Source organism: Lentzea kristufekii, from assembly GCF_033949925.1.
GTDB classification, from domain to species: domain Bacteria; phylum Actinomycetota; class Actinomycetes; order Mycobacteriales; family Pseudonocardiaceae; genus Lentzea; species Lentzea kristufekii.
This window is the reverse complement of sequence record NZ_JAXAVV010000015.1, coordinates 169,471-225,497: the sequence shown is the minus strand read 5'-3', so window position 1 is coordinate 225,497 and position 56,027 is coordinate 169,471. Positions and strand designations below refer to the sequence as shown.

58 protein-coding genes and 6 tRNA genes (1 of these 64 running past the window's edge) are annotated in these 56,027 nt (G+C 68.9%); 40 read left to right on the top strand and 24 right to left on the bottom strand.

Annotation, left to right across the window (positions count from 1 at the left end; genetic code table 11):
* Positions 1-120, bottom strand: a 120-nt coding sequence (locus SK571_RS29250; RefSeq protein WP_319987295.1) for a transposase, incomplete at its 3' end; no start/stop codon positions are given.
* A 57-nt stretch (positions 121-177) separates the two neighbouring features.
* On the opposite strand from SK571_RS29250, the gene SK571_RS29245 reads away from it, so the two are divergent.
* Positions 178-1,305: a tyrosine-type recombinase/integrase gene (locus tag SK571_RS29245; protein ID WP_319987286.1), complete on the top strand. Its 1,128-nt coding sequence runs from the start codon at positions 178-180 to the stop codon at positions 1,303-1,305.
* 117 nt (positions 1,306-1,422) lie between these two features.
* On the opposite strand, the gene SK571_RS29240 is transcribed toward SK571_RS29245, so the two are convergent.
* The 4 genes from SK571_RS29240 to SK571_RS29225 form a co-directional block, all read right to left on the bottom strand.
* Positions 1,423-1,494: transfer RNA gene (locus tag SK571_RS29240), tRNA-Val, on the bottom strand.
* A 56-nt stretch (positions 1,495-1,550) separates the two neighbouring features.
* A complete protein-coding gene (locus SK571_RS29235) occupies positions 1,551-1,973 on the bottom strand; it encodes a TIGR02611 family protein (RefSeq protein WP_319987285.1) in 423 nt (140 codons plus the stop codon).
* Positions 1,974-1,995: 22 nt separating this feature from the next.
* Positions 1,996-2,778 (bottom strand): anti-sigma factor, encoded by a 783-nt coding sequence (locus tag SK571_RS29230; protein WP_319987284.1) that lies wholly within the window; start codon positions 2,776-2,778, stop codon positions 1,996-1,998.
* Entirely contained in the window at positions 2,775-3,395 is a 621-nt protein-coding gene (locus SK571_RS29225; protein WP_319987283.1) for an RNA polymerase sigma factor, read from the bottom strand. Before SK571_RS29225 ends, SK571_RS29230 begins: the two co-directional genes overlap by 4 nt.
* 256 nt (positions 3,396-3,651) lie before the next feature.
* Between SK571_RS29225 and SK571_RS29220 the strand changes: the two genes are divergently transcribed.
* From SK571_RS29220 to SK571_RS29175, 10 genes are all read left to right on the top strand, one after another.
* On the top strand, positions 3,652-4,077 hold the full coding sequence (locus SK571_RS29220; RefSeq protein ID WP_030477975.1) for an SsgA family sporulation/cell division regulator: 426 nt from the start codon (positions 3,652-3,654) through the stop codon (positions 4,075-4,077).
* Between the two features lie 107 nt (positions 4,078-4,184).
* Positions 4,185-4,257 (top strand) — tRNA-Gly (locus SK571_RS29215).
* 40 nt (positions 4,258-4,297) lie between these two features.
* Positions 4,298-4,369, top strand: a tRNA-Cys gene (locus SK571_RS29210).
* Between the two features lies 1 nt (position 4,370).
* Positions 4,371-4,442: transfer RNA gene (locus SK571_RS29205), tRNA-Val, on the top strand.
* A gap of 159 nt (positions 4,443-4,601) precedes the next feature.
* Positions 4,602-4,674: transfer RNA gene (locus tag SK571_RS29200), tRNA-Gly, on the top strand.
* A 1-nt stretch (position 4,675) separates the two neighbouring features.
* Positions 4,676-4,747 (top strand) — tRNA-Val (locus SK571_RS29195).
* Between the two features lie 160 nt (positions 4,748-4,907).
* Entirely contained in the window at positions 4,908-5,516 is a 609-nt protein-coding gene (locus SK571_RS29190; protein ID WP_319987282.1) for a TIR domain-containing protein, read from the top strand.
* Complete coding sequence (locus SK571_RS29185; RefSeq protein WP_319987281.1) at positions 5,501-7,141, top strand: KGGVGR-motif variant AAA ATPase; 1,641 nt, start codon at positions 5,501-5,503, stop codon at positions 7,139-7,141. Before SK571_RS29190 ends, SK571_RS29185 begins: the two co-directional genes overlap by 16 nt.
* 11 nt (positions 7,142-7,152) lie before the next feature.
* Positions 7,153-7,761 carry a hypothetical protein gene (locus SK571_RS29180; RefSeq protein WP_319987280.1) on the top strand — a complete coding sequence of 203 codons (609 nt, stop codon included), beginning with the start codon at positions 7,153-7,155 and terminating at the stop codon, positions 7,759-7,761.
* Positions 7,758-10,898: an ATP-binding protein gene (locus SK571_RS29175; RefSeq protein WP_319987279.1), complete on the top strand. Its 3,141-nt coding sequence runs from the start codon at positions 7,758-7,760 to the stop codon at positions 10,896-10,898. Before SK571_RS29180 ends, SK571_RS29175 begins: the two co-directional genes overlap by 4 nt.
* Positions 10,899-10,939: 41 nt before the next feature.
* Here SK571_RS29175 and SK571_RS29170 read toward each other — a convergent pair whose 3' ends face one another.
* Positions 10,940-11,557: a hypothetical protein gene (locus tag SK571_RS29170; RefSeq protein ID WP_319987278.1), complete on the bottom strand. Its 618-nt coding sequence runs from the start codon at positions 11,555-11,557 to the stop codon at positions 10,940-10,942.
* A gap of 218 nt (positions 11,558-11,775) precedes the next feature.
* Here SK571_RS29170 and SK571_RS29165 point away from each other — a divergent pair, with 218 nt between their 5' ends.
* Entirely contained in the window at positions 11,776-11,955 is a 180-nt protein-coding gene (locus tag SK571_RS29165) for a hypothetical protein (protein ID WP_319987277.1), read from the top strand.
* A 103-nt stretch (positions 11,956-12,058) separates the two neighbouring features.
* Positions 12,059-13,243, top strand: a complete 1,185-nt coding sequence (locus SK571_RS29160; RefSeq protein WP_319987276.1) for a helix-turn-helix domain-containing protein — start codon at positions 12,059-12,061, stop codon at positions 13,241-13,243.
* Here SK571_RS29160 and SK571_RS29155 read toward each other — a convergent pair.
* A complete protein-coding gene (locus SK571_RS29155) occupies positions 13,234-16,068 on the bottom strand; it encodes an AfsR/SARP family transcriptional regulator (protein WP_319987275.1) in 2,835 nt (944 codons plus the stop codon). The two genes, SK571_RS29160 and SK571_RS29155, sit on opposite strands and share 10 nt — an antisense overlap.
* Positions 16,069-16,268: 200 nt before the next feature.
* On the opposite strand from SK571_RS29155, the gene SK571_RS29150 reads away from it, so the two are divergent.
* The gene (locus tag SK571_RS29150) at positions 16,269-16,841 is read left to right on the top strand and encodes a vWA domain-containing protein (protein WP_319987274.1); all 573 of its coding nucleotides are present in this window, start codon (positions 16,269-16,271) and stop codon (positions 16,839-16,841) included.
* An 88-nt stretch (positions 16,842-16,929) separates the two neighbouring features.
* Positions 16,930-17,859: a hypothetical protein gene (locus tag SK571_RS29145; RefSeq protein ID WP_319987273.1), complete on the top strand. Its 930-nt coding sequence runs from the start codon at positions 16,930-16,932 to the stop codon at positions 17,857-17,859.
* On the opposite strand, the gene SK571_RS29140 is transcribed toward SK571_RS29145, so the two are convergent.
* The 3 genes from SK571_RS29140 to SK571_RS29130 form a co-directional block, all read right to left on the bottom strand.
* On the bottom strand, positions 17,854-18,255 hold the full coding sequence (locus tag SK571_RS29140; RefSeq protein ID WP_319987272.1) for a PPOX class F420-dependent oxidoreductase: 402 nt from the start codon (positions 18,253-18,255) through the stop codon (positions 17,854-17,856). The two genes, SK571_RS29145 and SK571_RS29140, sit on opposite strands and share 6 nt — an antisense overlap.
* Before the next feature lie 86 nt (positions 18,256-18,341).
* Positions 18,342-19,166, bottom strand: a complete 825-nt coding sequence (locus SK571_RS29135) for a hypothetical protein (RefSeq protein WP_319987271.1) — start codon at positions 19,164-19,166, stop codon at positions 18,342-18,344.
* A 15-nt stretch (positions 19,167-19,181) separates the two neighbouring features.
* On the bottom strand, positions 19,182-20,036 hold the full coding sequence (locus SK571_RS29130) for a glycosyltransferase family 2 protein (protein WP_319987270.1): 855 nt from the start codon (positions 20,034-20,036) through the stop codon (positions 19,182-19,184).
* An 82-nt stretch (positions 20,037-20,118) separates the two neighbouring features.
* On the opposite strand from SK571_RS29130, the gene SK571_RS29125 reads away from it, so the two are divergent.
* Genes SK571_RS29125 through SK571_RS29100 form a run of 6 tightly spaced genes read left to right on the top strand, consistent with a single transcriptional unit; the run spans position 20,119 to position 25,614 of the window.
* Positions 20,119-20,610 carry a hypothetical protein gene (locus SK571_RS29125; protein ID WP_319987269.1) on the top strand — a complete coding sequence of 164 codons (492 nt, stop codon included), beginning with the start codon at positions 20,119-20,121 and terminating at the stop codon, positions 20,608-20,610.
* A gap of 32 nt (positions 20,611-20,642) precedes the next feature.
* The gene (locus tag SK571_RS29120) at positions 20,643-21,764 is read left to right on the top strand and encodes an ABC transporter substrate-binding protein (protein WP_319987268.1); all 1,122 of its coding nucleotides are present in this window, start codon (positions 20,643-20,645) and stop codon (positions 21,762-21,764) included.
* The gene (locus SK571_RS29115; protein WP_319987267.1) at positions 21,761-22,681 is read left to right on the top strand and encodes an ABC transporter permease; all 921 of its coding nucleotides are present in this window, start codon (positions 21,761-21,763) and stop codon (positions 22,679-22,681) included. The genes SK571_RS29120 and SK571_RS29115 overlap by 4 nt, the downstream gene beginning before the upstream one ends.
* Complete coding sequence (locus tag SK571_RS29110; RefSeq protein WP_319987266.1) at positions 22,669-23,451, top strand: ABC transporter permease; 783 nt, start codon at positions 22,669-22,671, stop codon at positions 23,449-23,451. Before SK571_RS29115 ends, SK571_RS29110 begins: the two co-directional genes overlap by 13 nt.
* 4 nt (positions 23,452-23,455) lie before the next feature.
* Positions 23,456-24,487 carry an ABC transporter ATP-binding protein gene (locus tag SK571_RS29105; RefSeq protein ID WP_319987265.1) on the top strand — a complete coding sequence of 344 codons (1,032 nt, stop codon included), beginning with the start codon at positions 23,456-23,458 and terminating at the stop codon, positions 24,485-24,487.
* Positions 24,484-25,614, top strand: a complete 1,131-nt coding sequence (locus SK571_RS29100) for a low temperature requirement protein A (protein WP_319987264.1) — start codon at positions 24,484-24,486, stop codon at positions 25,612-25,614. The genes SK571_RS29105 and SK571_RS29100 overlap by 4 nt, the downstream gene beginning before the upstream one ends.
* Here the strand turns inward: SK571_RS29100 and SK571_RS29095 are convergent.
* Positions 25,596-26,780: a HEAT repeat domain-containing protein gene (locus tag SK571_RS29095; protein ID WP_319987263.1), complete on the bottom strand. Its 1,185-nt coding sequence runs from the start codon at positions 26,778-26,780 to the stop codon at positions 25,596-25,598. The genes SK571_RS29100 and SK571_RS29095 overlap by 19 nt on opposite strands.
* Positions 26,781-26,855: 75 nt before the next feature.
* Here SK571_RS29095 and SK571_RS29090 point away from each other — a divergent pair, with 75 nt between their 5' ends.
* Positions 26,856-27,251, top strand: coding sequence for a VOC family protein (locus tag SK571_RS29090; protein ID WP_319987262.1), 396 nt, complete (start codon positions 26,856-26,858; stop codon positions 27,249-27,251).
* Positions 27,252-28,412: an MFS transporter gene (locus SK571_RS29085; protein WP_319987261.1), complete on the top strand. Its 1,161-nt coding sequence runs from the start codon at positions 27,252-27,254 to the stop codon at positions 28,410-28,412.
* A 16-nt stretch (positions 28,413-28,428) separates the two neighbouring features.
* Here the strand turns inward: SK571_RS29085 and SK571_RS29080 are convergent, their stop codons facing one another.
* Entirely contained in the window at positions 28,429-29,832 is a 1,404-nt protein-coding gene (locus tag SK571_RS29080) for an LVIVD repeat-containing protein (protein ID WP_406602047.1), read from the bottom strand.
* Positions 29,833-30,001: 169 nt separating this feature from the next.
* Between SK571_RS29080 and SK571_RS29075 the strand changes: the two genes are divergently transcribed.
* Entirely contained in the window at positions 30,002-30,604 is a 603-nt protein-coding gene (locus SK571_RS29075; protein WP_319987260.1) for a DUF305 domain-containing protein, read from the top strand.
* A gap of 15 nt (positions 30,605-30,619) precedes the next feature.
* On the opposite strand, the gene SK571_RS29070 is transcribed toward SK571_RS29075, so the two are convergent.
* Positions 30,620-30,946 (bottom strand): antibiotic biosynthesis monooxygenase family protein, encoded by a 327-nt coding sequence (locus tag SK571_RS29070; protein ID WP_319987259.1) that lies wholly within the window; start codon positions 30,944-30,946, stop codon positions 30,620-30,622.
* An 80-nt stretch (positions 30,947-31,026) separates the two neighbouring features.
* On the opposite strand from SK571_RS29070, the gene SK571_RS29065 reads away from it, so the two are divergent.
* Positions 31,027-31,617: a TetR/AcrR family transcriptional regulator gene (locus SK571_RS29065; RefSeq protein WP_319987258.1), complete on the top strand. Its 591-nt coding sequence runs from the start codon at positions 31,027-31,029 to the stop codon at positions 31,615-31,617.
* Here SK571_RS29065 and SK571_RS29060 read toward each other — a convergent pair.
* Entirely contained in the window at positions 31,610-32,434 is an 825-nt protein-coding gene (locus SK571_RS29060) for an SDR family NAD(P)-dependent oxidoreductase (protein ID WP_319987257.1), read from the bottom strand. The genes SK571_RS29065 and SK571_RS29060 overlap by 8 nt on opposite strands.
* Before the next feature lie 100 nt (positions 32,435-32,534).
* Between SK571_RS29060 and SK571_RS29055 the strand changes: the two genes are divergently transcribed.
* Genes SK571_RS29055 through SK571_RS29035 form a run of 5 tightly spaced genes read left to right on the top strand, consistent with a single transcriptional unit; the run spans position 32,535 to position 36,920 of the window.
* Complete coding sequence (locus SK571_RS29055) at positions 32,535-33,464, top strand: LysR family transcriptional regulator (RefSeq protein WP_319987256.1); 930 nt, start codon at positions 32,535-32,537, stop codon at positions 33,462-33,464.
* Positions 33,465-33,521: 57 nt separating this feature from the next.
* A complete protein-coding gene (locus SK571_RS29050; protein ID WP_319987255.1) occupies positions 33,522-34,415 on the top strand; it encodes an ABC transporter ATP-binding protein in 894 nt (297 codons plus the stop codon).
* Entirely contained in the window at positions 34,399-35,124 is a 726-nt protein-coding gene (locus SK571_RS29045; RefSeq protein ID WP_319987254.1) for an ABC transporter permease, read from the top strand. Before SK571_RS29050 ends, SK571_RS29045 begins: the two co-directional genes overlap by 17 nt.
* Positions 35,125-35,133: 9 nt before the next feature.
* Positions 35,134-36,288 carry a sensor histidine kinase gene (locus tag SK571_RS29040; RefSeq protein WP_319987253.1) on the top strand — a complete coding sequence of 385 codons (1,155 nt, stop codon included), beginning with the start codon at positions 35,134-35,136 and terminating at the stop codon, positions 36,286-36,288.
* Positions 36,285-36,920, top strand: a complete 636-nt coding sequence (locus SK571_RS29035; RefSeq protein ID WP_319987252.1) for a response regulator transcription factor — start codon at positions 36,285-36,287, stop codon at positions 36,918-36,920. The genes SK571_RS29040 and SK571_RS29035 overlap by 4 nt, the downstream gene beginning before the upstream one ends.
* 159 nt (positions 36,921-37,079) lie before the next feature.
* On the opposite strand, the gene SK571_RS29030 is transcribed toward SK571_RS29035, so the two are convergent.
* The 10 genes from SK571_RS29030 to uraH form a co-directional block, all read right to left on the bottom strand.
* Positions 37,080-38,345 (bottom strand): hypothetical protein, encoded by a 1,266-nt coding sequence (locus SK571_RS29030; RefSeq protein ID WP_319987251.1) that lies wholly within the window; start codon positions 38,343-38,345, stop codon positions 37,080-37,082.
* A 118-nt stretch (positions 38,346-38,463) separates the two neighbouring features.
* Entirely contained in the window at positions 38,464-38,832 is a 369-nt protein-coding gene (locus tag SK571_RS29025; RefSeq protein WP_319987250.1) for an allophanate hydrolase-related protein, read from the bottom strand.
* A 106-nt stretch (positions 38,833-38,938) separates the two neighbouring features.
* On the bottom strand, positions 38,939-39,913 hold the full coding sequence (locus tag SK571_RS29020) for an XdhC family protein (RefSeq protein ID WP_319987249.1): 975 nt from the start codon (positions 39,911-39,913) through the stop codon (positions 38,939-38,941).
* A gap of 58 nt (positions 39,914-39,971) precedes the next feature.
* Positions 39,972-41,378 carry an NCS2 family permease gene (locus SK571_RS29015; RefSeq protein ID WP_319987248.1) on the bottom strand — a complete coding sequence of 469 codons (1,407 nt, stop codon included), beginning with the start codon at positions 41,376-41,378 and terminating at the stop codon, positions 39,972-39,974.
* Positions 41,379-41,473: 95 nt separating this feature from the next.
* Positions 41,474-41,935: a nucleoside deaminase gene (locus SK571_RS29010; RefSeq protein WP_319987247.1), complete on the bottom strand. Its 462-nt coding sequence runs from the start codon at positions 41,933-41,935 to the stop codon at positions 41,474-41,476.
* 19 nt (positions 41,936-41,954) lie between these two features.
* Complete coding sequence (locus tag SK571_RS29005) at positions 41,955-44,141, bottom strand: molybdopterin cofactor-binding domain-containing protein (protein ID WP_319987246.1); 2,187 nt, start codon at positions 44,139-44,141, stop codon at positions 41,955-41,957.
* Positions 44,138-45,490 (bottom strand): 8-oxoguanine deaminase, encoded by a 1,353-nt coding sequence (locus SK571_RS29000; protein ID WP_319987245.1) that lies wholly within the window; start codon positions 45,488-45,490, stop codon positions 44,138-44,140. The genes SK571_RS29005 and SK571_RS29000 overlap by 4 nt, the downstream gene beginning before the upstream one ends.
* A complete protein-coding gene (locus SK571_RS28995; protein WP_319987244.1) occupies positions 45,487-45,948 on the bottom strand; it encodes a (2Fe-2S)-binding protein in 462 nt (153 codons plus the stop codon). Before SK571_RS28995 ends, SK571_RS29000 begins: the two co-directional genes overlap by 4 nt.
* Entirely contained in the window at positions 45,939-46,814 is an 876-nt protein-coding gene (locus SK571_RS28990; RefSeq protein WP_319987243.1) for an FAD binding domain-containing protein, read from the bottom strand. Before SK571_RS28990 ends, SK571_RS28995 begins: the two co-directional genes overlap by 10 nt.
* A gap of 2 nt (positions 46,815-46,816) precedes the next feature.
* The gene (gene uraH, locus SK571_RS28985; protein WP_319987242.1) at positions 46,817-47,119 is read right to left on the bottom strand and encodes a hydroxyisourate hydrolase; all 303 of its coding nucleotides are present in this window, start codon (positions 47,117-47,119) and stop codon (positions 46,817-46,819) included.
* A gap of 139 nt (positions 47,120-47,258) precedes the next feature.
* On the opposite strand from uraH, the gene SK571_RS28980 reads away from it, so the two are divergent.
* The 10 genes from SK571_RS28980 to SK571_RS28935 all read left to right on the top strand — a co-directional run.
* Positions 47,259-48,698, top strand: a complete 1,440-nt coding sequence (locus SK571_RS28980; protein WP_319987241.1) for a PucR family transcriptional regulator — start codon at positions 47,259-47,261, stop codon at positions 48,696-48,698.
* A gap of 9 nt (positions 48,699-48,707) precedes the next feature.
* Complete coding sequence (locus tag SK571_RS28975; protein WP_319987240.1) at positions 48,708-49,007, top strand: hypothetical protein; 300 nt, start codon at positions 48,708-48,710, stop codon at positions 49,005-49,007.
* Positions 49,008-49,073: 66 nt separating this feature from the next.
* Entirely contained in the window at positions 49,074-49,397 is a 324-nt protein-coding gene (locus tag SK571_RS28970; protein WP_319987239.1) for a hypothetical protein, read from the top strand.
* A gap of 51 nt (positions 49,398-49,448) precedes the next feature.
* Complete coding sequence (locus SK571_RS28965; RefSeq protein ID WP_319987238.1) at positions 49,449-50,183, top strand: hypothetical protein; 735 nt, start codon at positions 49,449-49,451, stop codon at positions 50,181-50,183.
* Between the two features lie 122 nt (positions 50,184-50,305).
* Positions 50,306-51,148 (top strand): helix-turn-helix domain-containing protein, encoded by an 843-nt coding sequence (locus SK571_RS28960; protein ID WP_319987237.1) that lies wholly within the window; start codon positions 50,306-50,308, stop codon positions 51,146-51,148.
* 34 nt (positions 51,149-51,182) lie between these two features.
* Positions 51,183-51,950, top strand: coding sequence for a DddA-like double-stranded DNA deaminase toxin (locus tag SK571_RS28955; RefSeq protein WP_319987236.1), 768 nt, complete (start codon positions 51,183-51,185; stop codon positions 51,948-51,950).
* A gap of 38 nt (positions 51,951-51,988) precedes the next feature.
* Positions 51,989-52,366, top strand: coding sequence for an Imm1 family immunity protein (locus SK571_RS28950; protein WP_319987235.1), 378 nt, complete (start codon positions 51,989-51,991; stop codon positions 52,364-52,366).
* Between the two features lie 115 nt (positions 52,367-52,481).
* The gene (locus SK571_RS28945; RefSeq protein WP_319987234.1) at positions 52,482-53,381 is read left to right on the top strand and encodes a superoxide dismutase; all 900 of its coding nucleotides are present in this window, start codon (positions 52,482-52,484) and stop codon (positions 53,379-53,381) included.
* 235 nt (positions 53,382-53,616) lie between these two features.
* Positions 53,617-55,986 (top strand): sensor histidine kinase, encoded by a 2,370-nt coding sequence (locus tag SK571_RS28940; protein WP_319987233.1) that lies wholly within the window; start codon positions 53,617-53,619, stop codon positions 55,984-55,986.
* On the top strand, positions 55,983-56,027 hold the 5' end (the start) of the coding sequence (locus SK571_RS28935; protein WP_090066952.1) for a roadblock/LC7 domain-containing protein. 390 nt of this gene lie beyond the right edge of the window; 45 of the gene's 435 nt are visible here — the first part of the coding sequence; its start codon is at positions 55,983-55,985; the stop codon falls past the right edge of the window. The genes SK571_RS28940 and SK571_RS28935 overlap by 4 nt, the downstream gene beginning before the upstream one ends.

Here is a 56,027-nt window from a genome sequence, read left to right as displayed (position 1 = left end):
CCCCGCGTCGATCCCCAGCTCGCGGGCGACCTCGCTGATCGTGCGACCGGAATCGATCACACGATGCGCAGCCTCGACCTTGTACTCAGCCGTGTACGACCGGCGCTTACGAGGAGGCATACGGACATCCTTCCAGCAGAACCGCTGGTCCTGCTAACTCGGTGTCCACTGCCTGGGGTGAACCTCAGAGATGGTTTCCGGGTTCGCTACAGGTTGGACGACGGCACGGTCTTCTCGGAGAACGGGTTCGCGACCAAGGCCGCTGCGGAGGACCGTGCGGCGGATGTGGAGTCGGATCAGAGGCGACGGCGGTTCGCCGATCCCAGGCTGGCGAAGACCACGGTCGACGAGTGGGTCAGGAGTTGGGCGGACGCCCACGGTGTCACGGCGATGACGTGGTCGACGTATGACTCGCATCTGCGTAACCACATCCTGCCGCACTGGTCTGGCACGGCGGTCGGTGACATCGAGCGGATCAAGGTGAAGGGGTGGGTTAACAAGACGCTGCGTACGAAACTGAGTGACAAGAGCGCCAAGGACATCCTGGTGCTGTTCTCCCAGATCCTCGGCGAAGCCGTCGAAGAAGGGCTTATCGGGTCGAATCCCTGCGCGAAGTTGCGGATCAACTTCGAGGACCGTCCTGAGCGACCGATCGCGACGACGGACGAGGTGGACGCGTTGGCGGGCAGGATGGAACCGGACGACGGGTTGCTGACGATCACGGCCGCCTACACCGGGATGCGGTGGGGTGAGCTCGCTGGTCTGCAGTGGAGCCGAACCCATCTCGGCGACAACCCGAAGATCGTGGTGGATCCGGACATCGGTGCGTTGCACGAGGTCCGGGGACACAGGTTGGAGCTGGGTCCGCCCAAGACTCCTGCCAGCGCGCGCACGGTACACCTGCCGCCGTTCCTGGTCGCCGAGTTGATCGCACACCGCGAACGGAACTGGGAGTCGCAGTTCGTGTTCCCCGGTGCCCGGGGTGCGTTGCGGCGGCGGTCCAACTTCCGGCAGCGGGCGTGGTTGCCCGCGAAGGCCGGCAACCCGAAGCTGGGATGGAAACCGTTGAACCCGGAGCTGCACTTCCACGATCTGCGGCACACGCACGAGACGTGGCTGATCGAGGATCAGGTTCCTCGGGTGGTGCGGCTGGCCCGGTTGGGTCACAAGCGCAAGGACGTCGACGACAACTACTCGCACGTGACCGACGTCATGATCGCCCGGATGCTGGCGGGGTTGCAGCGCCGCTGGGAAGAAGACGGGGGATGGACGTGGGAGCGGGAAAATGGGCCGTCAGCGGCATGAACGCTTAGGTATCGCGAATGTGTTCATCAGGCCGTGCTCCCCATTTGCTCCCCGCAACGACAAACGGCCCGCCGATGGAATCCATCGACAGGCCGTCTGACTAGGTAAAACACACTGTGGGCGATACTGGGATCGAACCAGTGACCTCTTCGGTGTGAACGAAGCGCTCTCCCGCTGAGCTAAACGCCCGTGTTCTGTTGTGTTGCTGTCCCGCTCTCGCGGTGTGGCCATAGCCTACAACATCATCAACGAGAACCAAAAATCGGGCTCTGCAACCAGCTCCACTCAAGGCCGAACCAGCCGCCTACCAGCGCGAACACGTTGAGGAAGTAGCAGGTTACGAGGACGATGGCGCAGACGCCCGCCATCACCAGGCCGCGGACCCAGGACGGCTGGCGCTTGAGCCACGCGACCCAGCGGTCGTAGTAGCGCTTGGCGAACTGCAGGACTCGGCCTGCCCACTCGAACTCCGTGGCGAGGATGGCGAGGCCCGCGAAGACCACGAGCCAGCCCGGGCCCGGATACGGGATCATGATGATGCCCGCGATCAGGACCAGGCCGCCGATCACGCCCACGCCGATCCGGTAGGCCAGGTTCAGCGCCGGGTTCCTGTGGAACCAGTGGCGCCAGCCCTTGTGCTCTTCGGGCTTCACGTCGGGCTTCGTCATGTGTCGATCATCCTGTTGGGATTCAGGCGGGTGCAACCTGGCCGCCCGCTAGCACCTCCGAGGGTTTCGGCGGGGCCTGGCGGCCTGGTTCGAGCGACACCGCGAAGGTCGTGTGCTTGTGCGCGTCGGAGGACCAGGCCAGCAGTTGCGGGTCGGTCGAACCGGCTCGTACGTCGAACATCGCCAACGGTACCGGCGCTTTGGTGCTCGCGCCCCAGACTACGTAAACGTGACCCGAGTCGTTCGGTTTCAGGTTCATCGGCACCACGGCGCCCGAGGTCGGGTTCGAGAGGACGACGGCCACCTCGTCGCCTGAGCCCGTGCGCAGGACCGCCCTGTTCGTGGCCGGGTCGGCGGCCAGGGAGAGGGCCTTGTTCAGGTCTTCGGTGCGGGCCTGGGAGGCCGCTACCTCGTTCGAGAGCTGGTTCACGCGCACGCCGAGGTAGCCGGCGCCTGCCAGTACGGCCAACGCTGCCGCGGCGGCCAGCAGGACGCGGCCGGTGCGGCGGCGGTGTTGCGGGCGCAGTGGGATCGGCGCGGCGTGGGGCGGGGTGTGGTGGACGGGCACTTCCTGAGGGATGTGCTCGATCTGTTCCATTAGCTTCGCGCGCAGGCGGGGTGGTGGCTGTTCCTGGTGGACCGCGCCGCCGATGCCCGCCAGCACCTCCTGCGTCGCCTGGACGGTGCGCTGGCACGTGGTGCACGTAGGCACGTGGTCGCGGGCCAGTGCTTCCTCGTCTGGCTCCAACGAGTGCATCGCCCAGCCGACGGCGAGCTCCTCGTGAGCGCACAGGTCGCCGTTCACCGGTGAACTCCTGTCGTCTCGCCGGTCTCTCCGGCCCACAAGTTCCCCAACGTGCCTCTCAGGCGTCTGATCGCCGCGAACGTGCGCGATTTCACAGTTCCCAGTGGGACGCCTGTCAGCTTTGCCACCTCGCACTGCGTGTAGCCGCCGAGATAGGCGAGCGCTATTACTTGGCGCTGTTCTTCCGGCAGCGTGTGCAGGGCCGCTCTGACCTCGGCGCTCACCACGCTGATCAACGCTGCGTGGTCGGAGCCCTCGGCAGGAGGGGAGATGTCGTCGGTGAGGGGAACAGACCGACGACGCTGAGTGTTCTCCTTGCGTACGGCGTCGACCGCGCGGTGGTGCACCAAAGTCATCAACCAGGTGCCGAAACTTCCGCGGGCGGGGTCGAACCTGGCAGGGTGCCGCCAGAGTGCGAGGAAGGCTTCCTGGACGACGTCCTCGGCCAGTTCCGGGTCCACGCAGATGCGCCTGGCCAGCGAATATGCTGGTGTGCCGTACCTGTCGTACAGCTCACCGAACGCCGACCGATCGCCCTGTGCGAGTCTTTGCACGAGCTCGAAATCGGTCGGCCGGCCGTCGCTCGACGCAACGGTTGGGCCGGGCGAGTCAGCCACCAGAGATGTCCTCACGTCCAACATTCGCGCAACAGCCGGTACCGGGTTCAGGTTAGACCCAGCAAGATGGGAGTCGCTGAACACCGGCTAACGAGCGAGGAGGCCACGGAGCGCGTGCACGCGGTCGCGTTGCGAAGTCGAGCTGACCCGATGGGGTGATCTGGACCCGATTCGCGAGCGTTCCTCGCCACATGCACGTCACAACTAAGGTGCTCGGTCGTTTCATTGACCGGGAAGGGAGAAGAGGGTAACGACGATGCGCAACGATCACGTGACGCTCCGCTCGACAGCGGTCTTCGACCTGCTGGCACCGAGGACCCCCGCGGTCCCGGTTCAAGTGGAGCTTCGATACGACACGAAGGACCCGTACGCGGTCGTGGCCGCGTTCCGCACCGGCCGCGCCGGTTGGGTCGAGTGGGTGTACGCCCGCGACCTGCTCGCAGACGGGCTCATCGCCGACGCCGGCGACGGTGACGTCCGGATCCGCCCCGCCGCAGACGACCCCGAGGTCGTCGTGATCGAGCTGAGCTCGCCTTCCGGGCACGCCATGTTCGAGGCGTCCGCCCAGGAACTCGCCGACTTCCTCGATCGGACCTACGACGTCGTCGTGCCGGGCAACGAGCACCTCTGGGTCAACGTCGATGAGGCGCTCACGCACCTCATCTCGAACGACTTGAGCTGAATAATCCGAGGTAGGGGGCCCGCGATGCCGAAGCGGGCACCCCCGGTGAAACTCGCTTGAACCCCTCGTATAAGCTTCGTTTCAACATCATGAAGTCAGTGATGTACGCGGATGTAGCGCAGTTGGTAGCGCATCACCTTGCCAAGGTGAGGGTCGCGAGTTCGAGTCTCGTCATCCGCTCTGTGGTTCCACGGTGTACTTGCCGTGGGGTCATGCTCCTGGCGGAGTGGCCGAGTGGCTTAGGCAAGGGCCTGCAAAGCCCTGTACACGGGTTCGATTCCCGTCTCCGCCTCGGACGATTAGCTCAGCGGGAGAGCACTACCTTGACACGGTAGGGGTCACAGGTTCAATCCCTGTATCGTCCACTTCGGATCGGCGAGCGGGGCCAGGTGCACAGCGCACCTGGCCCCGCTGTCGTTTCACCGGCGTGCCGGCGGGTGCGTCACCCCGAAGATCAGCCGATTTGGAACTTCGGGGGACCGTCGGATAAAGTTCCTCTCGCACCACGGGAAACCGCGGCGCACGCGGATGTAGCGCAGTTGGTAGCGCATCACCTTGCCAAGGTGAGGGTCGCGAGTTCGAGTCTCGTCATCCGCTCGGACGATTAGCTCAGCGGGAGAGCACTACCTTGACACGGTAGGGGTCACAGGTTCAATCCCTGTATCGTCCACTCACTGCAGAAGCCCTCGATCGAACATGATCGAGGGCTTCTTGCTGTTCGCGGCAACGTCGTGTCCGCCCAGTTTTTGTCCAATTAATGGTCGGAACGGCTGAAAATGCCCACTTTTTTGTCTTTTATCGCGGCATAGTCGCATCTACTGTTGGTCGCTGTGTCCGGCTATCAGTTCGATTTCTTCATCAGCTACAGCCGCCAGGGCAGTGTGCAGAAATGGCTGCTGAACCACTTCTACAACAAACTCGTCGAGTGTCTCGCCGACGAGTGCGCGCCCACGCCCAGGGTCTACATGGACCGGTTCATGCCCAAGGCGGTGGAGTGGTCGCACAACCTGGAGACCTCGCTGCGGCGCAGCAAGATCATGATCCAGGTCATGACCCCGCACTACTTCACCTCCGGCTGGTGCATGGCGGAGCTCTACAGCATGCGGGCGCGAGAGGACATGCTCGGCTTCGCGAGCGACAAGATCCCCCAGGGACTGATCTACCCGATCCTCTACTCGGATTCGGAGAACTTCCCGATGGAGGAACGGATGCGCAAATGGCACGACTTCAAGGAATACGCGCATCCCGATCCGGTTTACCAGCAGACCGTCCACTACTTCCAGTTCCACAAAGAGGTGAAGCAGCTGGCGTGCGATCTGGTCGAACTGGCGGACCAGGTTCCCGACTGGCGACCCGACTGGCCGATCGTCGAGCGTCCTGACCCGATCGTCACTCCGCGACCGCCCTTACCGAGGTTCAAGCCATGTCCGGAACCGTGATCACGTTCTACTCCTACAAAGGCGGCGTCGGGCGCAGCTTCACCTTGGCCAACACGGCGGTGTTGCTCGCACGGTGGGGTTACCGGGTGCTCGCCATCGATTGGGACCTGGAGGCCCCGGGTCTTCACCTCTACTTCCGCCCACACCTTTCCCAGGTGCCCGACAGCGGCGTGGTCGATCTCGCACACGACTTCATCAGAAAGGTCGAAGCGCCCGGACCGCACACGGTCCGTGTCGACGTCGAGGGCGGCGTGCTCGACCTGATGGCCGCCGGCAAGGTCGTGGGCAACAAGCTCGACCTCTCCTACGCGTACCGGATGCAGGAGATCGACTGGGCGGACCTCTACGAGCAGGGTTTCGCCGCGTTCCTCGAAGACCGCCGCGACGAGTGGACCGCCAAGTACGACTTCGTGCTGATCGACAGCCGGACGGGTGTCTCCGACATCGCGGGCATCTGCACCGCACAACTCCCGGACCGCCTGGTGGTGGTGTTCACCGCCAACGAGCAGAACCTCAACGAGGTGGTGGACATCGCCCACCTCGCGGACATGGCGAGGGATCGGCTGCCCTACGACCGGCCGCGCCACCAGGTGATGCCGGTGCTGTCCCGGCTGGACAACCGGATGGAGTACCAGCGGGCCGAGGAGTGGCAGCAGAAGTGCGTCGGGGTCGTCGCCCCCTTGTTCGGCAACTGGCTGGTCAAGGGCGTCACCCCGGAGCAGATGGTGCGGCATCTGACGGTTCCGTACATCTCCTACTGGAGCTTCGGCGAGCTGCTTCCCGTGATGGCCGAGCGTCCTCCGTCACCGGACCAGATCTCCTTCGCGCTCGAGACCGTCGCCGCGGTCATGGCGCACCAGTTCGATCGGACCGACCTGCTGGCCGACAACCGCGACGCCTATGTCGCGGCGGCCCGCTCGCGGCGGCGCAAGTTCGACTGGGACCTCCTCGTGTCCAGCCCGCGAACGTTGTGGCGCACGGGAACGGAGCTGATCACCGAGCTCCGGCTGCTGGGAATGACGGCGGACAGGTCGGTGTCGGGCGATCCCGAGTTCCTCGACCAGACCGGTGACCCCGCCGAACACCTCTGCCTCGTGGTCGACGGTGAGCTCAGCCGGTGGCAGCTGACCGAGGCGGAACGGTTCGTGCGGCGCACGCTCAGGCCGGACGGTGCCCAGCGGCAGATGTTCTGCCTGCTGACCCGCGGTACGGACCGCGAGCGGCTGCCCGGCTTCCTGCGCAACCTGAGGCATCTCGAGTTCGACCCGGCCTCCCGTCCCGTCCGGGTGGCACGGGAGCTGCACGACCTCATCCGGGCGACGCCGGCCCCTGAGACCGAACCGGACCTCGAAGCGCTGCGCGGTGCGGAGGCGGCTCTGCGGGAGTTGCCCGAGCTGCTGCCGTACGCGGGGAGGTCCGCGCTCATCGACGAGACGGTGCTCGGCATGGCCTCAGCGCTCGACGACGGGGACATGGACCTGCTGCGCGACCGATCGGCCGACCTCCTGCTGCTCAGCAAGTCCCACCGCGACGGGGCCGGGATCGAGCTGCCGGCGCGACTGCGTGCCGAGGTGGGCGACCTGCTCACCCGGATCGATCGACGAATCAACGCGTTGACGAACTGAAAGGCGGCGTGATGCCGGAGACGTACGGCCCTCAGGCACGGGCGGCACTGATGCAGCTGATGCTGGAAGACCGCGCCATTGCGCACAAGGAGTTGAGCGACCGGTTCAAGATCAAGCTGCCGCCCAAGGAACGCGGTCCGCTGAACGACGACGAGTTGATGTCGACCTCGAAAGAGGGCGGCAGGTTGGTGCACGAGATCACCGACAAGGGTGTCGAGTGGTGCATGAACGACCTCGTGGGCGGCGAGGGACCGACCCGCTCGGGGCCGCTGGCGCGGGCGCACGCCGAGATGCTGCGCCGCGTCATCGGGTTCCTCCACCGGCGTGGTCTGCTCGCCGAGGCGGTCCGCTCGGGCGACCTGGAGTCGTTGATCCGCGCGGCCTACGCCGATCTGGCCACCGCGCCGGAGGACTGGATCCGCCTGGCCCGCATCCGTCCCCGCCTGAACGGCGCCGGCAAGGGCGAGGTGGACGACGTGCTGCTGGAGATGATGAAGACCGGGACCGTCCACCTGGCACCGGACTCGAACACCAAGATGCTCACCGCCGAAGACCGTGCCTCGGCGGTTCGGATCGGTGGTGAGGACCTGCACCTCATCGCGATCGAGGAGTCGTCATGACCGCCCAGTTGCGGGAGGCGCTGGCCGCGCTGCGCTTCAACTCCGCCGAGACGCCCGACGACGTCTGGCAGACCTCGCCGTCCCACGTCGACGGTCTGCACCCGAGGGCGGAGCACCGCATCAGGACCGGTATCGCCGATGCCAAGGCGAGCAACGGCCCCAGCCCCATCGGGCTCGCGTTGCAGGGACGCAAGGGCATCGGGAAGACCCACCTGCTCGGCTCGGTGCGCCGGATGGTGCAGCGGGAAGGCGGGTACTTCTTCCTGATCGAGCTCACCTCCGGCCAGATGTTCTGGGACGACGTCGCCGACGCGATGCGCAGCGAGCTCCTCAGGACCAACGACGACGGCGACTTCCAGCTGACGGTGTTGCTGAAGCAGCTGTGCCAGCGGGCGAACGCCTCGGAGGAGGTCACGCGGGCGGTCCTCGGTGAGGCTCCGCTGATTCCGGACGACCTCCGCGCGTTGCTGAACGGCCTGCGTCAGGTGGAAAGCCGGATCGCGGTCGAATGCGGTGACACGGTCAAAGCGCTGGTGTTGTACGCCTCCGAGCACGCGGACGTCGGTCGTGCCTACCTGGAAGGGCTGGAGGAGTCGCAGGACGAGCGTCGTCACTGGGGCCTGCCGGTCAAGCCGAAGCGCCCGCAGACGCTCGTGCGCGACATCTCCCGCATCCTCGCGCTGACGGGACCGTGCGTGGTCGCCGTCGACCAGCTGGACACGCTCGTCAACAAGAGCCAGGAAGCCTTCGACGAGGAGACGACGAACACCGAGCTGGCCCAGGAGATCGCACTCATCTCCGACGGGCTGATGCAGCTCCGTGAGACCACGAGGCGAACGCTGACGGTCGTGGCGTGCCTGCCCAACACCTGGGTGAGGCTCGGGTCGATCGCGAGCGACACCGTGGGCGACCGCTTCACGACGACCCCGATCCTCGTCGCCATCACGGACGCCGAGCTCGCGCGCGTGCTCGTGGAGAAGTGGCTGGGTTCCATCTACCAGCGCAAAGGGATCACGCCACCGCACCCGACGTGGCCAGTCGCTCCCGAGGCGTTCGGTTCCTGGCAGCCGATGACTCCACGAGAGCTGCTCAAGCGCATCCACGCGCACGCTGAAAGCTGTTTCCACGGCGAAATCAGGGAACTGCGCTCGTTCGCCGAACAACCCGCTCAGGAGCAGGCCGCCGAGAAAACGGCGCCGAAGCCGGCCCAGAAGCCCGTCCAGGCCCCCGCCACGCCCTCGGGGCCTGAGCCCGACGACCTGGCCGAGCTCGACGCCGAGTTCGAGAGACTGCGCGCGCTGGCCAGTCTGGCGGCTGCGGACGTCAAGCCGCACAACGAGGACGAGGTCATGCCGGCATTGCTGCTGGCAGGTCTGAAGTCCTGGGTCACGGAGATCGGCAACGACGACCTCACCTGGCATCCGGAACCCCAGTCCGACGACAACAGCCTGCACGCGGGGCTGCGCCACACCGTGGACGAGGAGAAGGACGTCGAGGAGCGCTGGGTGTTCCGGCTCATCGCCAGCAGCCACGGCAACCGCGTGCTGCGCAGGATGCGGGACGCCCGCGCCGCGGCGGCGAACGTCCGGGGCCGCCACCTGGTCGTGATCCGCAACGGCTCCAAGGGGTGGACCGGTGCGAAGACCAGAGGCGAGGTCGCGGAGTTCGAACGAAGTGGTGGCAGGAGCATCGACGTCTCCGACGACGACCTGCGGACCTTCGGCGCGCTCAAGGAGATGTGGTCGACGCAGAGCTATCAGCTGTTCGCGTGGCTCGCCGCACGCAAACCGGCCAGCAGCACCACGTTCCTGCGGCAGATCCTGCCCGATCCGGCGCGGGCCGCCGCGCGGAGCGGGCACCAGGAGACACGCCCTCCGCCGCAGCCGGAAAAGCCGCTGCAGTCACGGCCGGAGCCCGTTGACGGCGAGATCGTGCTCGGGATGGACGGGGAGATCCGGATCGAGCTGGAGTCGCTGCGCAAGCACGCGATCGTGTTCGCCGGGTCCGGTAGCGGTAAGACGGTGTTGTTGCGCCGGATCGTCGAAGAGTGTGCGCTGCAGGGGGTTTCGGCGATCGTGCTGGATCCCAACAACGACCTGGCGCGGCTGGGTGATGCCTGGCCCGAGGTGCCGGGGGAGTGGCGGGCCGGGGACGAGGCCAGGGCCGCCGAGTACCTCGCCGGCACCGAGGTCGTCGTGTGGACGCCCGGGCGGGCCGGTGGGCGGCCGTTGAGTTTTCATCCCCTGCCCGATTTCGCATTGGTTCGTGGGGACGAGGACGAGTTCGGGGCGGCGGTCGAGGCGGCCGTGGCCCGGCTGCTGCCCCATGCGCGGATCGTGAACGGGACGAAGTTCGCTGTTCGGGGGCGGGCTGTGCTCAAGGAGGCCTTGAAGTACTACGCGCGCAACGACAGGCGGGATCTGAACGGGTTCGTGGACCTGCTGGCGGAGTTGCCGGAGGGTGTCAGCAAGTTGCACTCGGCGGCGGCCACGGCGGCTGATCTCGCGGAGACGTTGCGGGCCGCGATGGTCAACGATCCTCTGCTGGCCGGGCAGGGGGAGCCCACGGATCCCGGTGTGCTGCTCGAGCCGGCGCCGGGGAAGAAGGCGCGGATCTCGGTGATCAGCTTCGTGGGGTTGCCGTCCGACGAGCAGCGGCAGGGGTTCATCAGCCAGTTGCAGCTGGAGGTGTTCGCCTGGATCAAGCGGAACCCGGCGGCCGATCGGCCGCTCGGCGGGCTGATGGTCATGGACGAGGCGCAGACGATCGCGCCGTCCGGTCAGGCGACGGCCAGCACGCAGACGACGATCCTGCTGGCGTCGCAGGCTCGCAAGTACGGGTTGGGGTTGTTGCTCGCCACGCAGGCGCCGAAGGGTGTGCACAACCAGGTCACCGGTAACGCGACCACGCAGTTCTTCGGGCGGTTGAACAGTCCGGCGCAGATCGCCGCGGCCACGGACATGGCGCGGGCCAAGGGGAGTTCGATCGCGGACATCTCGCGGCTGGAGCGCGGGCAGTTCTACGTCACCGGGGACACGTTCGGGTTCCGGCGGATGCGGACGCCGTTGTGCCTGAGTCATCACCCGCCGAGCCCGCTGCGGCTCGAGGAAGTGGTCGAGCGAGCCAGGAAGCAGTGAGAAAGGGCGGTGTCCCCGACGGGGGCACCGCCCTTTTCGCGTCACGGGGCCAGCATGGCCTCGATCCGTTGGTGCAGCGTGGAGAGCAGTTCGGTGGTGCCGCCCAGGACGACGAAGTTCACGGTCTCGTCGCGGACTTCCACCGCGTACACGGTGTCGCCTGCTCGTTCGACGCGGACGGCGATCGTGGTGTCGCCGAGGTGCAGGGTGCCGGAGAGATCGCGCTTGGCGCCCGCGGCGGCGAACTGTTCGGCCAGGGAACGCAAGGGGCTGGTGGCGGGTGCGGCCTCCACCTCGGCGACGGCCACCTCGGTCGCGGTCGCCGCCTCGGCGACGGACACCCGTTCCCTGCCCGCGGTTTCGGCCGCCTCCACCCGGCTGACGAGTGCGTCCACCAGGCCCTCGTCCGTGCGCAGGAACGATGACGGCGCGGGAGCGTCACCTGTCAGCACCGGCAGCACGTGCTCGTCACCGTTCACCGCCAGTTCGTCCACACTGGACACGAACGGCACGAAGAAGCGCACCCTGGCGTCGGGCAGGTCGTTGCCCTCCAGCACGGTCAGGCCGCGTTGCCGGCACGCCTCGACCACCTCGCCGACCACGGCGCGCTGCTCTTCGGCGAACGACACGGCGATGTCGTAGGTCGCGGATTCGGTCACTCCAACCTCCTCGGGTGTTGGCCGGCCCTCGGCCGGGTGCGCGCAGCATCCACGCCGGGTGTCGACCAGAAGTGGATGAGGAGTGGACGTGTTGACCACCTCGGTGGGCAACGGGAAACACCTGTTATCGCGAATTCTGAAGATGAATCCTCGAAGTAGCCCGCAGAACGGCGGGCGAAATCCCGAAATCAATTGCGATTTCCTTCGGAGGATTCGTCATGTCCAAAATCGTGTCCACTTTCGTCGCCGGTGCCGCCACGCTGGTGACCGCGCTCGCCGTCGCTGCCGCTGTTTCCGGTGGCGGCACGGCGAACGCGGACGACACCCCGCCGCCGCCTCCCACCACCACGACCACCACGGAGACCCAGGACGGCGGCGGCAACCCGTGGCACGGATGACATAGCCGCAAATGCGCCCTGGCCATTTTTTGTCATGGCCAGGGCGATTGCGCCGGGCAGATTCTGGTGATGTACTCGGCTGACGCCGGAGCGGGAGGCAATCGTGGCCGGAAGTTTTGGTGAGTTGCTGCGTGAACACCGTGTCGCCGCGGGGCTGTCGATGGGACAGCTGGCGAAGTTGATTCATTACAGCAAGGGCTATCTGAGCAAGATCGAGAACGACCTGAAACCGCCGACGCCGACGGTGGCCCGCCTGTGCGACGGAGTGCTCGACGTGGGCGGGCGGCTGATCGAGGCCGCGATGCACGGCACCCCGTCGCTCGCCCGCCGTCAGGTGCTGGTGGCGGGCACGATGCTCGGTGTCGGCGCGCTCGCCGGCAGCGGGCTCCGGCCGGCCCCGGACGCCCAGGTGGTCGCGGGGATGCGCACCTCGTTCGAGAACCTGCGGGCACTGGGCCTGCGCACCAGCCCGATGGTGATCATCGAGCCGCTGAAAGCCTTGCAGCACACGGTGCACGGGATGGCGCGGGAGAACACCGGGTCGCTCGGCACGGGGTTGCTGAGGCTCGCCGCGCGCCTCTCCGAGTACACGGGCTGGATGAGCCAGGAGGCGGGCGACGAGCAGGCGGCGCTGTGGTGGACCAGGCAGGCCTCCGAACTGTCGCGCGCGGCCGGGGATCCGGACATCGCGAGCTACTCGTTCGTGCGGGAGGCGGGCATCGCGTTCTACCGGCAGGACGCCCGGAGCACGATCAACCTCGCCCAGCAGGCGCAGTGGATCGCCAACGCCGGCTCCCGTGTCCTCGCGCTGGCCGCACGACGTGAGGCGCAGGGGCACGCACTCGCCGGAGACCGCTACGCCGCCGAGAGCGCGTTCGACCGTGCGGTGCGGCTGATGGACTCCGCGCAGCCCGAAAGCCCGTACCCGGCGCTCGGCCCCAGCGCACCCGACCCGCTGGAACTGGCCAGGGGATGGGCGTTGAGCGACCTCGGGCTCAACGCCGAGGCCGCCGCCGTGCTGGACCGGCAGCTCGCGCTCGTGCCCGTCACGTCGCGCCGCACCAGGGCCCGCTTCGGCACCCGCAAGGCGCTCGCCCAGGCGTTGTCAGGGGACGTCGACCAGAGCTGCCGGACGCTCGCCGCCACGATCGACGACGCGGCGCATGTCGACTCGGCCACCGTCCGGACGGATCTGCGGCAGCTGGCCAGAACCCTCGGCAGGTGGCACAACCACCCCGCGGTGCGGGAGGTCTACCCCGACCTGAAACGGCTCCTGACTCACCGCTGACCGCACGCACAGGTCATCGCCGCACGCTCGGCCCGCACCTCCTGCGCTTCCGGCTGGTCGAGCTCGGCGAACACGGCCTCGGCCGCGTTCCAGTGCGCCACCGCGTCGGCATGCCTGCCCAGCGCGTGCATCGTCCGTGCCACCCCGATCTCACCGTGGGACTGGTGCGTGCGGTTGCACGTGTTGGTGGCCACGTCCAGCAGCGCCAGGTAGAGGCGCAGCGCGCCGGCCAGGTCGCCACCGTCGCGAGCCGTGGCGGCCCGGTCGCGCAGGAGCCTCGCGCGCAGGTCCGCGTCGGACAGTCCCGCCGCGGCGGCGGAGGCCAGTTCGTGGTGGTGCAGGGCTTCGCCCAGCCGGCCGGCGAGCCGGTGGGCGTCGGCGATGTTGGTCAACGCGTAGGCGGCCACGCAGGCGTCGCCGAGCTCGACCGCGATCTCGTGCGCCTCCAGGTGGTCGGGGATGGCCTCCTCCAGCATTCCGAGGTGCTGCCGGTTCGCACCGCGGTTGTTCAACGCGTGCGCCAGTCCTTGCAGGTGGCCGCTCTCCCGCAACATTTCGACGGCCTCGCTGTGCTGCCGCAACGCGATGTCGTACCTGCCGTGCTGTTCGTTGAGGTAGCCCAGCATGCTGAGCGCGTGGGCCCGGCCCCGGAGGTCCCCGCACCGCTCGTACTTCGCCAGCGCGGCTTCGTAGCACCGCCCCGCCTCGCCGTGGTCGCCGAGTTGCATCGCGGACACGGCGAGCGCGCACAGCGTCGCCGCCTCGCCCGCCACGTCGCCGAGCCGGGACCACCTCTTCAGCGCCTGTTCGGCGAACTCGAACGCCTCGCCGTGCTTGCCGAGCCGGTCGTGAGCGGTGGAGAGGCGCAGCAGCACGTGCGCCTGGCCGTGGTCGTCCTCCGCGCGAACCGAGTCGACGGCCTCGATCCAGTCCTCGAACCGGTTCGCCGTGTTGAAGTGCCGCCAGATCAGTGCGGCCAGCCGCCACGCGTGGCCGGGACCCGAGCGCCTGATGGCGGCCATCAGGTTGTCGCGCTCGGCGGTGATCCACGCCAGCGCCTCGTCCTCGCGGGTGAACCGCAGACCGAGCGGGCTCGTGCGGTCCACCGGTGGCTGGACGATGCGGTCGAACGGGTAGGCCGCGCTCACCGCGCTGCTCAGCGACACGAGGTAGAAGTCGAGCAGGCGCACCAGGGCGTCCGCGGGCGGAGGTTCGAGAGCGGCGAACTCCTTGATCGGGTCGAGCATCTGGTACCGGTTCGGCGCGACCTCCTCCAGCAGGCAGACCTCGTGCAGGTCGTCGAGCAGCTTGCGGGTGCCGGCGACGTCGAGACCCGCGAGGGCCGCGGCGCCGACGAGGTCGACGTCCGGTCCCGGGAGGTGCCCGAAGAGCCGGAAGAGCTCCTGCTGCCGGTCGTCTAGTTGCCGGTAGGACGCCAGCACCGCGGCGTCTTCCCGCAGCGGCCCTTCCTCGTCCATGAGGCCGAGCAGGTGGTCGAGCGACCACCGGTCGTGCCTGCGCAGCAACGCCGCCGCGACCGTGATCGACACCGGCAGGTACCCGCAGCGCTTCACCAGGCCCGCGATGTCCGCCGCCCTGCCGCGCACCCGGAACGGGTCGGTCAACCTCCGGAACAGCGCGGAGGCGTCGTCCGCGGGCATCGGGGCCAGCCGCACGTGCTCGCTGATGTCCGGCTCGCCCATCTTGCGGCTCGTGACGATGGCGAAGCAGTCGCGCGCCTCGGGCAGCAGCGGCCGGATCTGGTCGGGTGACGCCGCGTTGTCCAGCACCACCAGTGTTTTCGTGCCGTAGAGCTGGGTCTGGTAGAGCGATGCCTTGCGGCCCACCGTGTCCGGGATCTGCTCGGCCGGCACACCCAGTTCGGTGAGCAGCTGGCTCAGCGCGTCCGAAACGGACATCGGTGCCACGTTCGGTGTGAACCCGTTGAGTCGCAACAGGAGCTGGCCGTCCGGGAACCGGGAGCGCAACCGGTGCGCCGCCTCGACGGCCAGCCCGGTCTTGCCGACGCCGAGCGCACCGCTGATCCACACCGCGCGTCGCTCTCCGGTGACCGCGGCGGCCGCCTCGATCGCCTCCAGTTCGCTGGACCGGCCGGTGAACCCGCCTGGGCGGGACGGCAGCGAACTGACCGGCTCACCGTGCTCCGCCCGCGCCGCGAGCTTGCGCAGCGCCGATCCCGGCTCGTAACCCGCTTCCGCGAGCGCTGTGCAGGCGTTCTTGTAGACCCGGATGGCGCCCACGCCGTCACCGCCCGCGATCAGCGCGCGCATGAGGAGTTCGGCGTACCTCTGGTTGGCGGGGTCTTTCGGCAGCGCGCGGCGCATGCGGTCGCGCGCCGAGCGGTGGTCACCGACGAGCAGTTCCAGTTCGGCGACGTCTCCCAGCGCGTCGGCGAAGCTCTCGGCCGGTGAGATCACCGCGGCGCCGCCGACCCGGTCGATGTCGATGTCCTCCAGGAACCTTCCGCGCCACAGGTCGACTGCAGCGCGCAGCAGGTCGAGGGCCTCGCGCTGGTCGTTGTTCCGCAAGGCTTGTGCGGCTTCTTCACGCAACCGGTCGAAGCGCACGGTGTCGATCTGGTTCTCGTCGACGCGCAGCACGTAGCCGGTCGGTGTCGTGTCGATCGCGGCGTCGGTGTGTTCGAACGCCTTGCGCAGCTTGTTGATGTAACCGCGTACCAGCGTTCTGCGCTCGGGGTTGTCAGGCCACACGGTCTCTGTGAGCCGTTCGGGTGACACGGGCTTGTTCGCGTGCAAGAGGAGGACGACGAGGATGAAGCGTTGTTGCTGGTCTCCCAGGGACACGGAAGTGTTGGCGTGCCAACATTCCAACGGACCCAGCATACGAAATTCCACGCCGTCCTCCAGGTGCACGAGCTTCCATCTGGGGGGAATGTCGCGCAACGGCCCGTTGGCGTGTCAGCGAATCAGCTTTTTGTCCACGTTTGATCAACGCGATCCGGTAACGGTGTCCCCGTCATGCATCGTGCTGAGGGGGAAGTCGGATGGTTCTCGACGTGTTGCCGTGCTATCTCGTGTGCGATGTCTCGTTCTCGATGAGCGACCACATCGACGAGGTGAACGCAGGAATGCGCGAGTTCCGCGGGGTGGTGCACGCGGACCGGCACGCCACGGCCCAGATTCGGCTCTGCGTGGTCGTTTTCGCGGAAAGCCCGCTGGTCGTGCGGCCGTTGCTGCCCGCGCTCGACCCGGCCGAGGAGATCACGCCGCGCGAGGAGTCGGGTTCTGACTTCGGTTCCGCGTTCACCCTCGTGCGCACCATCATCGAGCGCGACGTGAACCGCCTGAAGACCCAGCGGGTCCAGGTGCGAAGACCGCTGCTGTTCTTCGTCTCCGACGGCAGGGCGACCGATCCGGCGTGGCCCGCGGCGCTCGCGAGGCTCACCGCCACCACGCTGTGCCCGGAGATGGTCGCGTTCGGGCTCGGCGCGGTCGACCAGCGGGCACTCGGCCGCATCGGCAGCTCGCGGGTCTTCCTCGGCGGCGACGGTGTGCGCCTGGGCATCGCGCTGGCGTCCTCAGTGGCGCGGACCGCGCTGCGACCGGAGCACGTCTGACCGATCCACGGCGTGTCCACTTCTCGTCCACACGCCCGCCGCAACCTGACTCCGCCGCACGTGAGCGAGCAAGGGGAGGAGAGCGGAGATGATGAAGAACCTGGTCCGTGAGCTGAAGACCCTCCGTAAGGGACGAGGCGTGCACGCCGCGCGGATCGCGGACAAGATCGGCCCGGCTCTGGCCGCCGCCTGCGGGATCACCAGGGCCGACGGGTCGGTCGCCGCGAAGCAGAAGCTGGTCACCCGGCTGACCGAGCTGGTCGAGCAGCTCCCGGAGGATCTCCAGCTCGCGGCACGCGCGGCGTTCGGCCTGATCGCCGACGTCCGGCACCCGCTCTACCAGGAGCGCGTCAGCTGGGTGGCGGCGGAGATCGACCGCGACTCCCGCACCGTGCGCCGCCGCGTCGACGAGGCGGTCGACCAACTGGCCGAGCTCGCCGCCACGACCGTGCGTCGCGACGACGGCGGCTGGCACACCGTGGAGCTCAGCGTCGCGGTGGCGCTGGACCGCGGGCAGCCGGAGGTGCTGGAGCGCTACCAGGTCCTCGTCGACCAGGACGGGGTGGACTCGCTGGAGTTCGCCTCGCTGTTCCCGGTGCTGGGGCGCGACGTGGACGTGCAGCTGCTGTACGGCGGCACGCTGCGGGAACGCGGCGGTGCGGACCGTCGCGGTTTCACGCTCGTGCCGGCCGAGCCGCTGGTACGGGGTGAGACCCACGACTTCGCGGTCCGCTACCGGTTCGCTCATCGCGACGCCATGCCCCCGTGCGTGCTGCACGTGCCCGCACGTCCGTGCGACGTGTTCGACCTGCGCGTGCGGTTCGAGCACGACCGCAAGCGGCTCGTGCGGGCGTTCGACGGGGTGCTGCAGCGGTCCGACGTCGAGGCGAACGGGCTGCAGCAGGCCGTGGACCGGGCCGGTGAGGTCCACCTGCGGTTCCGGCAACTGCTGCCCGGGCTGCTCTACGGCGCCCGGTGGGGGAGTTCGGCGGTGTGCTCGGCGCGCCGGGCGTCATGAGCGGCGGGGCTCGTACCAGGTCTCGCCCACCGGTTCGCCCGCCATGTTCCACGCCCAGACGCGGGTCGGCGTGATCCGGCTGTAGACGCCGGGGCCGACGATGCCGGTGCGGTCGACCGGATCGTCGGCGAGGCCGTAGATCCGGATGGCCCTCGCGACGAACGGGGTGAACGAGACCAGGTCGTCGACCACGAGCGACACCTGGCGGCGGCCGGCGGTGATGTTGCGGAACTTGCGGGTGTTCCTGACCTGGTCACCCGCACCGCCGACCCAGATGTGCGTGCCGTCGTACTCGAACGCCAGGGGCACCACGTCCGGCTGACCGTCCTCGTTCACGGTCGCGAGGCGGGCCAGGGGCTGTTCGCGCAGGTAGGCGATCTCCTCGTCGGTGAACATGCCTCTCATAAGAACAGCAACCCGCGTCTTCGACTACTTGGCGTCGTTGTTGAACGTGAGGAGGCACCAGCCGTCGGACTCCTTCTTCAGGAACCCGCCCGCCTTGGTCTCCGTGCCGTGATGTCCTTGGCGTTGATGTCCTTGGCGAAGGCCTGCACACGGCCCGTCGGGCTGTTCGGGTCCGGGTCCGGCGGCGGCTCCTGGGAGTCGGCCACCGGCACGAAGCCCATCTCGCAGACGACGTACCCGGTGTCCTCCTGGAAGAGCGCCAGCACGCCGCGCCGCTTCTCGGGTCCGCGGTCCGTCGCGTACTCGACGGACATGATCGCGACGGTCGCGTCCTTGTTCCCGTCGTGGTAGACCGGGTCGCTGGGCTTGATCTTGCGGACCTCGTCGAGCTTGAAGACCGGCTCGGCGTCGCTCCTGCGCTTGGGGTCGAGCGGTTCGACGTCCCGGTAGAGGATCTCCTCTGCGCGCGAGATGTCCTTCTTCTCCGCCTTGGCGCGGCCGTCCTTGCACACCAGCACGTTCACGAACTGGTCGATGTCACGCCGGTTGAGCGCGTCCTCGACGGCCTTCGCGGCGCTTTCGGGCGTGGACTGGTCCACCGCGGCGGCGCTGGTGACCGGCTTCGGCTTCATCCAGCCCGGCCAGAGCAGACCCGTGCCGAGGACGCCGGCACCCACGAGCAGCACGGCCACGAGACCGAGCACGACGAAGACCGCCGGGGACTTCTTCTTCGGCGGGCCGGGGTGCGGTGGACCCCACGGCTGCTGACCCGGCGGCTGGTGGTTCCACGGCTCTTGCGGCGGTCCGGACCGGTAGGGCGGCTGCGTCACGACGATCAGTCTGGTGGAGCCGTCGGCGCGGTGTGGTCCGAACGGGCGAACGTCCACCTGACGCGTGAGCACCTGACCACCGCGAACTCAGCCGGTGGTCACGGCCCGCAACGCCCACGGCACCACCGGGTCGAGCGACGTCAGCCGCTCGCGCAGCCGGGTGTCCGCGGTCAGCACGCCTGACGCGAGCCCTGCCGCGACGTCGGGCCGGCGGTCGAGATAGGTCTGGTGCAGCGTGCCGTCGCGGAGGCGTTCGTAGTCCTCGCGCCAGTGCCAGCCGACGCCCGGATCGAGGCGGGTGTTGGCCGCGTAGGACGCGCCACCGTTCGCGATCTTGCGCCGGTACTGGTCGTAGCCGCGGTCCGGCACGTGCAGGATGTCGACGCCGGCCGTCGTCATCGGGCCGAGGAGCGGGCCGGACACGCCGTGGTTGCCCTGGTCGACGGTGACCTCCGGGTCGCCGCGGTGGCAGGTCTTGGGCCCGATCCTGGTGCCGCGCGGGGACAGCGACGCGGTGTCGCGCAGGATCAACCGGTGCACCCAGCCACCGTCGGCGGACGGGTCGGCGACCAGGTTGTCACGGCGCATCTCCACCACGCCGAACGCCGGGTCCACCGCGCCGAGGTCGTCCTTCAGCGAGGCGGACGCGGGCCAGAAGAACTCGTCGGCGTCCGCGTTGATCACCCAGTCCGCGCCGTGCCCGGCGGCCGCGCGGCGGGCCATCGCGGTCACCCAGCGGCCCTGCTCGTAGTCCTGCGCCGGTTCGTGGCGCAGTTCGAGCACGCCCGCGTCGCGGTACGCCTCCAGGATCTCCACCGTGCCGTCGACCGACCCGTTGTCGGTCGCGACGACGAGGTCCACGCCCGCGGCGAGGTGGTGTTCGATCATCGCGGCGACGACGTCCGCCTCGTCGCGGACGAGCAGGGTCATGATCAGGCGCACTCGCACAGCGTACGGACGGGGCCGGGCATGCTGGACGGATGCGTCCCCTGGTCCTGATCGACGTCGACGGCCCGCTCCACCCGTGGGCAAGCCGGACAACTACCGGCTGTTCGAGATCAAGGCCGGCTGGCGGCGCAGACTCCGCGTCTGGCTCGACCCGGAACACGGCATCCAGTTGAGACAGCTGGCGGAGGACACCGGCGCCGAGCTCGCGTGGGCCACGACGTGGCTGCACCGGGCGAACACCGAGATCGGGCCACGTCTGGGGCTGCCGCCGCTCAAGGTGGTCGAGTTCCACGACGAGACCGGCTGGAAGTACCCCGCGGTCGCCCGGTACGCCTACGAGAGGCCCCTCGTCTGGTTCGACGACGACTTCGGGCTGCACGTCGGGCGGCGGGAGCAGTTCGTCCACAAGCGACGGCACCTGACCACCGCGCTGATCCACGTCGATCCCGGCACCGGGATCTCGGCACAACATCTCACCGAGGCACGGAAAGCATTCAGCAGCAACCTGCAGGACGCCGAGAATTCACGGTTGGAGTCGAGAAGGTCTCAACCGGCGCGGCTGGCTTGACAACGAAAGCATCCCGAGCGAATCCTCCGCTGGTGCTGAAGCGAGGGAACGTCACGACGAAGTTGATCGGCGTCGGTGCGCTGGTGCTGGCGGTGGCCGCCTGTGGTGCCCCGCCCGCCAAGGAGACGCCGGCTGGTGCCGCCGGAACCGCGAAGTCGGCGAGTGAGCTCGGTGGCATGGACAAGCTGGTCGAGGCCGCCAAGAAGGAGGGCAAGCTCAACGTCATCGCGCTGCCCCCGGACTGGGCGAACTACGGCGAGATCATCAAGGCCTTCGAGGCCAAGTACGGCATCAAGGTCGACTCCGCGCAGCCGGACGCCTCGAGCCAGGAAGAGATCAACGCCGCCAAGCAGCTCAAGGGCAACGACCGCGCGCCCGACGTGTTCGACCTCGGTCTGAACGTGGCGCTGGCCAACAAGGACCTGTTCGCCCCCTACAAGGTCAGCACCTGGGACGACATCGCCACGGAGCTCAAGGACGCGGACGGCCTCTACTACGGCGACTACGGCGGCTTCATGTCGATCGGCTACGACGCCGCGAAGGTGCCGGCGCCGACGAGCGTGAAGGACCTGCTCAAGCCCGAGTACAAGGGCAAGGTCGCGCTCAACGGCGACCCGACGCAGGCCGGTGCCGCGTTCTCCGGTGTCGTCATGGCGGCGCTGGGCAACGGCGGCAGCGCCGACGACATCGCCCCCGGCGTCGAGTTCTTCAAGCAGCTCAAGCAGGCCGGCAACTTCCAGCCGGTCGACCCGTCGCCCGCGACGATCGAGTCCGGTCAGACGCCCGTCGTCATCGACTGGGACTACACCAACGCCGCCCAGACCGAGAAGCTCAAGGGCAAGCTCGACTGGAAGGTCGTCGTCCCGGCCGAGGCCCAGATCGGCGGCTACTACAACCAGGCCATCAGCAAGGACGCCCCGCACCCCGCGGCCGCGCGCCTGTGGCAGGAGTTCCTCTACTCCGACGAGGGCCAGAACCTCTACCTGAAGGGCATGTCCCGCCCGGTGCGCCTGGAGAAGATGGGCGACAAGGCGGACAAGGCGGCGAAGGACAAGCTGCCGAAGACCGACGGCAAGCAGGTGTTCCAGACGCAGGCCCAGGCCGACAAGGCCAAGGCCGTCCTGACCGCGACCTGGGCGCAGGCCATCGGATGACCTCGGTCGCTCCTGTAGCGGCGGCAAAGCCCGGCGGCCCCACCCCGAAGACGGGTGGGGCCGCCGGTCGGCCATCTGCGGCCGCCTGGCTCGTCGCGGTGCCGTTCCTGGCGTTCGTCGGCACCTTCCTCGTCTACCCCACGGTGCTCGTGCTGTTCGGTGCCTTCCAGGACTCGAACGGCGCGTTCACGCTCGACAACCTCAAGACCCTGTTCACCGGCGTCGTCTTCGACGCCTTCGTGCGCAGCATCGAACTCTCCGCGCTCACGGCGGTCATCGGCGCGATCTTCGGCGCGCTGCTCACGTGGGCCATCGCGGTCGGCAACCCCGACGGGATGCTGCGCCGGACCGTCGTCGCGGGCAGCGGTGTGCTCGCCCAGTTCGGTGGCGTGCCGCTGGCGTTCGCGTTCCTCGCGACGGTCGGCTTCGAGGGGCTCGTCACGAAGTTCCTCCGTGACAACGTTGGCATCGACCTCTTCGCCGGCAGCGCGTGGCTGTTCGAGCTGCCCGGCCTGACGCTCGTCTACACGTTCTTCCAGATCCCGCTGATGGTGATCGTGTTCCTGCCCGCGCTCGACGGCCTGCGCCCGCAGTGGCGCGAGGCGAACGCGAGCCTCGGCGGCACGAGCTGGACGTACTGGCGCCACGTCGGTGGCCCGATCCTGACGCCGCCGTTCCTCGGCGCGCTGCTCCTGTTGTTCGCCAACGCCTTCAGCGCCTACGCCACGGCCGCGGCGCTCGTCTCGCAGGGCAGCCCGATCGTGCCGCTGCAGATCCGCGGGTTCCTCACCGGCGAGGTCGTGCTCGGCCAGGAGAACCTCGGCAAGGCGCTCGGCCTCGGCATGGTGATCGTGGTCAGCATCGCGATGGGCGTGAACGTGCTGCTGCAGAAGAGGGTGGCCAAGTGGGTTCGCTAGTGAAGCAGCGCGTTCTGCGCACGATCATCCTGCTGGTCCTCGGCGTCTACTTCATCCTGCCGTTGATCGCGATGGCGGAGTTCTCCACGCGTGGCAAGAACGACACGCGCAGCCTGGAGTCGTGGACGTCCATCGTCGACGACGAAGGCCTGATGGAAGCCCTCGTCAACTCGCTGCTGCTGTCGGTGACGAGTGCCGTGCTGATGCTGGTGCTGCTCGTGCCGACGATGGCGTGGATCCGGTTGCGGCTCCCGCAGTTGCAGCGGCTCGTGGAGTTCCTGTGCCTGCTGCCGCTGGCGATTCCCGCCATCGTGCTCGTGGTCGGCATGGCGCCGCTCTACGCGTGGGTGAACTACTTCCTCGGCGACTCACCGCTGACGCTGACGTTCGCGTACACGATCCTGGTGCTGCCGTTCGCCTACCGCGCGGTCGACGCCGGACTCGCCGCGATCGACCTGAAGACGCTGGCCGAAGCCGCGCGCAGCCTCGGCGCGTCGTGGTTCACGGTGCTGTGGAAGGTCGTCGTGCCGAACATCCGCGTCGCACTGATCGGTGCCTCGTTGTTGAGCGTCGCCTTGGTGCTCGGCGAGTTCACCATCGCGTCGCTGCTCAACTTCGACACGCTGCAGGTGCAGGTCAACCTGCTCGGCAAGCGCAACGCGGGTGTGTCCATCGCGGTGTCGCTGCTGTGCCTGATCTTCGCGTTCGTCCTTCTGTTCGCACTTTCCTACGTCGGCCAGCGGCGCCGTCAGACCGTGGTCGAGGAGTAAGCACATGACCCACCTGCAACTCAAGGGACTGCGCAAGTCCTTCGGTGGCAACACCGCTTTGGACGGCCTCGACCTGGAACTGGCCGAGGGCGAGCTCGTCTCGTTGCTCGGCCCGTCGGGCTGCGGCAAGACGACGGCGCTGCGCATCGTCGCGGGCTTCGAGACATCCGACTCCGGCACGGTCACCGTGGGCGGCAAGGACATCACGAAGGTGCCGGCCAACAAGCGGGACATGGGCATGGTCTTCCAGGCCTACAGCCTCTTCCCGAACATGACCGCGGCGCAGAACGTCGCGTTCGGCCTGAAGATGCGCAAGGCCGACGCCAAGAAGGCGGGCGAACTGCTCGAACTGGTCGGTCTCGCCCACCTCGGCGGCCGCTACCCGCACCAGATGTCCGGTGGCCAGCAGCAGCGCATCGCACTGGCGCGCGCCCTCGCGATCCAGCCGCGCGTGCTGCTGCTGGACGAGCCGCTGTCCGCACTGGACGCCAAGGTTCGCGTGAACCTGCGGGACGAGATCCGTCGCATCCAGACGGAGCTCGGCATCACGACGTTGTTCGTCACGCACGACCAGGAGGAGGCGCTCGCCGTCTCCGACCGGGTCGGCGTGATGTCGCACGGCCGCCTGGAGCAGCTCGACACCCCGTCCGTGGTCTACCGGCAGCCCGCGACGGCGTTCGTCGCGCAGTTCGTCGGCGTCACGAACTCGGTGGAAGCCAAGGCCGAGGGCCAGACCGTGGTGGTCAACGGCGTCACGGTGCCCGTGACGCACGACCAGCCGTCCGGAAGCGACGTGCGCGTCATCGTGCGTCCGGAGGACATCGGCGTTTCCGCGCACGACGGTGACGTCAATGGCAAGATCGTGGGCGATGTGCTGACCCAGTCGTTCCTCGGGCCGGTCACGCGGATCTCGGTGAGGGTGGGGGAGCAGGTGCTGCGCATCGACCAGCCCTCCAACACCGCCGCCGCGTACCAGCCGGGCACGCGGGTCGCGCTCGACCTCAGCGAATCACGGATCATGGTGGTGCCTGGATGATCAAGAAGCTCCTCGCGCGCGACACGGCGGAGGCCCACCGGGTCGCGACGCCGTTGGAGCTGCTGTTCGACCTGAGCTTCGTGGTGGCGGTCGCCCAGGCCGCCGCCTCGTTGCACCACGCCGTCTCCGAGAACCACGCCGGGGCCGGCCTGCTGGCGTTCTGCATGGCGTTCTTCGCGCTGTGGCTGCCGTGGCTGAACTTCACCTGGTTCTCCAGCGCGTTCGACAACGACGACACGCTGTACCGGATCATCACGATGGTCCAGATCGCCGGTGTCCTGGTGATCGCGGCGGGCATCCCGGCCGTGTTCGAGCACCAGGACTACCGGATCGTCGTCGGCGGCTACGTGGTCATCAGGCTCGCGATGGTCACGCACTGGCTGCGTGCCGCGCGGGACAACCCGTCGCACAAGGCGTGCGCGCACCGGTACGCGGCCGGCATCGCGGTCATGCAGGTCCTGTGGGTGCTGTGGCTCTTCGCACCGCCGAGCCTCGCGCTCGGCCTGTGGGTGCTCGGCATGCTCGCCGAGCTGCTGGTGCCCGCCTGGGCCGAGAAGGCGAGCGCGACGACCTGGCACCCGCACCACATCGCGGAACGGCACGGCCTGTTCACGCTGATCGTGCTCGGCGAGTCGATCCTGGCGGCCACGCTCGCGTTCCAGAAGGGCTTCGACACCGGCGTCAACCTCATCTCGCTCGCCGCGGCCTCGCTCGTCATCGTGTTCTCGGTGTGGTGGATCTACTTCGAGGCGCCGTCCCACCTGCACAACCTGAAGAAGGCGTTCCTGTGGGGGTACGCGCACTTGTTCATCCTCGGCTCGATCGCGGCACTCGGCGCCGGTCTCGCGGCTTCGGTCGACTACGACCTGCACCTCTCGCACGCGCCGGGCACGACGGTGGCCGCGTTCACGACGGTGCCGCTGGCCGTGTTCTTCCTGTGCGTCTGGTACGTGCAGGACTGTCCCGGGCAGGCGGGGGTGCGCAAGTACCTGCTGCCGATCGGGTCGGTGGCGGTGCTGGCGGCGACGTTCGGACCGGCGCCGATCCACGTGACGGCGGGGATCGCGCTGGTCCTCGCGATCGCGACGCGGCTGGTGCTCGGGCAAGCTCAGCGCGTCGAGGTGTAGTCCCGCAACGTTTCGTGGGAGGCCGGGAGGCCGTACTCGCGGACCAGCGCGCTGAAGTCGCCGAAGTTCCTGCCGTCGATCAGCCAGGTGCCGGGGGAGCCGGCGAGCGCGTCCACGAGCCGGCGTCCGCGGTCGTCCAGCGACGGGTAGCCGGTGCCCGCCGGGAGCGCTCCCGCGGGGAACGCCAGGTGCAGAGCCTCCTTCACGACGTGGAAGGCGCTGCTGCCGGACACCGCCGGGATGCGCTCCAGCAGCGCGTCGAACGTCCGGTCCGCGTGCCGGTCGCCGGTCAGCTTCAGCACGCCGCCCGCGTAGGCGGCGAGATCGCCGTCGAGGAACGGAACCCTGTCGTTGTCGGGCAGTGAGCCTGCGGCGGAGATCAGTTCGTCCACGACGTTCTGGGGTGCGTCCGGACCGTCGAGGGTCGCCAGTGCGATCGCGGCGCCCCAGCGGGCGATCGGCCGCGGGTCGTCGAGCGTGATCGTGGGACGGCCGCCGAGCAGGCCCATCGCGACCGACGCGGTCGCCGCCACCACGCCTTCGTCGTCGCCCCCGGTGACGTTCGCCAGTGCCCGCAGGCTTTCCGGTGCGTCCTCGGGGAACCAGGCCAGCGTGTACGCGGCCATGCACTGCACCGGCGGCTCCGAGCCCAGGAGTTCGCGGAACAGCGGAACCCCCGCGCGGACGGCGTCGTAGGCCCGCACCCAGATGTACGTGAACATCCGGCCGCGGTCCTCGTCCGACAGGCCCTCGACGTACTCGTAGTCCGCCTCGTCCTCGTCGAAGTCGTCGTCGCCGGGCCGGGGCGCGGCGGCCAGGACCGCCTCGCCACCCGCTGCCCGCGCGCGGTGTTCGGCGACGGGCAGGCCCCCGGGCAGCCACAGCTCGTCGAACCCGGTGACGATCCCGCTGAGCAGGCTCAGCAGTTGCGGCTGTTCGTCGCACTCGGGTGCGGTCAGCACCTCCAGCAGGAACGGGACCGCGTACGCGGTGGCCTCGTAGATGGTGCCCTGGTGGTAGATGTTGCCGTTCAATTCCCACAGCGACTTCCGCCGGCGATCCGCGTCCGGCGACATCAGGCCGCGGATCTGATCGGGCACGTCGCCGGCAGGTCCGTAGGCGTGGGTCAGCCGCGCCCAGTCCACCTGATCAAGTCCGTTCAGCACGGACGACATCCTGTCAGGCCGGGCACTTCGGCGGGTTCGCCTCGTTCTGACACGGGTGGTGCGATGATCGTCGGCATGACCGGTGTCCGTGAACTCCGCTTGGTCGTCACCGCTGACGACTACGACGAGGCCCTGCGTTTCTACCGAGACGTGCTGGGGCTTGAGCAACGGGCGGCGTTCTCGTCCGACGGCGGCAGGGTCACGATCCTCGAAGCCGGGCGGGCGACGCTGGAGATCACCGATCCGCCGCATGCCGAGTTCATCGACGAGGTCGAGGTCGGCAGGCGCGTCGCCGGGCACGTCCGGGTGGCCTTCGAGGTGGACGACTCCGCCTCGGCCACCCGTGTGCTGGAGGCCGCCGGGGCCGAGGTGATCGCGGAACCGACTCGCACGCCGTGGAACTCGCTGAACTCCAGGCTGGCGGCGCCGGCCGGGCTGCAGCTGACGTTGTTCCAGGAGCTGGGCGACTAGATGACGATCTCCGCTGCCGGGTACCGCGACCTCGCGAACCGGGACGTGCTGGCGTGCGCCGTGGTGACGGTCGCCGCGAAGTTACCGATGTCGATGACGCCGCTGATGATGGTGTTCCTGACCAGGGGACTGCCCGGCGGGTACGTGCTGGCCGCGTCGCTGGTCGCCGTCTACGTGCTGGGCGAGATCCTCGGCGCCGCGCTGCTCGGGCTCTTCCTCGACCCGTCGCGGATGCGCGGGCAGCTGTCGGTCGGGCTGGTCGTCGGCGCGGGGGCGTTCACGACGCTGGCGCTCACGCAGAACGTGACGGTGCTGGCGATCGCGGCGTTCGTCGCGGGGGCCGGGCCGTCGACGACGCCGGGCGGGTTGCGGGCGATGCTGCTCGGGCTGGTGCCGGACGCGTTGGTGCCCAAGGCGATGGGCTTCGACGCCATGATCACGCAGGTGGTGTGGGCGGTGGCGCCCGCGCTGGTCACCGTGCTGGCGCTGAGCGTCGACCACCGGGCGCCCGTCGTCGTGTCCGTGTCGCTGGTCGTCGTGGCGGCGTGGCTGGTGTTCATCCTGCCGCGCGGGCACGTGACGTCCCGGTCCGGCACGGCGAAGGTGCGCGTGGTCGCGTCGGCGTGGCCGATCTACCTGGTCAGCGCGGCGGCACTGGCGCAGCTCGCGGTCGCCGAACTCGTGCTGCCCGCGTTGCTGGAGCACCGGGGGATCGGCATCGGCTGGACCGGGCCGCTGCTCACCGGGTTCGCGGCGTGCAGCGCGCTGGGTGCGGTGCTGTACGGGCTGCGGCCGTGGCCGGGATCGTTGCGCACACAGGGTCTGGTGCTGCTCGTCGTCACGGCGACGTGCGTCGGCGCGCTGGCGTTGTTCCCGAACCTGCCGGGCATCGCGGGTGCGTTGCTCGCCGCCGGGCTGTTCCAGTCCGGTGTGCTGGTGACGCGCAGCCTGGCGTTGCGCGAACGGCTTCCCGTCGGCGCGCACGCGGCCGGGTTCTCGATGATGTACGCCGTGACGGGCGCCGGCTACGGGCTCACGGCCGTCGTCGTCGCGTGGGCGCTGGACGTCGGGTCGCCGGTCTGGGCCGTGTTCGGCGGCGTCGCGGTGACCCTGGTCCTGACAGCAGTCAGCGCGGCTGCCGAACGCCGGCAGCCGCGCTGATCTGGGTGGAGAGCTACTACCCGCGGTAGAAGTTCCCCTGGGTCTGCACGTTCAGCTCGTCCGTGCGGAACAGCTTCGCCACGAACGTGCGCGGGTCGCGCATGTCGATGACGTCGAAGCCGCGGCCCATCTCCGAGGAGTAGATGTAGCCGTTGTACCAGTACGTGGACCACGTGCCGCCGCCGGCGCCGTTCGGCATCGGGCCGCGCTCGAAGAAGCCGATCTCACGCGGCTTGGCCGAGTTCGTGAAGTCCCACACCGAGACGCCGCCCTGGTACCAGGACTGCACCATGATGTCCTTGCCGGGCACCGGGATCAGCGAACCGTTGTGCGCGACGCAGTTCTCCGTGTCGCCCTGCATGCGCGGGATCTTGTAGTAGGACTTGAAGACCAGCTTGCGGTCCTTGCCCTTGCCCACGATGTCGTAGATGCCGTTGGCACCCCGCGTCGGGCCGATCTTCTCGTTGCAGGTCGCGGCGCCGCCGCCACCGAGTTCGTCGGTGAAGACGACCTTGGTGCCGCTGTTGTTGAAGGTCGCGGAGTGCCAGAACGCGAAGTTCTTGTCGTCCTGCACCCGGTTGATCTCGACCAGGTTCTCCCGGTCGGTGATGTCCCAGAGGACGCCGTCACCCATGCACGCGCCGGCCGCGAGGTCGAGCTGCGGGTAGACGGTGATGTCGTGGCAACCCGAGGTGGCCGAGGTGTAGCCGGTCTCGATGGTGCCGCTGCGACCGGGGTTGCCGCCGTCCGGGAAGAGGACCGGGGCCTTCAGCAGCGAGGCCGCGGCCGGGTTCTTCACCGGCACCTTGACGATGGAGATCTTGTCGTGCGGCGGCTGGCAGTCCGGGAACGTGGCGTTGGGCGAGTAGGAAGAGACGTAGAGGTAGACGTCCTTCTTGTTCTTGCCCGGCACCAGCGTGTGGGTGTGCGAACCGCAGGCGGTCTCGACGGCCGCGACGTACTTCGGGGCCTTCTTGTCGCTGATGTCGAAGACCTTGATGCCCTCCCACGACTCCTTGATCGTCGCGGACTGGGACACGCTGCTGCAGGAGTTGTCACTGCGCGACGAGTCGGTCGACAGGAACAGCAGGTTCCCGTACACCGAGATGTCGTTCTGCGAGCCGGGGCACAGGACCTGGCTCTTGATCGTCGGCTTCTTCGGGTTGCGGATGTCGTAGATGACGAAGCCGTCGTAGTTGCCGACGAACGCGTAGTTGTCCTGGAACGCGATGTCGGTCTGCGTCGAGCTGAGCGGAGCCTGCTTGTCCAGGTGGGCGACCGGGACCATGTTGCGGCTGCGGCTGATCTCGTCGACGCCCGGAATGCCGGTGACGCCTTCCGCCTGCGACTCGAGCTGAGCCTCGCTCAGTCCCTTGCCATCTGCAGGCAGGTCGGGCTCGGCGTACGCGGGCGCGGTCAACGTTGACAGCGTCAGCGCGAGCGCCCCCAGAACCGCCAACGGCGCTCTGCGCCGCCGGGCCGTTGCGCGTGAAGTCACAGCTGTACCCCCTCAGTACGGGTTGGTGAGGGGGAGTATCACCCCTTCGCCTTGCTAAAGGCCAGCGTCTTTCGGAGGTATTCTCCGGAGCATGCGTTCTGGGGTTCTTGTCATCGTGGCGGCATTCGCCCTGCTTGCGGGCTGTACATCGGAGCCTGATGCGGCACCGGTCATCGCACCGGACACTCCCGGCGGCTCGGCGCCGACCGTTGCGCCTTCGGACGTGAGCAGCGTGATCGCGCCTCCGCCGAACGACGCCGACCGCCAGTACGTGGCGATGATGATCGTCCACCACGAGCAGGCGCTCGCCATGACGCGGTTCGCTCCCGACCGCGCGCAGAACGAGACGGTGAAGGGTCTGGCGGAGCGCATCCGGTTCAGCCAGGAGCCCGAGATCGGCGCCATGAAGCAGTGGCAGCGCACGTTCAACGCCATCGGGACGCACGGTGACCACGGCTCCATGCCGGGCATGGCCACCCAGGACCAGTTGAACGCCCTGGGGGCCGCGCGGGGCAAGGACTTCGACCGGATGTTCCTCGAGCTGATGATCAAGCACCACGAGGGTGCCATCAAGATGGCGACCGACGTGCGCGCGTCCGGCACCAACGTCCAGGTCGAGGAGATGGCCGACGACGTCGTGGCCACGCAGGACGACGAGATCAACCGGATGAGGAAGCTGCTGACGGAGCTCTGAGCCCGAAGCGCCCTGCTACTCGGTGCGCTGCTGGGGCAGAACCATGTCCTCGGCGTGCTGGAAGGTCTCGACGGCGTTGCCCGTGACGTGCCGGGCGATGCCGCGGTTGCGCTTGTGCGCCTCGCGGAACGAGTCGGAGGCGACCCAGTCGCGGAAGTGCTCCTCGGACTCGAACTCGTTGACCGACACGTACGGCTGGTCGTCCTTCGTCGGCTTGAGCAGCGTGCTGCGCAGCAGTCCGGGGACGCCGGGCAGGAACGTGCGCATGTTGTCGCGGAAGTGGGCCTCGAACTCCTCTGCCCGCTCGGCAGGGACGAACAGCCGGTTCGTCGCGATGAACATGGGACCCTCCTTGATTCCGACGCTCTGTCGGGAACTATTCCAACTCCCCGTCGGGAAATCAAGCGCGATACGATCCCGATGTGCCGAGGATCAGCGCAGACACCGTGGCGGAACACCGCGCGAACCGGTTGCGCGCCCTGCTGGACGCCGGGCGGGACATCGTGGCGACCGACGGAGCGGAGGCGCTGACGCTCGCGTCGCTCGCCAGACGTGTCGGGCTGTCGCGGCCGAGCCTCTACGAGTACTTCCGGTCGCGGGAGGAACTGGTCGCCGCGATCGTGTCCGACGCGCTGCCGGAGTGGGCGGACAAGCTGGAGGACGCGGTCAACAGCGCGTCGTCCGTGCCGGCGAAGATCGAGGCGTACCTGCGCACCGAGCTCGCGATCATCACCGACGGCAGCCACGGGGCGGTGGTGGCGTTGTCCGCGCACACGTTGCCGGACTCGTCGCGCGAGCAGATCCGGGCCGAGCACGAACGGTTGCTGGCGCCGTTGGTCGGCGTCTTCAAGACCGCGGGGGTGGAGCGCGCGCAACTGCGGGCGATGCTGGTGCACGCGATGGTCGAGGCGACGTCGCGGATGATCACGCCGGGTCGCAACGAGCACAACGAGGCCGTCATCCGGACGTTGCTCGACCAGGTGGTGCACGGGCTGGACAAGCCCATCAGCTGAACGGCACGACCTCGCCGTGGCGGACGAGTTCGCCGTGGTGCGCGGGGTCGAGCGGGCCGAGTGCCAGGTCCAGCAACGCCGTCGCGGCCTGGGCGGGGGTCGGGGCCGTGCTGACGTCCCACCACAGCGCGGACGTGGGCGTGTTGATCATCCCTGGGCAGGCGGCGGCGATCAGGACGCCTCTGGCGAGGTCCGTCTCACGGCGTTCGGCGGCGAGCACGCGGACGGCGGCGACCTGGCCGATCTTGGACGGGATGTTCACGAAGCCCGGCCACGCCCCGGCTTTCGCCCTGCCGTCCTTGACCTCGTCGCGCCAGCGGGCGATCTGCGCATCCAGTTCGTCCAAAGTAGATGGTTCGGTGAACCGCCTGTGCAGCACCGGTGCCAGCTGGCGGAGGGTGCCGAGCGAGCTGGCGACCACGATCAGCCTGCCGGTGTCGGCGAGCAGCGGCGCGAAGGCCTTCAGGAGCCTGGTGGTGCCGAAGTTGCTGACCTCGGTGTAGGCGTCGATGATCGCGGGCGGGTCGTCGCCGGGACCGACGCGCATCACGGCGTTGCCGAAGACGATGTCGACGTCGCCGTGCCGTTCTTCCAGCTGTGCGGCCAGTTTCGCGGCGGCGCCGGGATCCGCGACGTCCAGGAGTTCACCGCGGACCTCCGCGCCGCCGCCCGGCACGGACCGCACGGCCTCGGTGATCTTGCCGATGTCCCTGCCGGTGAGGTAGACGGTGTCGGTGGGCCGCAGGCGTTGCGCGAGCCCTTCGGCCAGTGCCAGGCCGAGGCCCTGGGTGGCGCCGGTGACCAGTGCGATCGTCATGTCAGGCCTTCGTGAGGAGGATTTCGGAACACGTCCAAGCCAGGACGCGCCGAGCCATGCGAGTAGCGAGAGATTCTCAACAGGGGTATGCGTAGACGTCATGGCCCTCACTGATGCGTCGCTGGTGGCGCTGCGCGTGTTCCGCGAAGTCGCCGAGCGCGGCACGCTGACCGCGGCGGCGACAGCGCTGGGTTACACGCAGTCCGCCGTGTCACGGCAGATCGCGGCCCTGGAACGAGCGGCGGGCGCGGAGCTGCTGGAGCGGCGGCACGACGGTGTGCGGCTCACGCCGGCCGGGCGGCTCGTGCTGCGGCGTGCCGTCGTCGTGGTGGACGAGGTCGACGCGGGTGCCCGTGAGCTCGCGGGCCTGCCCGAGGACGTGAGCACCGTCAGGCTCGGCTGGTTCGCGACGGCCGGTGCGTGGCTGGTTCCTCGTGCGTTGACGGCGCTGGGGCGCACGCATCCGTCGATCACCGTGGTCACGCGCGAGGGGAACACGCCGGCGTTGGTGCGCGCGTTGCGGGCGGGCACGCTGGACGTCGCGTTGATCTCGTCGGTGCCGCCGTTCCGCGCGCCTGACGACGAGACACCCGCCCTGGTGGTGGACACGCTCGTCGAACGCAGTCTGCGCGTGGCCGTGCCGTCCACGCATCCGCTGGCGCGCAACGACTTCATCGACGTCGCCGACCTGCGGGGCCAGCGGTGGATCTCCGGCCCCGGCGACCGGTGGGTGATGGGGATCTGGCCCGGACTGGACGAACGGCCCGTGGTCGCCCACACCGCGCGGGACTGGCTGGCGAAGCTGCACCTGGTCGCGGCGGGCCTCGGCATCACGACGATCTCCGCGTCGCTGGTGGCCGTAGCACCCGTGGGAGTGCGGATACTGCCGGTGCGGGGCGGGCCCGCCGAACAGCGCCGGACCGTGCTCGCGCGGCTGCCCGGCCCGGTGCCGGAACCGGTGGCGCGCCTGGCCTCCGCGCTGCGGGCCGCCATCGTGGAGGCTGACCAGCGGCATCAACCGATCGGTTGATCCGGGTCGCGCTCGTTGTTCGATGATCTTCGCGCGCCGTTCTCCCAGGCTGGGGACATGGCAATCATCGAAGTGCGCGACCTCGGGAAGAGGTACGGGCCCCGCGTGGCGGTGGACTCCGTGTCTTTCGAGGTCGCCGAGGGGGAGATCTTCGGCGTCCTGGGGCCGAACGGTGCCGGCAAGACGACGACGGTCGAGTGCGTGGCGGGGCTGCGGACACCGGACCGGGGGAGCGTGTCGGTGCTGGGGCAGCGACCTGCGGACGTCCGCGCGTCGATCGGCGTGCAGCTGCAGGCCTCGGAGTTGCCGGAACGGATGCGGGTCGGCGAGGCGCTGGAACTGTTCTCGTCGTTCTACCCGTCGCCGGTCGACTGGTCCGCGCGGCTGGGGATGGTGCCGCACCTGAAGGCGGAGTTCGGGCAGCTGTCCGGCGGATTGAAGCAGCGGCTGTCGATCGCGCTGGCGCTGATCGGGTCACCGCGGATCGCGATCCTGGACGAGCTGACGACGGGGCTCGATCCGCAGGCGCGGCGCGACACCTGGTCGGTCATCGAGGAGGTGCGCTCGGCCGGCGTGACGATCCTGCTGGTCACGCACTTCATGGAAGAGGCGGAGCGGCTCTGCGACCGGGTGGCGGTGTTCCGCGACGGCCGGATCGCCGCGCTGGACACGCCTTCCACGCTCGTGTCACGTGTGGACGGTGCCACTCGGGTGCGGTTCGTGCCGTCCGTCGCCTTGGACGTGTCGTTGCTGGAGGCGCTGCCGGAGGTCACGTCGGTGGCCTCGGTGGGAGAGCAGCTCGTGGTCAGCGGGTCGGAGAACCTGCTGCACGCGGTGACCTCCCTGCTGGCGCGGCGGCAGGTCGTGGCACACCAGCTCCGCGTCGACCAGGTCTCACTGGACGACGCCTACGTCGCACTGACCGGGGGTCGTGATGTTGAAGATCGTTGAGATCGAGGCGCGGTTGTTCCTGCGCGACCGGATGAACTCGGTGTTCGCGCTGCTGTTCCCCAGCGTGCTCCTGCTGGCGCTGGGCGCGATCCCGGCGTTGCGGACGCCCGACGAGAACTTCGGCGGACAGCGGTTCATCGACAGCTACGTGTCGGCGCTCGTCGTGTTCGCGCTGGTGTTCGTCGGGTTGCAACGCCTGCCCGCCGTCGTGGCGACCTACCGGGAGAAGGGCGTCCTGCGGCGGCTGTCGACGACGCCCATGCACCCGGCGCGGTTGCTGGCCGGGCAGATGGTCGTCAACTTCGCCGCGGTGATCTTGTCGGTGCTGCTGCTCATACTGGTGGGGTACGTCGTTTTCGGCGTCGACCTGCCTCACCATCCACTCGGCCTGGCGTGTGCCGTGGTGCTGGGAGGCGCGGGCACGTTCGCGTTGGGCCTGGTGATCGCCGCCCTGGCCCCGAACGCGCGGACTGCCGGTGGCTGGGCGGCGGTGGTGTTCATGCTGCTGATGTTCCTCGGTGGCGTGTACCTGCCGCGGTTCATGCTGCCTTCGGCGATCCAGGCGATCGGCTCGTACTCGCCTCCCGGTGTGGAGGCGATTCAACAGGCGTGGCTCGGTGCCGCGCCGGACTGGAGGCATCTCGCGATCATGGGACTGGTCGGGCTCGTGGCAGGTACGGTCGCGGCCAGGACTTTTCGCTGGGAGTAGCTCGTGGACATGGCCGCGTTGGACAGGTGGGAGCGCAGGCTCGTCGCGATCGCCCGCGTGATCCCGTACTTCGTGCTGACCGTGACGACGGTGTTGTACACGATCTTCACCACGCAGTCGGTGCCGGAGCGCTGGTTCACCTACGGCGTCGTGGCGTTCGGGTTCGTGTGGATGGCGTGGTGGTTCACGCTGCATCCCGCGTGGCATCGGCGCCCGGAGCTCATGGCCGTGTTCATCGGTGGCATGGTCGTGTTCTACGCGGTGCTGGGCATGCGCGAGCACTGGTTCGGCGCGGTGTCGTACGCGGTCTACATCTACGCGAGCGAGCTCCTGCGCGGGCGCTGGATGTTCGTCGTCGTGGCGCTGACGGCCGGGCTGGCGACGCTGTCGTTGTTCGGCGGCTACCCGCCGCCGGGCGAGGAGGCAGCGTTCTGGTTGCTGCTGCTCGTCTTCGTGGTGCTGGCGTGCACCTTCACCTACGTCGGCCACGTGACGACCGAACAGTCCAGGCAGCGCAAGGAACTCCTCGACGAGAACGAGGGGCTGCACGCGCAGTTGCTGGTGCAGGCGCACGAGGCAGGTGTGCAGGACGAACGCCACCGCATGGCCGGGGAGATCCACGACACCCTCGCGCAGGGCCTGGCGGGCATCATCACGCAGCTGTCGGCGGCCACGGCCGCCGACAGGGAACGACGCGTGGCGGTGGCCGCGGAACTGGCGCGCGCGAACCTGGCCGAGGCCCGCCGCTCGGTGCACGCCCTGCGCCCACCGGCCCTGGACTCGGCGGCGCTGCACGAGGCACTGGACGACGTGGCGTCGGGCTGGTCGAAGCACAACGGCGTACCGATCTCGGTCACGCTGACCGGAGCCGTGCGCGAAACGCACCCGGAGGTGGAGGTCGCGTTGCTGCGCACCGCCCAGGAGGCGTTGGCGAACGTGGCGAAGCACGCCTCGGCGTCCCGGGTAGGCCTGACCCTGTCGTACATGGAGGACGTGGTGACCCTGGACGTGCGCGACGACGGAGTGGGCTTCGACCTGACGGCCCCGTCCGACGGCTTCGGCCTGCCCGCGATGCGCCACCGCGTGCACCGCCTGTCCGGCGCGCTGTTCGTGGAGTCCGAACCGGGCGCGGGAACGGCGATCTCGGCACGGGTGCCCGCGTGATCCGCCTCGTCATCGTCGACGACCACCCGGTCGTCCGCGACGGCCTGCGCGGCATGCTGTCCACCGGCGACTTCGAGGTGGTCGGCGAGGCCGCGTCCGGGGACGAGGCGGTCGCCGTGGTCGCGGCCGTGTCGCCGGATGTGGTGCTGATGGACCTGCGGATGCCGGGCTCGGACGGCGTGTCCGCGATCGAACGGCTGCGCGACCACCCGTGCCGCGTCCTGGTGCTCACGACCTACGACACGGATCGCGACGTGCTGCCGGCCATCAAGGCGGGCGCCACCGGCTACCTGCTGAAGGACACCCCGCGCGATGAACTGCAACGCGCCATCCGTGCCGCGCACGCGGGCGAGGCCGTGCTGTCACCCGCCGTGGCCACGAGGCTGCTGGGTCAGGTGCGCGAGCCGGCGCTGGAACCGTTGTCCACACGGGAGCTCGACGTGCTGGCGCTGGTCGCGAAGGGGTCGACGAACCGGGCGGTGGCGGCGGCGCTGTTCATCAGCGAGGCGACGGTGAAGACCCACCTGCTGCACGTCTACGCCAAGCTGGGGGTGTCGGACCGGGCCGCGGCCGTCGCGGTGGCGTACGAGCGCGGGCTGCTGCGGGGCGCGGACGGCGGTTCCCGGGCCTGATCGTGGTCGGCCCCGGCGAGTGGCGGCGCTGCCGCAGCCCCCGCGGCGGGGCCGATTCGGTCGACCCCGCCGCCTGCGGCAACTCCCCCTTGCCACTCCCTCACCCCTCGTCAGAAAAGGAGCGGGGAGTGGACGCTGAAATACGTGAAACCATTGGCATCACTCGTTCGGAGTAGTCCAGAGCTCGTCGACCAGGGCTTTCGCCGTGTCGGTGAGCTGCTGGCCACCGAAGCGACCGATGCGCGTCCACGGGCCGAGGCTCACCTCGTAGACGGGTGTGTCCCACGCCTCGGGGTAGGTGAGGTAGCCGAGGTAGTCGTTGGCGTACCCGACGGGCAGCACCGTGCGGTCGTCGCCGGACATCTCCTTCAGCTGGAAGCCGAGTTCCACGAACGGCTCACCGGGCAGGCCGGCGAGTGCGAGTCCGCCGATGCGCAGCACCTGCACCTCGGCGTCGATGGGGGCGGTGCCGCGGTCGATGGCGACGAGGGTCTCCTCGATGTCCTGCACCAGTTGCGTGAGCCCGACGATCTCGGCCTTCGGGGCGTTGCGGCCGATGGCGTCCGCGAGTGCGCGCCTGCGGTCGATCAGCTCGACCTCGAAGGGCCCCCGGTCCGGCAGGTCGCGGGAGTCGACCTGGACGGTGCGCCGGGCGGCCGTCACCGGGCCGCTGAGCTCGGTCTCCCCCGGGACGTCGAGCGCGGTCTGAGCGAGGTACATGCCCATGCGCGCGGTGTGGGCGAACAGGTTGCGGATGACCTCGAAGTTCGGGTTGTTCTCCTCGTCGAACCTGGCACCGTCGTGCGTGAGCGGGTCGGGCGGAGGTGCCTGGTTGCCGGCCGCGCCGGGCAGGAACAGCGCGGCCTGGCAGTGCGGTTCGTTGAGCTCGAGCATCGCGGACGTGACGCCGGGGAAGTCGGCCGACACGAACGGCTGCACCTGCACGTACACCGGGTGCGTGGTGAAGTGGTAGAAGACGCTGCTCCACTCGTCGCCTCGGAACCGCACCACCGTCACCTCGGGGTCCTGCGGCGGGTCGCCGGGGTAGACGTGGCCGTTGCGGTTGATCGCCAGCGTGCCGGGCAGCACCGCGCCCCTGCCGATCGTCGCGGTCACCGGCCGTTGGCTGTCGACGGCCTCGCGGGCGGCCTGGACGATCCGGTCGAGGAACGTCGCCAGCCAGTCCTGGTCGGGAAACGGCCGGACGTCGCCCGTCTCCGGGCTGGAGTGCGTGTGGGAACTGGCGATCATCACGTGCGTGGGCGGCACACCGGTCTGCTGCTGGATGCGCCCGCGGACCTCGGCGGTGAAGTCGCGGCCAGGCCCGAGGATGTCGTTGTTGATGCCGAGCGAGTCGACGGCGATCACGATGACGGTTTCCCCGTTGGTGATCGCCGTGGCCCTGACGAAGAGCGGATCGTGCACGCCGAGGAACAGTGAATGCCGTGGAAGACCGCCCAGATAAGGAGCTGTCGAAGGCGGCGTCACATCTACTTTCGCCGAACCGGCGTGGAATGGCATGCCCCTCACCCCTGTATGTCGACTACTCCTGCAAGTACAGGATCCAGTCGCCCAGATGTGAGATGTCCGTGAGATCGCTCGAATGGAGGAACTCGTTTCTGAGCACGGTGGCGAGCGCGGCGCCACCGTCCTCGAGCTCGACGACCCCGATCTCCAGCTCGGCGGGCTCGGCGGGGATCAGGTGGTCGCGCAGCACCGTGAGCGGTAGGTCGTACAGCTCACCGACGACCTGCGCCCCGCCGGACGCGTGCATGGCGGGGAACTCGTCGCGGACGGAGAAATAGCGGTACTTCGGCGCGCTCTTCACACGGCCGAGCATCGGTGCGCCCTGGAGCTGGTTGTGGAGGGGCCCACCCTGCATGCCGCCGCCGTTGAGAAAAATAAGTGTCATTCTCTTCTGACCTCGGGTTCTGGAATGGGGTCTCGTTGTGAAAGGTGTGCCGGCCTGCGGTTTCTCAGCGAGTGAACGGTCCGTTCACGCCACGTCGCCGAAATGATCAGGAACTTGTGGTGAGAGAATTTCGTTGCGCCAGGAGGAAGCGCGCGGGGGAGCGGTGGATCGAGGTGGGCGGGGAGCGGTGGATCGGGGTGGTGAGGTCGCTCAGCGGTAGGCCGGTGCCGCCGTGCCTGAGTGCGACGAGCTCGGCAGCGATCGACACCGCTGTCTCCGCGGGCGTGCGGCCCCCGAGATCGAGGCCCATGGGGGAGCGGAGCCTGGCCAGGGCGGTCTCGGTGACACCTGCCTCGCGCAGGCGGTCGAGGCGTTCGAGGTGCGTGCGGCGGGAACCCAGTGCTCCCACGAAGGCGAGCGGCCTGGACAAGGCCTCCACGAGCACCGGGATGTCGAACTTGGGGTCGTGGGTCAGGACCACCACCGCCGTGTCGGCGTCGGTGTGGGTGGACGCGAGGTAGCGGTGCGGCCAGTCGACGACGACCGAGTGCGCCGCGGGGAAGCGTTCGGGAGTGGCGAACACGGGGCGTGCGTCGCACACGGTCACGTGATAGCCGAGGAAGCGCGCGATCTCGGCCACCGCGGCGGCGTGGTCGATGGCGCCGAACACCAGCAGGCGTGGCGGCGGCATCCACGACTCGGTGAACACCCGGCCCTCCGCCTCGAAACGCACGGAAAGCGGATGCCCGGCAACGGAAGCAGAGAGGGCCGCGCGCAACGCGGGGGAGTCGCGCTGCACCAGGACGTCGAGTGAGCCGCCGCAGGTGAGGCCGACCGCGAACGCCGTGTCGTCGGAGTAGCCGAACGAGGCGAGAACGGGCTCAGAGGTCGACAGCACCTGGCACGCCAGGTCGTAGACCTCGGCCTCCACGCAGCCACCGGACACGCTGCCGATCACCTCGCCGGACGGCCCGACGGCCATCGCGGCGCCGACCGGTCGCGGCGCACTGCCCCGCACGGCCACCACCGATGCGACCGCGAACCGGTCCCACGACAGCAAGGCCGACGCCAGGTCACGCATCGCACACTCCTCTCAGGGCGAGGTCCCGGCCGGGTGGCCGCCCGGCCGGGACGCCGCGTCACTTGCCGCTGATCAGGTCCACGCCGAAGTACACGGCGAACATCAGGGCGAGGCCGGTCATCAGCCAGCCCGGCCAGCGGCCCTTGCAGATGCGCAGCACGACGTAGGACACGAGGCCCGCGCCGATGCCGTTGGTGATCGAGTAGGTGAACGGGATGATGGCGATGGTCAGGAAGACCGGGATCGTGTAGTCCGTTTCCTGCCAGGGGATTCGGCGGATCTGGGTCATCATCAGGCCGCCGATCACCACCAGCGCCGGGGCCGCCGCCTGCGCGGGCACGACCGTCGCCAGCGGTGTGAAGAGCAGTGCCACCAGGAACAGGCCGCCGGTCACCACCGAGGCGAGGCCGGTTCGGGCGCCTTCGCCAACGCCCGCGGCCGACTCCAGGAACACGGTGTTCGGGGCGGACCCCGTGACGCCACCGGCGATCGCGCCGGCGCCGTCGACCATCAGGATCTTGCCCATGCCCTCGACGCGACCGTCCCGCGTCAGCCCCGCCTCGTCGGCGACCGACGTGATCGTGCCCATCGCGTCGAAGAAGCCGGACAGCACCAGCGTGAACAGGAAGATCGTCGCCGCGATCACGCCGGCGGACACGAAGCCGCCGAACAGGTCCACCCGTCCGAACAGGCCGAAGTCCGGGGAGCTGACCACGGAGGCAGGCAGCGACGGTGTCACGAGCCCCCAGCCCTCGACGTCGAAGGCGGCGTTCACGCCGATGGCGACGACCGTGGCCACCACGATGCTGATCAGCACGGCACCGGGCACGCCGCGCGCCAGCAGCACGATCATCAGCAGCAGGCCCAGGCAGAAGATCGCGATCGGCCAGCCGCTCAGGTGGCCGTCGAGGCCCATCCGCACCGGCACCGTCGACTGCGCCGCGTCCGGCGTGCGGGTCACGAAACCGGCGGAAACCAGTCCCACCAAAGCGATGTAGAGCCCGATGCCCACGGTGATCGCGATCTTCAACGGCTCCGGGATCGCGTTGATGATCCGCTCTCGGACACCCGAGGCGGCCATGATCACGATGCAGACGCCTTCCAGCACCACGAGGCCGAAGGCCTGCGCCCACGTCATGGCCGGCGCCATCTGGAAGGCCACCACGCCGTTGACGCCGAGCCCGGCGGCGATGGCGAGGGGAGCATTGCCGACGAGTCCCATGAGGACGGTCATCACACCGGCGGCGAGCGCCGTCGCCGTGGTGATCTCGGCGATGGTGAGCTTGGCGCCGGTGATGTCCGCGGACGCGCCGAGGATCAACGGGTTCAGCAGCACGATGTACGACATCGCGACGAACGTCGTGATGCCACCGCGCACTTCACGGCCCAAAGAGCTGCCACGCTCGGTGATGCGGAAGAACTGGTCGAGCGGCGACGTCGCGGCTCGGCTTCGTAACTGGGTCATTGGAGGACGGCCTTTCCCATGCCGGTGGGCGCGTTCCAACGCTGGAACGCGTTTGTGCGATGCAAGCTCCGGTCAGCTGGACAGGCTTGTGGCCGTCAGTAATCGATACGAGAAGCGAGAGACATCCACGCTGTGAACGGGGCGTTGTCCTCGTCAGTGGAGATCTGGTGCACCGGCAGGTCCCACTCGCTGCGGGACTTGCTGAACAGCTCGTAGAACTCCCGGTCGTCGAAACCGGCCGCCGCCGCGTCGTGGCGGTCGGCGGCGTAGATCACCTTGTCCACGCGCGCCCAGAGCGCGGCGGACAGGCACAGCGGGCACGGCTCGCACGAGGAGATCAAGGTGCAGCCGGTCAACTTGAAGTCACCGAGCGCCTGGCAGGCCGCGCGGATCGCGACGACCTCGGCGTGCGCGGTGGGGTCGAGGTTCGGCGTCACCTGGTTCACCCCGGTGGCGATCACCTCGCCGTCACGGACGATCATCGCGCCGAACGGGCCCCCACCGGAGGCCACGTTCTGGGTGGCCAGGTCGATGGTGGCGAGCAGATGTGCGTTCACGGCAAGAAACTCCAGAAGATCAGGTACCGGTGAGGTGTTCCGGGCGGACCGGGACGCGGGTGAGCGCCAGGCCGGTGGCCGCGCGGATGGCCGCCACGATCGCCGGGGTCGACGAGATGGTGGGCGGTTCGCCGACGCCCCGGATGCCGTACGGGGCATGGGGATCGGCGAGCTCGAGCACGTCGATGCTCATCGGCGGCATGTCGAGCACGGTGGGGATGAGGTAGTCGGTGAAGGACGGGTTGCGCACCTTGCCGCCGGAGGTCTGGATCTCCTCCATCACCGCGAGGCCGAGGCCCTGGGCGGAACCGCCCTGGATCTGGCCCACCACGGCCTGCGGGTTGAGCGCCTTGCCGACGTCCTGCGCGCAGTCCAGCGAGACCACGCGCACCAGGCCGAGGTCGACGTCCACGTCGACGACGGCGCGGTGGGCGGCGAAACCGTACTGGACGTGCGCGTTGCCTTGTCCGGTAACGGGATCGAGAGCCTCGGTCGCGCGGTGACGCCACTCGGTGGTCTCGTCGATCACTTCGTCGCCGATGTCGGTACGGCCCGCCAAACGGTCGCGCACGATCGCACAGGCGGCCTTCACGGCGCCACCGGTGACGTACGTCTGGCGCGAGGCGGAGGTCGAGCCGCCGTTGCCGATCGTGGTGTCCATCGGCAGCACGGTCACGCGCTCGATGCCGAGCTCGGTCCGCACGATCTGCTGCATGATCGTCACCAGGCCCTGGCCGACCTCGCAGGCGGCGGTGTGCACGGCGGCGGCCAGCGAGCCGTTGACCATCGACACCCGGACGCGCGCGGTCGAGTAGTCGTCGTAGCCCTCGGAGAAGCAGATGTTCTTGATGCCGACCGCGTAGCCGACGCCGCGCACGACGCCCTCGCCGTGCGTGGTGTTCGAGACGCCACCGGGCAGTTCGCGGATGTCCGACGAGGTGCCGGCGGGCAACGGCTTGTCCTGCACCAGCTTCAGCAGCTGCGCGACGGGCGCGGCCGAGTCGACGACCTGGCCGGTCGGCATCACCGAACCCTCGGTCATCGCGTTGCGGATCCGGACGTCGACCGGTGACATGCCCAGGGCTTCCGCCAGCTTGTCCATCTGGGACTCGTAGGCGAAACCTGCCTGCACAGCACCGAATCCACGCATCGCGCCGCACGGCGGGTTGTTCGTGTAGAGGCCGTAGGCGTCGACCGTGACGTTGTCGACCTCGTACGGGCCAACGCCCAGCGTCGCCGCGTTGGCCACGACAGCGGGTGTGGAGGACGCGTAGGCGCCGCCGTCCAGATACATCTTCGTGCGGACGTAGACCAGCTTGCCGGTGTGGTCGGCGCCGTGCTCGTAGTACAGCACGGCCGGGTGCCGGTGCACGTGCCCGTAGAACGACTCTTCGCGGTTGTAGACCATCTTCACGGGCTTGCCGGTGTGCAGGGCCAGCAGGCACGCGTGCACCTGCATCGACAGGTCCTCGCGGCCACCGAACGCGCCGCCGACACCGGACAGCGTCAGCCGCACCTGCTCCTGCGGCAGGCCCAGAGCGGCCGCGATCTGGTCGCGGTCGACGTGCAGCCACTGCGTCGCGATGTACAGGTCGACCGAACCGTCCGTGGCCGGCACCGCTAGTCCGGACTCCGGCCCGAGGAACGCCTGGTCCTGCATGCCGACCTCGTACCGCCCGGTCACCACGACGTCGGCCGTGACGTCCTGCGAGCCGCGCCGGATCGGTACGTGCCGCACCAGGTTGCCGCCGGGGTGCAACGGGGTGTCGTCCGCGGCGGTCTCCATGTCCACGACGGGCTCGAGCACGTCGTAGGTCACGACGATCTTCTTCATGGCCCGCAGCGCGGTCTCCGGGTGGTCGGCACCGACCAGCGCGATCGGTTCTCCCTGGTAGCGCACGACGTCCACGGCCAGCACCGGCTGGTCCTTGTGCTCCAGCCCGTACAGGTTGCGGCCGGGTACGTCCGAGTGCGTCAGCACCGCGTACACGCCCGGTACCTTCAGCGCCTCCGCCAGATCGACCGACGTGATGCGGGCGTACGGGTGCGGCGAACGCAGGGTCGCGCCCCAGATCATGTCCTCGTGCCACAGGTCGGAGGCGTAGGCGAACTCGCCGCGCACCTTCAGGTTGCCGTCCGGGCGCTGGGGCGACGTCCCGATGCCACCCGACACCGCGGAGGTCAGTTCGGCGGGAGTGAGGGTCATCGCGCAGCCTCCTGGAGCTTGGCGCTGGCAGCGGAGAGGTCACGCGCCAGCTCGTCGGTCGACGCCGTGAGCAGGACACCGTCCCGCACCACGACCTCACCGCCCACGATCAACAGTTTCAACGGCGGGGGAGTGCCGAGCACCAGTGCCGCCACCGGGTCCGCGATTCCCGCGTAGTCCATTCCGGACAGGTCCCACACGGCGAGGTCCGCGACCTTGCCCGGCTCGATCGAGCCCAGCGAGTCCGCACGGCCCAGCACCTGCGCGCCGCCCATCGTGCCCATCCACAACGCCGTACGGGCGTCCATCGCACCCGGTCCGCCGCGCTGACGCGCCTGGTACAGGGCCGACCGCAGCTCGACGACCAGGCCACCGTCCTCGTTGGACGCGGCACCGTCGACCCCGAGGCCGACCGGCGCGCCGGCGTCGAGCAGGTCGCGCACCGGTGCGATCCCGGTGCCCAGCCGCCCGTTGGACGTCGGGCAGTGCGCGGACCCGGTCGAGGTCGCCCCGAGCCGTTTCACCGCGCCGGCGTTGAGGTGCACGGTGTGCGCGAGCCACACGTCCGGTCCCAGCCAGCCGAGCTGCTCGGCGTACTCGGTCGGCGTGCACCCGTTCTCCGCCAGGCACTGCTCTTCCTCGTCCATCGTCTCGGCGAGGTGCGTGTGCAGCCGGACGCCGTGGCGGCGAGCCAGGGACGCGGCGCCGGTCATGAGTTCGCGCGACACCGAGAACGGCGAGCACGGCCCCACGGCCACCCGGACCAGCGCGTCGTCCGCCGTCGAGTGGTAGTCGCCGATCGCCTGCTCGGTCGCGATCAGCGCGGCCTCGGTCTCCTCGACCAGGTTGTCCGGCGGCAACCCGCCGTGCGACTGGCCGCGGTCCATCGAGCCGCGGATCGCTTCGAGGCGGATGCCGATCCGCCGTCCCGCCGACACCAGCGCGTCGAAGACGTCACCGCCGCCGGACGGGAAGACGTAGTGGTGGTCGGCGGCCAGCGTGCAGCCGGTCAACGCCAGCCGGGCGAGTCCCGCCGACGCCGCCGCGTGCGTCACGGTGTCGTCCAGCCCGCGCCACACCGGGTACAGCGCGGTCAGCCACTCGAACAGCGTGGCGTCGGTCGCGAGGCCGCGCGTCGCCCACTGGTACAGGTGGTGGTGGGTGTTGATCAGCCCCGGAGTCACCAGGCACGACGACGCGTCGACGTAGGTGTGCGACCCGGAGGGCCGGGGCGCCGGGCCCGGACCGACGGACCGAACGCGCCCGCCGTCGATCACGACGTGCCCGGACAGGTGTTCGGTCCCGGACTCGTCCACAGTGGACACCGCGCAGCGGTCGAGGACGATCATCGGCGCGACGCCGCCAGTCGCACGGCGTCCAGGATCTTCTCGTACCCCGTGCAGCGGCACAGGTTCCCGGCCAGCGCCTCGCGGATCTCCGGGTCGGACGGCTTCGGCACGCGGTCGAGCAGGTCGTGCGCCGCCACGACGAGACCGGGCGTGCAGAACCCGCACTGCACCGCGCCCGCTTCGACGAACGCCTCCTGCACCGGGTCCAGGGCGTCCCCGTCGGCCAGCCCCTCGACCGTCCGGACCTCCCTGTCCTGCACCTGCCCGGCCGCGACCAGGCACGCGCACACCGGCACGTTGTCCAGGTACACCGTGCAGGAGCCGCACTCGCCCTGCTCGCAGGCGTTCTTCGAGCCGGGCAGCCCGAGCCGCTCCCGCAGCACGAACAGCAGCGACTCGCCTTCCCACACGTCGTCGGCCTGACGCTGCTCGCCGTTGACCGTCACGTTCACGCGCATGGCCGCTCCTCGCTTCCATTCTTCTTGGCAAGAAGTTCCTGCCACGCCCAGCCGAGAGTCCGGCGAGCCATCACGGCCAGGGCGTGCTTGCGATACGCCGCCGACCCGCGCACGTCGTCGATCGGTGACGCCGCCTGCGAGACCAGCTCGCCGAACTCGCGCTTCACCGAGTCGAGCAACGGCTTCGGGTTCCTGAAGTCCAGTGCCGAGGCCAGGAACTCCTCGGCCTCACGTGCCCGCCGCGGTGTCGGGGCGGCGGACCCGACGGCCGCGCCGACGCGGTTCTCCTGCGGGAACAGCGAGATCGCGAACGAGCACACGGCGATCACCATGGCGTTGCGCGTGCCGACCTTGGAGAACTGCTGTGGCCCCTTGGCAGGCGTCAGGTGAACCGCCACGATCAGTTCGTCCTGCTCCAGCGCGTTCCGCTTCACCCCCAGGTAGAACTCGGCGGCGGGGATCATCCGCGTGCCGCGCACGGAGGCCACCTCGATGACCGCGTCGGACGCCAGCAGCACCGGGTGCGTGTCCCCGGCGGGGGAGGCCGCGCCGAGGTTGCCGCCGACCGTGCCGCGGTTGCGGATCTGCGGCGAACCGACCGTGCGCGAGGCCATGGCGAGCCCCGGCAGTTCGGCGCCGAGCTCGTCGATGATCCGCACGTACGGCACGCCCGCACCGACCCGCAGCCCGTCGGACCACTGCTGGAGCTCGGGAATCCGGGTCAGGTCGAGCAGGGCGGAGGGCCGGCGGTGGTCGTAGTTCAGCTCCACCATGACGTCCGTGCCGCCGGCGATCGGCACGGCGTCCGGCCGGGAGGCCTTCAGCTCCAACGCCTCCGCAAGCGTTTCCGGTCGAAGGAAGTCCATCGTCAGCTACCTCGGTAGGTGGAGTAGGCGAACGGCGACAGCAGCAACGGCACGTGGTAGTGCTGCGCCGGATCGGAGTAGTCGAAGGTGAGCACGACCTCGGGGAAGAACGGTGCCGCTTGCGCCGTGTCGAACACCAGCCGGTAGACGCCGGCCTCCAGGCCTTCACCCCATCCGGTGATCCGGCCATCGGTGTTCGTCTCGGCGTTCGCCACCTCGGTCCCGTCGCGTCGCTGCAGCGACACGGCGATACCGGCGAACGGCCTGCCGCGTGCCGCGTCCAGCACGTGCGTGGAGATCGTCATTCGCCCTCCATCTGGTTGTGAGCCAGTACACAGACCCACTGTGTCCTTGAGCTACGGCCGCGTTACATGAATCGCCAGGCTCCTACAGACCGTGAATTTGTGCTTTCCTACAAACACGAATGGACGAAAGTGACCTGTCATGTTGCTGCTGCGGACGTTGCTGCAGATGCCGGAACTGCGCCTGAGCCTGCACACCGGTGAAGACCAGCTCGACCGCACCGTCACCCGCGTGTACGGAACGGAGCTGCCCGACCCCAGCCGGTACCTGTCCGGAGGGGAGCTCGTGCTGTCCGGCCTGCTCTGGCACCACGGCCCGCAGGACTCCGAGACGTTCGTCCACTCGCTCGCCACGGCCCGCGTCGCCGGCCTCGCCGCGTCCGAGACCGAGAACCGCGCGCTGCCCGACGACCTGGTCGACGCGTGCGTTCGCCACCACGTGCCGCTGCTCGAAGTCCCCGTCGACCTGTCGTTCGCGACCATCACCGAACGCGTCTCCATGGAACTGGTGGGGCTCTCCCGCCACCGCCGCCTGCTGAACGTCGTCGCGGAGGGCTCCGGCCTGCCCGCGCTGCTGCTCGCCGGCGGCCACGAACTCGGCGCGTCGTGCTGGGTGCTGTCCACGGCGGGCCGGGTCGTCGCGGGCGGCGAACTACCGGACCGGCTCGCGCTGGTGAAGGAGTTCCTGCAGGCCGACCGCCTCCCGAAGACGGTCAAGGGCGTCACCCTCGTGCCCGTCTCCGAACGCGGCGGCAGCCGCCTCACGAGCTGGATCCTCGTCGTGGGCGGCTCGGTGCAACCGGAGGCCGCCGCCGAGCTCGCGTCACTGGTCGCGCTGGAGAGGCTGCGTGAGGCGCAGGGCCGGCAGATCGAGAACCGCACCGCCGCACCCCTCGTGAACGCGGTGCTGAGTGGCTCGGCCGACCTGGAGTCGCGGCTGGCGGCGGCCGGCCTGGAGCACGACCGGCTGCGGGTGATCAGCGCGGTGACGTCCGACCAGCGCGCCGACCTCGCGGCGGCCGTGCTGGAGGAGGCGCTGCCCCAGGCCCTCGTGACCCCCGTCGGTGACACCGTCTACGCCGTGGCCAAGGCCGGCGACTCGCAGCCCGACGAACTGCGCGAGGCGATGCGCGTGATGGAACCGGGCCTCGGCTCGTCCCGCGTGCTCGTCGGCATCAGCTCACCCGTCACGTCCCGCGGACTGCGCGGCGCCGCGGAGGAAGCCGCGCACGCGCGTCGGCTGGGAGAGCGCCGTGGCGGCCGCACGTGTGTGGTGGCGGGCGAGGAGATCGCACTGCACCAACTGCTGCTCGCGGGCGTGCCGGAGGAGTTGCGCACTTCTTTGCGCCGTCGGCTTCTCGGGCCGGTGCTGGACTACGACGCCGAGCACGGTTCGGATCTGATGGGCACCTTGAAGGTGTTCCTGGACTGCTCCGGTTCGTGGACGGCGGCGGCCGGCAAGTTGCACGTCCACGTGAACACGTTGCGGTACCGGGTGGGGCGCGTCGAGGAACTGCTCGGCGTCGACCTGGCGGAGTTCGAGGCGCGCGTGGACCTCTTCCTGGCGCTCCAGGCGGGGTAGCTTGAAGGCGTGCCCTTCGATTTCGTGAAGGCGCTGCTCCGGCCTTCCGCTCCGGTGCCACACCATCGGCCGATCGAACGAGTCGCGGCCGACCTCCGTCGTGTGCGCCGGGCGCGTGCCTGCTTCGAGCCGGGGACGTCGGCGGTCAAGAAGATAGCCGCTCGTCAGGCCTATGACGCGTTGCTCGTCCAGGCCTGTTCGGCGTTGGAGGTCGAGCACCGGCTGGGCGCGCTGCCCGAGGGCGTGGACCGCGAGATCGAGCGGTTGCGGGTCGAGGAACGCCTGAAGGACCTCGGGTTGTCACTCTGATGGCTGATGCGGCCTGAGCCTTCAGGCTGATGCTCGGGCACGTCCCCGCTTCCTACTGTTCGGGACATGAAGACCGCCGCCTTACTCATGGGCCTGCTGCTGGCCGGGACCACCGGCTGCGCGGTAGCGCCCAGCATCCGCGTGGTGGTCGAGGGAACGGGCACGGCCGACCGGCTCACCTACACGTTCCCCGGCGAGGAGGAACGCACCCTGCGCAACCCCGACCTGCCGTTCGAGCGCATGGGCAAGCGCAAGGGGCGGGTCGTCGTGCGGCTGGAGGGCGTGCGCGGCGAGCTCACTTGCAAGATCATCATCAATGGCCGCCAGGTGCGGTCGTCGACGTCCCGGACGGGGGCGGCGCTCTCGTGCGATCACTCGATGGCCGTCTGATGTAAGACGAGGAAAGCCCGTAGCTTCAACGTGTCGGGGAGGTACGGGTTGATGAGTGACGTACTGGCTGCCAGAGCCACAGGGGTCATCAGGGGCAGGAACGACGTACCGCCGCGATTCCGGCCACCCGCGCCGCCGCGGCACTTCGTCGGCAGGGACGCGGAGCTCGCGAGCATCAGGGCCGGGGTGACGGTGCTGTACGGCGCGGGCGGGGCGGGGAAGACCGCGCTGGCGCTGAAGTGGTTGTGGGAGAGGGGATCCGGCGATCAGCTGTACCTCGATCTGGCCACGCACGACCTGGGGCGCGTGCTGCGGGCGTTCGGGCTGAGCGCCGACCCCGCCGACGAACGTGCCGTGTTCCGCAGCCTCGTCCTGCGCCGGCAGTTCACCCTGTTGCTGGACAACGCGGACTCGGCCGAGCAGGTGACGCCGCTGCTGCCCCCGTCGGGCACGGTGCTCGTGACCAGCCGGGTGAGGCTGAACCTGCCGCAGGCGCAGGAGATCGGCATCGGTTCGCTCACCGACGACGGACGGCTCGGGCCGTTGCTCGACCGGTCCTATGTGGAGCTTCCCGAACGGCAGGCGCGGCTGTACCGGCTCTGCGCGTGGGAACCGGACACGTTCGGCGTACCGGTGGCGGCGGCGATCGCGGGGGAGTCCGAGTGCGACGTCGAGGACGCGCTGGACGACCTGGTGGAGAAGTCGTTGCTGACCGAGGTGGGGGACGACGCGTTCCGGTTCCACGACCTCGTGCGTGCCCATGCGCGCGCAAAGCGCTATCAATAGTAAATAGGCTCCACGGCCGTTTAACGCAAAGCACTCCGTTTAACGAACTTCGTTGGCGTTGAACGGTTGTCCACACCGACCCGTCCCTTTCGGGAATCCGAATCAGTCATATCCTTCGCGTCATGCCGAAGGATTTCCGGGCCACGACTCTCGAACGCGCCATCGGGCGGCAGCTGGCCGGGTGGCGCGACGAGCGCGAGCTGAGCCTCACCGAGGCGGGCCGGCGCGTGGGCTTCAGCAGCGCCAAGCTGTCCATGATGGAGAACGCGGTGCAGCCGTCGGCTCCCGTGGACGTCATGGCGCTCGGTTACGTCTACAAGGTGCCCACTCCGGAATGGCAGGCCGTGGTGTTGCGCGCGCAGTACGCGGAACAGGTGCGCATGCGCTCGGTGAACGACGGGCAGCTTTTCGATCCGGCGGCGGACTTCGCGAATCTCGTGTTCGAGGCGACGTCGATGCGGGTGTTCACGACGGATCTGGTTCCGCCGGTGTTCCAGCTCCCCGGTTACACGAACACCGTCCTGCAGTCCGACGACCCGGTGCGGATCGCGCGGCTCGCGATGGTGCGGGAGGCGTGGTCGGCGCGCCTGAACGACAGGGACCCGCTGACGGTGCGGGCCGTGTTCCCGGAAGCGGTGCTGCGGCACGTGATCGGCGGGCCGCGGGTGATGAAGGCGCAGCTGCTGCACCTGATGGAGGTCAGCGAGCACGAGACGGTGAGCGTGCAGGTCGTGCCGCGCGACGCGGGGGCGTACCCGGCGATGGGGTCGCCGTTCACGTTGCTCGGGTTCCCGCACCGGCAGCACAACGACGTGGCGTACCTGGAGACGTTCATCAGGGGCGACTACGTCGAGGAGCCGGGGCCGACCGAGGAGTGCGCGCAGCGGTTCGCGGGCCTGCAGAAGATCGCGCTGGGCACCGGTGAGTCGCTGGAGCTCATCGCGGAGGCCGCCGCTGACCTGTAGAGATGTCGACACGGCAAGGAGGTGGTGCTGCGGTGTGGTTTCGCTGAGCGAGATCGGCGAGAGTCTCAACAGGGTGCTCGACAAGGCGGCAGAGGCTGGAGCCGCCCTCCGAACGGCAGCGGAGTTGGCCGAGGCTGCCCGAGACCTCCTGGAGACGGCGGCCGAGGGCAGCCTGCAGGCGGATGTCGAGGTCACGAACGCGCAGTTCAGTGAGGCGGCTGAGGGTATTGCCGAACTTCATCGGCATCTGGGTGCCGCAGTCGATGGAACCCAGAAGATCTTGCACGGTCTCGAGCGCGGCAGGCGTGCGGAAGCACCCCGTCCTGCGGCGCCACCCTCACCCGTCGACGCAATCCCGTTGCCTCAACCAAGTGTTCGCGAACGTGTTGACCGGTTGCGTCGGGCTCTCCCGCCGCCGGTGCAACCCCGATCGGGGCAGAAGACGCACGGGCGCTGGTTCACGGACAGTGACGAACCTGGCACGCCGGAGAGGGAGTTGGCCAGCGGTCATGACGAGTGGATGCTGGCTGCCAAACAGCACCTCCGCGACATGGGGATGCCTGGCACGCCGGTGACCGCCGTTGATGTCGAGATCAAGATCGCGGTGCACATGGCGCGAAATGGCATTCGGCACGCGACGGTCGTCTTGAACAACACGCCCTGCAAGGGCCGATTCGGATGTGACACGCTGGTTCCGGCAGTGCTTCCGGAAGGCAGCAGCCTGACCGTTCACGGAGTCACTCCAGATGGCCGGATCATGCAGAAGACCTACACAGGAGGGGCAGCAGCGCCGTGGAGCTAGAGGTCTGGGGCGAAGAGAGCACTGAGGGAGCAACGTTGGTGCACACGTCCGCTGAGTTCGAGGCACTCCTGGAAAAGGCGCGGGCTGCCGACTACCCGATCTTGTTGGAAGTTCTCGACGCCGCTGCTCCTTACCGGGTGATCTTCAACGTGGGGCTGCACAACAACCTCGGCGTGCTGCGGTACGCGGGAGGAGAACACCCAGATGGTGTGTACAGCAGGAATCCGGATCAGGTGCCTGGTCAGGCTGACGTGGTGCTGTACTACTACATGAACAGCGACCGTGAATTCCCGGCCAGTGCTCACTACCCCGTCGAGGTGGTGCTGCGGGCGTGTGTCGAGTTCATGGAGACCGGGGGCGCTCGGCCGACTGGTGTCGAGTGGCAGTCCTGGCCCGCGATCGTGGGTGTGTCGTGACCGCCGCTGACCTGTAGAGATGTCGGCTTCCTGAGAAAACTCCAGTTCGCCGCCCAGCCGGGGAAGGATCAGGGAGCACCACAATCCGAGATATCTCCTCTGGCAAGGAGGCGGCATGTACCGCAGATTCGGTGTCCTGCTCGCGGCGGTCCTGGGCGTCACGCTCACCGCCGCGGCGCCGGCCACCGCGGACGGTTCCAGGCACTTTCCCACGGAGTTCTCACTGCCCGACGGGTGGCAACCGGAAGGCATCGCGATCAGCGGCACCACGGCCTACTTCGGGTCGCGGGCCGACGGGTCGATCTACGCGGCGGACCTGCGCACCGGCAACGGCAAGGTGCTCGCCAAGGGGCCGGGCACGCCGTCGCTCGGCATGAAGGTCGACGCGCGCAAGCGGTTGTGGGTCGCCGGTGGTGTCGGTGGCGACGCACGGGTCTACGACACGCGCTCCGGCGCGTTGCTGGCGAAGTTCCAGTTCGCGACCGCGGACACGTTCGTCAACGACGTCGTGCTGACCGAGAGGTCGGCGTGGTTCACCGACTCGCGCAAGGCCGTGCTCTACGAGGTGCCGCTGAACCTGAAGCCGCACCGCACGCTCGCGCTGACGGGCGACCTCGTCGTCACCCCCGGCGCGGTGAACCTCAACGGCATCGTCACCGGGCTCGACGGCGGCCTGATCGTCGTGCAGAGCAACACCGGAAAGCTGTTCAGGATCGATCGGCGGAGCGGGAAAACGACCGAGATCAATTTGAGCGGTCAAACACTCACCAATGGCGACGGTCTGTTGCGTGAGGGACGTCAGTTGTACGTGGTGCAAAACCGCTTGAACAAAGTCGCGCGCTACACGCTGAGCCGTGATGGCGCGACGCTGGCGGCGGAACGCACGGACGCGCGGTTCGACGTTCCCACGACGGTCGCCGCGTTCGGCAAGCGGCTCTACCTGCCGAATGCCCGCTTCACCACGCCTCCGACGCCCGAGACGACCTACAACGTCGTCGCGGTCGAGCGTCCGTAGCGGCGCCGGTAGAACGGGAGGCAGAACTAGCCCGTACGGGGGTTCTTGCCTTGTGAGAACCCCCGTACCGGGTGTTGCTTCACTCACTCGACTGGGTAGCCTGCCAACCGCGTACTGCGTGTGATCGCTGTCATTGGGTAACGGTGATCTCCCGCCGTAACCTAATTGCAGCCGAAGGAGTTGCTCAGGTAACCCGCAGCGCTAGCCGTGGGACACAGGAGACCGTGAGAGCGCTGTGAACGAGAAGAGCGGTTACACACCGACCAACTACCGGACCATTCGGTCGCGGCTGGCCGGTGTCGTGGTCGTTCCCAGCGTGGTGCTGCTGGTCATGTGGGCCGTTTTCTCCTCGTACACCCTTTTCGACGGTTTCTACATGCGGTCGGTCGCGGCAGGGGTGAAGGGCGCGACGATCCCGTCCGTCGAGGCGCTCGCCGGCCTGCAGAAGGAACGCCAGCTGACCCTGGAGGTCCTCAGCAGGGCCGAGGGCGTCGACAGCGGCGGGCTGGGGCGCCAGCGCAGCGTCACCGACGAGGCGGTGCGCAAGATGAAGGACGCGTTCGCGGAACTCTCCGAGAGCGCGCCGCAGGACACCGTCGACCGGATCAACGCGCTCAACTCCGTGCTGGACGAACTGCCGCAGCAGCGGTCGCGCGTCGACTCGGCGTCGGCGAACCCGCAGGCGGTCTACGACTACTACAACGGCATCCTCGACTCGGGCGTCGCGCTGCTCTCCCGGCAGGCGCGCCTCGTGCCCGACTCGGAGGCGAGCCAGGCCAACGTCCAGGCCGTCACGATCTTCCAGACCGCCGACTGGCTCTCGCGCGGTGCCACCATCGGGTCGCGCGGACTGCTCAACGGCACGTTCACCGCGCCCGAACGCGTCGAGTTCGCCCGGCTGGTCGGCGCCTACCACTCGGGCCTCGACTCCACGATCCCGTTCGCGCTGGAGCAGCCCCGCACGCAGTACGACGCCCTGCGCGGCAGCACCGAGTACCGGACGTTGGTCGACCTCGAGGGCCGGATCATCAACGGCGACACGAAGGTCACCGACGTGCAGTGGCGCGCGGTGGCCAGTCCCGTGCACGACAACCTCGTCGGCCTCGCGGTCACGCAGGCCCGCAACGCCGCCGACCTCGGTCTCGACAAGGCCGACAGCCGGGTCGCCGCGGTGCTGATCGGCAGCCTGATCGCGTTGCTCGCCGTCGTCGTCGGCATCGTGCTGGCGTTGCGCATCTCGAACCGGCTCGTGTCGAAGGCCCTGGTCATGCGGCTGGCGTCGCTGCGGGAGGACACGCTGCGGCTCGCGCAGGAACGGCTGCCGCACATCGTGGCCCGGCTGCGCGGCGGCGAGCAGGTCGACGTGCACCGCGACATGCCGCCGCTGGACTACGGCAACGACGAGATCGGCCAGGTCGCGGACGCGTTCAACGCCGCTCAGTACACGGCGGTCGCGGCGGCGGTGAAGGAGACGCAGGCGCGCGAGGGCGTGAACCGGGTCTTCCTCGACATCGCGCACCGCAACCAGGGGCTCGTGCACCGGCAGCTCAAGATCCTCGACAAGCTGGAACGCGAGGAGGAGCACCCCGAGCAGCTCGACTCGCTGTTCCAGCTGGACCACCTGGCGACCCGCGCCCGCCGCAACGCGGAGAACCTGATCATCCTGGCCGGCGAGCAGCCCGGCAGGCAGTGGCGCAAGCCGGTGCGGCTGAGCGACGTCATCCGCTCCGCCGTCGCCGAGACCGAGCAGTACGTCCGGGTCAGGGTCAACCCGGTGCCCGACCGCGCGCTGGTCGGGGTGGCCGTCGCCGACACCATCCACCTGCTCGCCGAGCTCGTCGACAACGCGACGGCGTTCTCGTCGCCGCGGTCGGAGGTGATCATCCACTCCAGCGCCGCGCCGCACGGCCTCGTGGTGGAGATCGAGGACCACGGCCTCGGCATGACGCAGGAGGAGCGCCTCCAGGCCAACGCGAAGCTCTCCAACCCGCCGGACTTCGAGACGATGGCGTTCCGCGGCGAGTCCAGGCTGGGACTGTTCGTCGTCGCCCGGCTGGCCGCACGCCGGGGCATCAAGGTGGAGTTGCGCGACTCGCCCTACGGCGGCACGGTCGCCCTGTGCGTGCTGCCGCCGAACATCGTCGCCCCACACAGCGCCGCGGGCGACATCACCGAGACCACGCAGATGCCGGTGCGGTCGTTCCACGACACGTACCACGGGCACGTCGAGGAACACCCGAGCTTCCCCGTGAAGGTGAATCCCGAAGTCCAGGCGGCACTGAACGCAGGGCTGAACGCGCTCGTAGAACCTGATATGAGCACAGTTGCCCCAGCGGCCGTGTCCGCCGCAGACGCATCGGTGGAAGAACCAACCTCCGCGGCACCTCCGGTCCAGGACGGGAAGGCACCCCTTCCCCGAAGGAAGAAGCGGCAGAACCTCGCGCCGCAGCTCATGCAGTCCTCGGAGGATCCGCAGCACGCCGAGCCGGTGACCGGCGAAAGGTCGGCCGAGCGGACCCGTGACGGTTTCGCCGCGTTCCAGCGCGGTACCCGTGACGCCCGGCTGACCGACGACTGGAGATCAGAAGGAGCCCCCTCGTCATGAAGGACAACGCAAGCCAGCACGGCGAACTGAACTGGTTGCTG

What these genes read in the sequence shown, in the direction of transcription:
- SK571_RS29000 (WP_319987245.1), bottom strand. Translation starts at nt 45,490, where the DNA reads ATGATCGTCCTCGACCGCTGCGCGGTGTCCACTGTGGACGAGTCCGGG.
- SK571_RS28965 (WP_319987238.1), top strand. Translation starts at nt 49,449, where the DNA reads ATGAGTGACGTACTGGCTGCCAGAGCCACAGGGGTCATCAGGGGCAGG.
- SK571_RS29235 (WP_319987285.1), bottom strand. Translation starts at nt 1,973, where the DNA reads ATGACGAAGCCCGACGTGAAGCCCGAAGAGCACAAGGGCTGGCGCCAC.
- SK571_RS28995 (WP_319987244.1), bottom strand. Translation starts at nt 45,948, where the DNA reads ATGCGCGTGAACGTGACGGTCAACGGCGAGCAGCGTCAGGCCGACGAC.
- SK571_RS29100 (WP_319987264.1), top strand. Translation starts at nt 24,484, where the DNA reads ATGATCAAGAAGCTCCTCGCGCGCGACACGGCGGAGGCCCACCGGGTC.
- SK571_RS28945 (WP_319987234.1), top strand. Translation starts at nt 52,482, where the DNA reads ATGTACCGCAGATTCGGTGTCCTGCTCGCGGCGGTCCTGGGCGTCACG.
- SK571_RS29185 (WP_319987281.1), top strand. Translation starts at nt 5,501, where the DNA reads ATGTCCGGAACCGTGATCACGTTCTACTCCTACAAAGGCGGCGTCGGG.
- SK571_RS29175 (WP_319987279.1), top strand. Translation starts at nt 7,758, where the DNA reads ATGACCGCCCAGTTGCGGGAGGCGCTGGCCGCGCTGCGCTTCAACTCC.
- SK571_RS29015 (WP_319987248.1), bottom strand. Translation starts at nt 41,378, where the DNA reads ATGACCCAGTTACGAAGCCGAGCCGCGACGTCGCCGCTCGACCAGTTC.
- SK571_RS28970 (WP_319987239.1), top strand. Translation starts at nt 49,074, where the DNA reads ATGAAGACCGCCGCCTTACTCATGGGCCTGCTGCTGGCCGGGACCACC.
- uraH (WP_319987242.1), bottom strand. Translation starts at nt 47,119, where the DNA reads ATGACGATCTCCACGCACGTGCTGGACGCGGCACGCGGCAGGCCGTTC.
- SK571_RS29040 (WP_319987253.1), top strand. Translation starts at nt 35,134, where the DNA reads ATGGCCGCGTTGGACAGGTGGGAGCGCAGGCTCGTCGCGATCGCCCGC.
- SK571_RS29025 (WP_319987250.1), bottom strand. Translation starts at nt 38,832, where the DNA reads ATGACACTTATTTTTCTCAACGGCGGCGGCATGCAGGGTGGGCCCCTC.
- SK571_RS29075 (WP_319987260.1), top strand. Translation starts at nt 30,002, where the DNA reads ATGCGTTCTGGGGTTCTTGTCATCGTGGCGGCATTCGCCCTGCTTGCG.
- SK571_RS28980 (WP_319987241.1), top strand. Translation starts at nt 47,259, where the DNA reads ATGTTGCTGCTGCGGACGTTGCTGCAGATGCCGGAACTGCGCCTGAGC.
- SK571_RS29090 (WP_319987262.1), top strand. Translation starts at nt 26,856, where the DNA reads ATGACCGGTGTCCGTGAACTCCGCTTGGTCGTCACCGCTGACGACTAC.
- SK571_RS29105 (WP_319987265.1), top strand. Translation starts at nt 23,456, where the DNA reads ATGACCCACCTGCAACTCAAGGGACTGCGCAAGTCCTTCGGTGGCAAC.
- SK571_RS29085 (WP_319987261.1), top strand. Translation starts at nt 27,252, where the DNA reads ATGACGATCTCCGCTGCCGGGTACCGCGACCTCGCGAACCGGGACGTG.
- SK571_RS28960 (WP_319987237.1), top strand. Translation starts at nt 50,306, where the DNA reads ATGCCGAAGGATTTCCGGGCCACGACTCTCGAACGCGCCATCGGGCGG.
- SK571_RS29020 (WP_319987249.1), bottom strand. Translation starts at nt 39,913, where the DNA reads ATGCGTGACCTGGCGTCGGCCTTGCTGTCGTGGGACCGGTTCGCGGTC.
- SK571_RS29220 (WP_030477975.1), top strand. Translation starts at nt 3,652, where the DNA reads ATGCGCAACGATCACGTGACGCTCCGCTCGACAGCGGTCTTCGACCTG.
- SK571_RS28990 (WP_319987243.1), bottom strand. Translation starts at nt 46,814, where the DNA reads ATGGACTTCCTTCGACCGGAAACGCTTGCGGAGGCGTTGGAGCTGAAG.
- SK571_RS29180 (WP_319987280.1), top strand. Translation starts at nt 7,153, where the DNA reads ATGCCGGAGACGTACGGCCCTCAGGCACGGGCGGCACTGATGCAGCTG.
- SK571_RS29050 (WP_319987255.1), top strand. Translation starts at nt 33,522, where the DNA reads ATGGCAATCATCGAAGTGCGCGACCTCGGGAAGAGGTACGGGCCCCGC.
- SK571_RS29070 (WP_319987259.1), bottom strand. Translation starts at nt 30,946, where the DNA reads ATGTTCATCGCGACGAACCGGCTGTTCGTCCCTGCCGAGCGGGCAGAG.
- SK571_RS29145 (WP_319987273.1), top strand. Translation starts at nt 16,930, where the DNA reads ATGATGAAGAACCTGGTCCGTGAGCTGAAGACCCTCCGTAAGGGACGA.
- SK571_RS29150 (WP_319987274.1), top strand. Translation starts at nt 16,269, where the DNA reads ATGGTTCTCGACGTGTTGCCGTGCTATCTCGTGTGCGATGTCTCGTTC.
- SK571_RS29165 (WP_319987277.1), top strand. Translation starts at nt 11,776, where the DNA reads ATGTCCAAAATCGTGTCCACTTTCGTCGCCGGTGCCGCCACGCTGGTG.
- SK571_RS29115 (WP_319987267.1), top strand. Translation starts at nt 21,761, where the DNA reads ATGACCTCGGTCGCTCCTGTAGCGGCGGCAAAGCCCGGCGGCCCCACC.
- SK571_RS29045 (WP_319987254.1), top strand. Translation starts at nt 34,399, where the DNA reads ATGTTGAAGATCGTTGAGATCGAGGCGCGGTTGTTCCTGCGCGACCGG.
- SK571_RS29060 (WP_319987257.1), bottom strand. Translation starts at nt 32,434, where the DNA reads ATGACGATCGCACTGGTCACCGGCGCCACCCAGGGCCTCGGCCTGGCA.
- SK571_RS29140 (WP_319987272.1), bottom strand. Translation starts at nt 18,255, where the DNA reads ATGTTCACCGACGAGGAGATCGCCTACCTGCGCGAACAGCCCCTGGCC.
- SK571_RS29055 (WP_319987256.1), top strand. Translation starts at nt 32,535, where the DNA reads ATGGCCCTCACTGATGCGTCGCTGGTGGCGCTGCGCGTGTTCCGCGAA.
- SK571_RS29005 (WP_319987246.1), bottom strand. Translation starts at nt 44,141, where the DNA reads ATGACCCTCACTCCCGCCGAACTGACCTCCGCGGTGTCGGGTGGCATC.